Genomic DNA, 57,671 nt, shown 5'->3' with positions numbered 1-57,671 from the left:
CGGCCGTTTTGGTCCACGGCCACAAAGGTGAAAAATGCCCGGTGGGTTTGCGTTTTCTTGTTCGCGGGGATATCCTCGGCCCAGACTTCGATAAAGACCTCCATGGAGGAATTGAACGAGCGGGTGACTTGTGCCTTGAGCGTCACCACGTTGCCGAGGGCGATGGGATGCTTGAAGGAAATGCTGTCGGCGGAGGCTGTGACCACGATCCGGTTGGAGTGCTTTTGTGCCGCAATAGCCGCCACGATATCCATCCAATGCATGAGTTTGCCACCCATGAGGTTGTTGAGCGTGTTGGTATCATTGGGGAGGACCATTTCGGTCATCACTACTTCGGATTGTTTGGCAGTCTTTTGCTTGGTCATGAAAATGTAATTTTTGCCAAAAATACCGAATAATTGTGCAAAGATGAAAATGGGAGGAGCGGGGATTCGGAATAATATTTGGGTTTTTGTGTACAAAGTACCATGTACCAAGTACCAAGTAAAACGACAACGTTTTGATTGGTGTTTAACAAATCGGTGTTCGGTACTCGGCGTTTAAGACTCGAGATTTCTTTCTTTAGATTTCTTTGTCGTTTAGTTTTTTCATCACATAGCGATCATAGCGACATAGTTTGTGGATGATCTGGCGGTTTGTGGGCAGATGAATGTCTGGCGTGATGACGAAAGCATTTTGTCCCTAGGCAGTAAATTCATCATTTATCATTGTGCATTCATCATTTCCTCATCAAGAGCAGCAGATTCATGACTTAAACTTTTTTTCTCCTCCACATACAACCGAAAGGATAAGTCTTTAAATTTAGTTTTGCATCATTTTCGATAAATATGGTTCGATTGCTGTTCGTATTTGCTGTTTTTTTGCTTGTCCAAAGCCCTTTATTTGGGCAGGAGACGGTGAGGTACTTGGATAGGCTTTTTTTTGAAATAGAGCCAAATAGAATAGCTGCACGGGAGTATTTCCAAGTAGAGAAAAAGCTGGACAACAAGACCCGAACGAAGACCTACACAGTCGATTCTGTACTCGTTGAGGACCTTACCGAGGTATTTGACGCCAACAGGAACATGCTGTTTTATACCCGCCTGGTTTACCAACGGGATGGCAAACTCAAGTCAAAATGTGATTTTGACGGAAGAACGCGGCTCAAAGAATGGAAATATTTCTATGATGATGGCCGCATCAGAACATCCCAGACTACGCAGCATGTTGAGGTGATTGAAACAGTATCCTATGATGAAAACGGGAAAGTGCTTTCAGGAATGCTTGATTGTATCGCGACCCCCAAAGGTGGGAATGAGGGCTGGTACGAGTACCTAAAAGCGAACATGAAATATCCGTTTGCGGCCAGGCAAAGAAATGAGGAAGGCATTGTGTACCTCAGGGTTTATGTCAATGCGGCCGGGAAACTGACGAACGCAATACCCTTCGGGGGGGAAGAAATTTCAGAAACGTTGATAGATGAAGCCGTTAGGGCGGTTTTTGGCTATAAGGAACTTTGGAACCCGGCAAAGTTTAATGGCGTGGCAGAAGGAAGCACCTTTAATCTCCCTATAAGGTTCAAGCTTTAAGATTGAGCTTTTGATCAAATCGCCCCTCTGGGACTCGTAGTCAAATACTTGCCGTTTTTTCTACAATTAGAACGTCCCGATGGGACTCGAATCCCTCATTCCAAAAGAGATTCCTTCGGTTTGCATTAGCTCCCTCTCTTGGAGGAGAGGGCCGGGGAGAGGTGGATCGGTTATTTCAATCTCTCTTCCAAACTTTTTTTAGTCAGTCAGATACAATCGAAAGAATAAGTCTTTAAATTTAGTTTTGCATCATTTTCTATAAATATGGTTCGATTGCTGTTCGTCTTTTCGGTTTTTGCGCTTGCCCAGACTGCTGGATTTGGGCAGGAGACGGTGAGGTATCTCAATGCGAGACACCTAGAATTTGATTCCTTGCGTGATACCATTCCCGTATTTTTTGAGGTTGATAAGGAAGTTGGCCGCAAACTAAGGTCCAAGACCTACACGATGGATAGTGTCATCGTGTTTGATAACACCATTGTGAAAGATGCAAATGGAGAAAAGCTCTTTATGACGCACCTAGAATATGATGTCAATGAGAAATTAAAGAGAAAATATGATTTTGATTACCGGACCAACATCTTTGACTGGAAGTACTATTATGAAAATGGGAAAATAAGGACCGAGCAGAAGCTTCATCATTTTGATATAGTGGAAACAAAGTCCTATGATGAAGAAGGAAATGTGGTGCCAGCCGTGCTGGATTTTCAAGCCAGTGCAAAGGGAGGTTTGAACGGCTGGAACGAGTATTTGTATAAAAACCTAGTATATCCGATTTCCTCCAGAAAGAAGGGAGAGGAAGGCACAGTCTACCTGATGTTTGTCGTTACAGATATCGGTGAAATATCAGAAGTCTACTGTTTAAATGAAGACACCTGCTATCCTGATTTAGTGAAAGAAGCAAAGAGAGTTGTCAGGGAATACCCCTACCGTTTTACTCCGCAGACGTTCAACGGAAAAACCGAAGAGTCACTTTTTCGAATTCCCATACGGTTTACCCTTTCTAATTGAGCATTGAAGCAAATCGCCCTTCTGGGGCTTGTGGTCAAATACTTGCCGTTTTTTCTACAGTTAGAGCGTCCCGATGGGACTTGAATCCCTCATTCTAAAAGAGATTCCTTCGGTTTGCATCAGCTCCCTCTCCTGGAGGAGAGGGCCGGGGAGAGGTGGTCGACTACTCAAACTGCACTAAGTACTTCATTTGATCGCGCGCGGGGAATGAAAGTCCGCCGGGCCGGCATGGGCCTTGTGGGCTGATAGGATCGGACTTTCTTGACTCCCGATGATTATCGGGATTGGTTACTTCCTGCCTGTCGGCAGACAGGTTTTGTCAAGAAAAAAGTAACAACGGAAAGAAAGATGAAGTGAAAAAATCCGGAATTGACGAAGGCTAACAGCAATCCAATTTAAAAAAGCCAATAAGATCGCCTCTACGAGGCTCGTGATGTACAAACGAAACCTAGTTCTACAATCAAAACGCCACGCTGTGGCTGTGAACCTTGTTCTGCACCCGAAACCCTACTGCCACACTTCTCCCTCTCCTGGAGGAGAGGGCCGCGGAGAGGTGAATTGATCATTGTGAATTTTCCCATTCGCCTTTCAAACTTCGTACTTCTTCGCTCGAACTTCTTCCTTATCCCTTCCAACCTTCCGTCCCAAGCAATGGCACAAAAGCAAAATTGTCGAAGGATTCCTGCTCGATGGTCGTGGCGGTCTTTTTGGTGAGTTTGAGCATCTTTTGGGTCTTGCGGTCACCGACCGGAATGACAAGGATGCCGCCGACCTTGAGTTGCTTGAGCAGGGAATTGGGCACAATGGGCGCGCCGGCAGTGACGATGATTTTGTCAAAGGGGGCTTTTTCCGGGATTCCCTGTGAACCGTCACCCAGATAAAAATGCATGTGGATTCCCAACTTCGCCATGAATTTCTTGGTCTTTTCGTACAGCTTCTTTTGGTACTCGATCGTATGGACCTCGGCACCGAGGAGGTGAAGGATACTTGCCTGATAGCCCGAGCCTGTGCCTATTTCGAGGACGCGGTCGCCGGGTTTAATCTCCAGCAGCTGTGTTTGGAATGCTACGGTAAAGGGCTGGGAAATCGTCTGCCCCTCGCCGATGGGAAAGGCCTTGTCCTCATAGGCATGGGAATCCAAGGCGGTGTCGAAGAAAAAATGCCTGGGGACGGTGTTGATGGCTTCGAGGACCTTCTCGTCCCGGATGCCTTTGCTGCGGAGGAGTTTGACGAGTTCTTTTCTTTGGCCTTTGTGGCGGTAGGTATCCTCAAGCTTGAGCATGGGTGGTATGGGAAACTTTTGTTTTGGCTGCGAAGTTAAGCGAATAAATGGCTTAATTTGCCCCGAATTTAAGGGCTTTTGGCATTCCCGCTGAAAGTCTTCCACTTAGTTTTGCAGCATGTTTACAGGAATCATCGAGACGCTCGGCACCGTCGCCCAAGTAACCCAAGAGGGCAGCAATTTCCACTTTGACATCGTGTCTCCCATCACGCAGGAATTGCGGGTGGACCAATCTGTCTCGCACAATGGCGTCTGCCTGACCGTTGTCGCAATCCATGGCGACAGCTACCGCGTGACGGCCATCGATGAGACGCTCCAAAAGACCAACCTGAAGTCTTGGAAACCAGGAAAGAAGGTCAATTTGGAACGCTGCATGCCTGCCAATGGGCGCTTTGATGGGCACATTGTACAAGGTCACGTGGACCAAACCGGTAGGGTAGAAGCGATTCAGGAACAGGACGGTTCTTGGCTTTTTGATTTTTCCTTTGATCCGGCCACGGGCAATGTCACAGTTGAAAAAGGCTCCATTTGCATCAACGGCACCAGCCTCACTTGCTTCAACTCAAAAAACGGTTCCTTCCGCGTCGCCATCATTCCTTACACCTATGAGCATACCAATTTCCATGATTTGAAGGTTGGCGATGAGGTCAATCTGGAATTTGATATCGTGGGAAAATACATCCATAGGATTATCAGGGGGTATCAGGGGGATTGAGACTCAAGACACAAGACTTCAGAACCAAGAAGCAAGAGACAAGAGGCAAGAGACAAGAAGCAAGAGGCAAGACGTAGGACAAAAGACGCAAAACAAGAGACACAAGACATAAGACTTCAGAACCAAGAAGCAAGAGACAAGAGGCAAGACACGGAACCGAAGGCATAAGGTTTCGTCCCGTCATGCTGAACCGTAGCTTGCGGAGGGAAGCATCTCTAACTTCAAGGAGACTCCTCTCACCGACAGGAATAGGGACCCACAATTGATCTTTTTCTCGCGGCGTTCGCTGCGTGAAAATTTGGTTGGTAATTGGTTTGCAAAAGGGGATTTTTGGAAAATAAGAAAGCGAAAAATTGAACGTTTTCTTTTGGAATTAAGCCGCCTGTTTTTTTGCAACCAAGGAATACACCCACCTGAAAAGGTAAAAGGCAACCATCGCCGACAGTACCCCTACCATGGCACCGACGATTACGTCGCCCGGATAATGCACGCCAAGGTAAATGCGCGTGTAGGTAAAAATCCCCGCCCAGAGAAACAACCACTTGATCTTGGGATACTGTTGACCCAAGGTCAAGGTCATCAACGTCGCGACGGCAAAGCTATTGGCAGCATGGGAAGAGACAAATCCAAACCTTCCCCAACAGCCCCCATAATTGTACATCATGCCTTCCAACATCGGTTCATGGCAGGGCCGAAGCCGGGCAAAGAAGGGCTTCATCAAGCCCGAAGCCGTTTGGTCGGCCAATAAAATGGTCAATCCGATCGCCAGAACGACCCACCAAGATGCTTTTCCATAGGTTTTGAAAACCAAGAAAAGCAGAAAAGCATACATGGGAATCCATGGGTAGGTCTTGGTCAAGAACAACATTACGGGATCAAGGAAATCCACATGGAATCCATTGAGCCAGAGAAAGAGTTCCTCATCCCATTTGGCGATTTGATCGAGCATATTGTTTTGGCAAAATCTTCTTTTGACTGAAATTCAAAATTAGAGGATATTCATCCAATCGATCCCTTTTTTGAGATGATTGAGCGTGAATTCTTCCTTTGATCCGGCTGTGACGCTGTGCATGTATTCCCATTGGGCCACGGGGGGCATGCTCATGAGGATACTTTCGGTCCTGCCGTTGGTATCCAATCCAAATTTGGTCCCTGCATCCCATACCAAGTTGAACTCCACATAGCGGCCGCGTCGGATGGATTGCCATTTTTTCTCGGCTTCGCCAAACGGCAGGGCCTTGTTTTTTGCCATCAAGTGGCGATAGACTTTTGGAAACAGGTACCCCACGGATTTCACGAAAGCATGGAGTTTTTCTGCCTCGTCTTTGGTTTGGGCATTTAACCTATCGAAGAATATCCCCCCAACACCCCGGGTTTCGTTCCGGTGTTTGAGGAAGAAGTAATCATCCGCCCATTTTTTAAACTTCGGATAGTAGCTTTTATCGAATTGGTCGCAGCAATCCTTGACCTGTTGGTGGAAGTACTGTGCATCCGCCAAATCCACATAATGCGGCGTCAGGTCGATTCCCCCGCCAAACCACCACACGCCATTGCTCATTTCGAAGTAGCGGATATTCATGTGGATGATCGGCACCATGGGGCTTTTGGGATGGATGACGATCGATACGCCGGTCGCAAAAAAATCAGCCTGCTCCAGTTCGAGTTTGGAGAGGATCTTTTCGGGCGTAGGTCCTGATACGGCTGAAAACGCCACGCCGCCTTTTTCCAAGACTGGCCCATCCTGAATGATGCGGGTACGCCCGCCGCCGCCTTCGGGTCTTTCCCAAAGGTCTTCCTTGAATTTGGCAAGGCCATCTTCGGCTTCCAATTCCCGGCAGATATGGTCCTGGATTTCCTTGAATTCCTTCGCAATTGAATCCTTGTCGAGCAGCACTTTGGTCTTTTCCTGTATCATTCTTCCTCCTCCAATATTTCAAGAATCTCGGACAATTCGTCGAAGTCTTTGAAGCCCGGCTTGATTTCCTCGCCGCCTTCGAGGGATATTCCCTTGGGTTGGGCAGTTTCCAATAGGTCTAGGACGTTTGCTGCATTGATGTCAAAGCCAACAAGTACTTCGCAGTTTCTGCACAAATGACCGATTTTTTCGACCACCGAATCGTCCAGCAGCAGGTGTTCCGAAACGAGGTGCAGCATGATATTGTGGGTGTTGAGGTAGCCGGTTTTTGGCATCAGCGCATCCAAATGCTCGGGATGCTCGACTTGGACTTTCCAAATCAATTGAAATCCGGCATGCATCAGCATGGGCAGAAACGCTTCTTCCCTGACTTCGACATACCCCAATCCGGGACATTCCTGCACGATTTCGAGGATTTGTTCCGGATGGGAGTGTTCAAATTCCCCGGCCAATTCGACGCCTGAAATCCAACCTGTCATCTCCCTGTATTTGTCGGCGGTGATGGATTTCGAATGGCCCGGTTCGAGGCAGAATCCCGTCAACTGAACCCCCATTCCTGCACAATACCGTGCATCGCTGAGGTTGTTGACGGCATTTATTTTGACAAAAGCACTGAGACTCATGGCTTTTTTTGTTGATTTTTCGGGCGAAGGTAAACTTTTTACATTGAAAATAGTATTTTTGACCAATGCTTTACCTCGTATGAATCGAGTCTGTCACCCTATCTATCTCTTTTCAGTCCTATTTTTTCTCTTCGCTTGCCAAGAAACAGAAAGACCAAAAACAGATTTTGGTTTTGAATTTCAGCCGCTCCAAGTGGGTTTGTTTTGGCAGTATGCAGTTGAGGAAACCATCGTGTTTGGGGAAAACGACCAAGAGTCAAGTACCTATCAGCTCCGGGACAAAATCGAATACACCTTCAGAAATGCGGAAGGGGACGAAGTCTTTGTGATCAACCGGGACAAATCCACCGACGGGACCAATTGGACGGCAGTGACTACCTACGGTATCCAAAGGACCAATCAGGCATTGCTGCGGACATTTGAAAACAAGAAGCAGATTCCATTGGTTTTCCCTCCAAGGTTGGAAAAAACCTGGGACGCGGAAATCTACAACGCCGATGAATCGGACGAGTTTGAGGTCGTATTTGTCGGAAACCTAAGCCTCAACGGGCGGAATTACCAAGAAGTGGTAAGGGTGCTTCAGGAAGAGGAAGATGATGAGATTACCTTCAGGGACAATCGATATGAAGTATTTGCCCGCGGCGTAGGCTTGGTGGAGCATTATTACGAAGTGCATACCTATTGTTCCAGAAATGATTGCTTGGGGAAAAAGTTATTGGATTCGGGCCGAAAGACCCACATGAAATTATCGGCATATGGTAAACTTTAAGCGATTGTTGGTGCTTGTGTTGGCATTGCAGGCTGGTTTGGCGACTGCCCAAAACCGGTATGCGGTATATTTCAAGTTCAAACCCCAACAGACTTTTTCACTCAACAGGCCTACGGAATTTTTGACCGCGGAGTCCATCGAGCGTCGCGCGCGCCAGAATATACCCCTTGACAGTCTTGATTTGCCTGTTTCCGGGAAATACATTGCCGGAATTGCGCCTTTGGTGGACAATGTGCTGTACAGCAGTAATTGGCTGAATGCTTCTGTGGTCTTGGCGAAACCCGGAAACATCGCTGACCTGACTGCGCTTCCTTATGTTGAAAAAGTCGTGATGGTGGCACCGGGACTCAACGACAGCCGGATTGAGTTTGGAAACAGGGCTTCGGTAGGGCAGGGATATCCGGTGGATTTATTGTCGAAAACGGCTACTGCTTATGATTTCCAGAACGAGCTTTTGGGAATCCCACAGATGCATGAAGAAAACCTCAAAGGAAAAGGCATCAGGATCGCGGTGTTTGATGCTGGATTTCCCGGCGTGAATACCATTCCAGCATTTGCGCATCTTTTTACCAATGGACAAATCAAAGGAACCCGGGATTTTGTCCACCTCAGCAACAGCAACGTCTATTCGTACCACCAACACGGCACTAACGTGCTGTCGCTGATCGCAGCCAACAGGCCTGAGCAATTGGTGGCGGGGGCACCAGAGGCGGATTATATCTTGTGTATCACCGAAGATGTGCCTACAGAGTATTGGATCGAGGAGTACAATTGGGTCAGGGCAGCCGAATATGCCGACAGCCTTGGAGTGGATATCATCAACAGTTCGCTTGGATATTGGGATTTCGATGACCCCAGCATGAATTACACGGTTGCCGATTTGGATGGTGAAACCGCAGCGGTCACCAAAGGAGCGACAATTGCAGCCAATAAGGGCATTTTGATCGTCAACAGCGTGGGCAATTATGGGACCCGAGGCCAAAGTTCATTGACCGTGCCGGCCGATGCAAGGGGTATCCTGTCAGTTGGTTCGGTGGGTTCAAACCTGACGAGGTCTTCGTTTAGTTCGCAGGGCGCTACGGCGGATGGCAGATTTAAGCCTGAAGTAGCCGCATTCGGTGCTTCGGTCCAACTGATACGGTCCAATGGCACCTTGGGTCCCGCAAACGGGACGAGTTTCGCCGCACCGCAGATTGCCGCATTGGCCGCAGGCCTTTGGCAGGGTAGGCCGGAATGGACAAAAGACGAACTGATTGAGTTTATCCTGAAGAGTTCCACGCAATACGAGAACCCCGATAACCTACTCGGATACGGCATTCCCGATTTCTTCAATGCTTTCCATGGGGAGATATTGGCTATTAGCCTTCCAGGAAAAGAAAGTGATTGGAAGATCTATCCCAACCCTATTGAGGGTACGGACTTGTTTGTCCAATTTGGAAATCACCTGAAGGGGGAGTTTTCCCTGATCGACTTGAAGGGAAATACGATCCAAAAAATCGAAGTGTCGCGGAATTCGGTACGGGAGCCTTTCAATGTATTTTTGGAAACCATCCCGCGCGGCATGTACCTGGTGCAGATGCAGTCAGGAAGGGAGATCAACCGTTCCAAGCTGTTAAAGCGCTAGCGATTTCCCGAATTTTCTTTCGATCGGGGTTTCAAAACCCTGGGCAAAGGGGAAAGTGTTGGTGTTTTTTTGTTTCCTTTGCAGCAAAATAATCCGCCATGTCCGTTCAGATCGCCCCATCCATTTTAGCAGCAGATTTTGCCAATATCCAGAGAGAGGTTGAGATGCTCAATGCTTCCCAAGCTGACTATATCCATGTGGATATCATGGACGGGATGTTTGTCCCCAACATTTCTTTTGGCCTACCCGTGACGGAAGCCATCCACAGGCATGCCACCAAGCCCCTTGATGTCCACCTGATGATCGTCGACCCGGACAGGTATTTGGAGGCTTTCACAAACGCGGGTGCCGCGGTCATTTCTGTGCATTTGGAGGCTTGTACACACCTGCACCGCACGGTCCAAGCCATCAAGGCCTTGGGCTGCAAGGCGGGCGTGGCGCTGAATCCGCATACATCCGTTTCCCTTTTGGAAGATATCATCGAGGATTTGGACCTCGTCTGCCTGATGTCGGTCAATCCGGGTTTTGGTGGACAGAAGTTTATTCCTAGGACTTTTGATAAAGTAAGGAAGCTGAAATCCTTGATAGACAACTCTGGGTCCAAGTCCCTGATCGAAATCGATGGGGGAGTGAACCAGCAAAATGCCCCATTGCTCGTTGAGGCGGGAGCGGACGTGTTGGTGGCGGGAAACTTTGTCTTCAGCTCCTCCAATCCGATCGGGACGATCCAGGATTTGAAACTCCTTTGAGCTTTTTATCAACTATTCTCTGGAATGCTCATTTTTCAGTAGACGAAGTCTATTTGACAGGGATGGCGTTGATTTTTTTGTATGGAATCGCAATTATCCCCTGAATCCAAAGTATCCGCCACTGACCAAACTATTTCCCCGTTGAACATATTTTGGGGATTTTAACATTTTTTGGGTATGATTTAGGTCCGAAAATTGATTAATTGGAGGTTAAAGTAAAATCAAGTATTCACTAACAACCTTAAAATGATGATGAAAAGATTGATCGTAATGGCTTTCCTAAGCTTGGGAATGTTGAACATGCAGGCAAAAGCACAAGACGCTGCGGCTGAACCTGTAACGGAGGAGGAAATCATGAAATTTGCCGCAATGGAGGAGTCTGTGGCACATTTTCTACAGGAAAAACAGGACGCTTTAGTCGAAATGGTGAAGAATGATGAAGCTTTGGGTGGACCTGCGAGGTACAACGAAATCAAAGCTGCATGGGGCAAGGAAGATAAGCTCGCCGAAATTAAGATCACCGATGCCGAGCGCGCCGCCTTTCAAAAGGTTCAGGACTACATCAACTCCATGACGGACCAAGTTAAGGAGTTCAAATTGGAGCAGATCAAAAACCCTGAGGTTTTGGGTGCGGCGACATACAACAAAGTGAACAGGGCTATGAGTGCAGACCCTGAGTTGAAGAAGAAAGTAACTGAGGCGATCGCCATGCTGAAGGAAAAGCGTGCTGCTGAAGGTGGCGGTGTCGTCGATTGATTGAAATTGGAATCTTAAAAGTCAAAATGGCCTTCCCAAAAAGAAGGTCATTTTTGTTTTCCTCGAGGTATTGTTTTTAATTTCGTCTTCGTTAAGAGTTTGTATGAGAAAAAGTTTGATCGTTTCCCTTCTGTTGCTCATTTGCCTGCCAGGCTACGCACAGGAAGATATATTCGGGCTGGATACCAAATCCAAGGACAAAACCAGAAAGGCCAAGAGTGGATTTGGAAATACTTTTAGAAATGCCATTGGAAACGTGAGCTTTGAATTTGCCGGAGGTGGGGCTTTCCATACAACCCAATTTGATTTCCATTCGGAGAATCCTTCACAGTATCCCCTGTTCCAAGTCCAAAATTTGGAAAATCCCCAATCAATAACTTCGGATGATACCGTGGCATTCAGGGCAAGCAGCTATGCGATTCCGATACAGGCGGCAGCGCGCATCAACCTTTTCAATACCCTTACGATAGGGGCAGGCTATGGACGGGAGTGGGGAAACATGACAAACCCCACGGGAGGTGATTTTGAGTTTCGGTTTCAAAACAGTTCCTACACCATCGATAAGGCTTTTGGATCGGTCGGATTGGTGCTGTACGACGCTTCTAAGCGTGCCAAGTTCCTGGCCTGGCGCTATAAAAGGTACGATTCCAACAACCTTTACATGCAGTCAGAAGCGAAGCAACGCATTCGTCAATTGTATCCTTGGAAGTTTACTGCCGAAGCCGATTTTGGGAAATTGTTTATCCGCCAGACATTTGATGAAAATGTAACTCCTTCGGTCGATCCTTTTTACAACATAGGACTTCGTGTCGACAAAGAATTTTCGGAATATGCGCGGTTCTTTGTGAAGGGAGGCGTCGAGTTCAGGAACTTTGAATACAAAGCAGAAGCCGCTGCCGAGATCATGCCGTTCACACAAAATCTTTATTTCGTGCAGGCGGGAATATCCATCAGCCTGCCAAGTACCAAACGCTGCAAGGTGCCGGGTTGCGGGGTGGTAATGAAGCACTTACACGACGGTATCGAATACCGGGGAAGTTCCATCTTCAGTCCGCAGAACCGAAAGATCGGCCAATGGTATTGACAGGCTGTTTTCGGTAGTTCCTATGGCCGAATAATCTTTTTAAAACAGTATTTTTTTGAGTAACTTGCCCGCCTATTGATCACCAGTAAAATATGGCGCAAGGAGAAAACGAGAATATTATTCCCATTAACATAGAGGAGGAAATGCGTGGTGCGTACATCGATTATTCGATGTCGGTTATCGTGTCGAGAGCCCTCCCAGATGTGCGGGATGGATTGAAACCTGTTCACCGCAGGATACTTTTTGGAATGCAGGAGTTGGGCGTGTTACACAACAAGCCATTTAAGAAGTCAGCAAGGATCGTTGGGGAAGTCTTGGGTAAATACCACCCACACGGCGACTCGGCAGTATATGAAACCATGGTGCGGATGGCGCAGCCTTGGTCCTTGAGATACCCACTTGTGGATGGCCAAGGGAACTTTGGTTCGGTCGATGGTGACAATCCGGCGGCCATGCGTTATACCGAGGCAAGACTGAAGAGAATTGCGGAAGAGTTACTTACCGATATCAACAAAGAGACGGTTGACTTCCAGTTTAACTTTGACGATTCGCTCAAAGAACCGGTCGTTCTTCCCGCAAAAATCCCTGCATTGCTGCTCAACGGAACTTCGGGTATCGCCGTGGGTATGGCCACCAACATGGCCCCACATAACCTCGGAGAAATCGTCGACGGCATCATTGCCTATATTGACAACAAAGATATTACCGTTTCGGAACTCATGGAGCGCATCACTGCCCCGGATTTCCCGACGGGAGGTATTATCTATGGATACAATGGCGTAAAGGCGGCATTCGAAACGGGACGTGGCAGGGTAATCCTCCGCGGCAAGGCCGAAGTAGAAACCAAGGAAGGCGGTCGTGAGGCAATCATCATCACCGAGATTCCTTACTTGGTCAACAAAGCGAGCATGATCGAAAAGACCGCGCAGCTGATCAACGAGAAAAAGATAGAAGGCATTTCAGCTATAAGGGATGAATCCGACAGACAAGGGATGCGGATCGTCTATGAACTGAAGCGGGATGCAATTGCCAATGTTGTCCTGAATAACCTGTATAAGCAAACACAGCTACAGACCTCATTTTCAGTCAATAACGTTTGCTTGGTAAAAGGGCGTCCGCAAACGCTTAACCTGAAAGATCTAATTCTGCACTATGTCAACCACAGACATGAGGTGGTCGTCAGAAGGACTGAGTTTGAACTGAAGGAGGCGGAAAAAAGGGCGCATATCTTGGAAGGCTACCTGATCGCTTTGGACCATTTGGATGAAGTGATCACGCTGATCAGAAATTCCCGCGACCCTGAGACTGCCCGCAACGGCCTAATGGAGCGCTTCAGCTTGAGCGAAATCCAAGCCAGGGCCATTTTGGATCTCCGACTCCAGCGCCTCACCGGCATGGAGCGCGAGAAAATCCAGGAGGAGTACAAAGAAATCATGGCCTTGATCGAAGAACTGAAAAGCATCCTCGAAAGCGAGGAAAAGCGGATGCAGATCATCAAGGGCGAACTCACTGAGATCAAGGAGCGATACAACGACCCACGTAGGACCACCATCGAGCACAATGCCGAGGACTTCAGCTACGAGGATATGATCCCGAATGAGGAAGTGGTGATCACCGTTTCCCACCAGGGATACATCAAGCGTACCGTCCTTACCGAGTATAGGACCCAAGGAAGGGGAGGAGTCGGTTCGAGGGGTGCGGTGACCAAGGAAGACGATTGGACAGAGTACCTGTTTACGGCTTCTACCCACAATTACCTGCTGATCTTTACGGATCACGGGAAACTGTTTTGGCTGAAAACCTATGCCATTCCAGAGGGCTCCAAAGCCTCCAAAGGAAGGCCGATCCAAAACTTGATCAATATTGATTCTGAGGATAAGATCCGCTCGATCATCCAAGTCGGTGACCTCAACGACGCGGATTATATCAACAACCATTTCCTCGTGATGGTGACCAAGCAAGGCATCATCAAGAAGACCACCTTGGAAGAATATTCCAGACCTCGTACCAATGGCATCATCGCCCTGAATATCAGGGAAGATGACCAGTTGCTGCGCGTGGACATGACAGACGGCGACTCGCACATCATCATCGCAGCCAAATCTGGAAGGGCCATCCATTTTCACGAATCAACGGTAAGACCTATGGGCCGAACTGCCACGGGTGTGAAGGCGATCACGTTAAGTGATGTTAAAGACGAGGTGGTTGGCATGGTTTGTGCACAACGGGAAGATGCCAGCCTGTTGGTGGTCTCCGAAAAGGGCTATGGCAAACGTTCTCCGCTTGATGAATACCGCATCACAAACCGTGGTGGAAAAGGTGTAAAAGCCATGAACATTACGGACAAGACCGGATACTTGGTCGCAATCAAGGAAGTGGTAGACAGCGATGACCTGATGATTATCAACAAATCAGGCATCACGATCCGGACTCCCGTCGCTGACCTTAGGGTAATGGGCCGTGCCACACAAGGCGTCAGGCTCATCAAACTGAGCGAAGGAGATGAGATTTCCTCGGTAGAGAAAATAAAGAAAGAGGAGGAAGCAGAAGAGGGGCAGACCCCGGCACCGGCTCCCGCCAATGAATAGGGATATTGAACTTAAACGAACCAAACAAATAGACAAATCAAAACCAAAATGAAAAAGTTAATCCTCTCAATGGCATTGGTGGCTTCGGCGACTTTTGCTTTTGCCCAAAAGAAGGTAGTTAGCTCAGCTGAAAAGAACTTCAAGAAAGGAGACTTAACAACCGCCTTGACCGAGATAGATGCTGCACTCGAAAATCCGGAAACCAAGGATGACCCAAATACCAGGTTGCTGAAGGCGAGAATCCAAACCAAACAGTTTATCCAAGATAGTTCGTATTCTGCTGCAAGTGTAGAAACCGGTAGAAATGCATTCGACAATTTCAACAAGACCATGGACATGGTCGGAAATGACAAGGAAAGCAAAGTTGGAAAAGAAGTCTACAAAAATGAAGATCCTTCAATTCCATTGCCAGAAAACCTGAAGCCGTATTCCATGATGTCATTGAGAAATGACGCATTCAACAAAGCGATCAACCGCTACAATGAAAACGACTATGAGATGGCATATGAGTTTTTTGCACTCTCTGCCGACATCGATCCAACGGATACGACTTCTGCATTCAATGCAGGTTATTTGGCAAATGATATCGGAAACTATGCAGGAGCAAAGAAATATTTCGAGAGGTTGATAGAAATTCCTGAATACAACAAACTGAATGCATATTACCTCTTGATCCAAATTGCAAGTTCTGAAGACCAGAATCCGGAATTAGCATATAACTATGTGACCAAGGCTAGAAAAGACTATCCTGAAGACAAGACGCTTTCTGAATTTGAAGTACAGTTGCTACTCCAAATGGACAAAATGGATGAAGCGATGACTTCCGTGAAGGCAGCTTTGGCTGGCGACCCTAACAATGCTGGCCTACTCTTGAGATATGGCTACTTATTGGAGCAATCCGGCGACATCGACGGTGCCTTTGTTCAATACAAAAAATCTGTAGAGGCAAATCCAGAGTTCTTCGAAGGAAACTACTACACAGGTGCGCTTTATTTGGACAAAGCCAGAAAAATCTTGGCTGAAGTGAACAACCTCTCCGACGCTGAATGGGAAAAAAGAGCTGAAGGTATGGGCAAAGAGGCCGACCAATTGTACAAAGATGCAATCCCATATTTTGACAAGGCTTTGGCAATCAAGCCTGAGAGCACAGACATTATGGAAATCCTGTTCAACATCCACAGCAGATTGAAAAATACCGCTGAGGCAGAAAAGATGAACCAGAAATTGATCTCTATCCTCGGCAAGGATTGGATGGAGAAATAAGATCTTCTGACAAAAGAGTAAAAAAAAGCCGTCCTAATTATTGGACGGTTTTTTTTTGTTTAATTCGCCTAATCGCTTTGAATTTCACAATGAGTTGATCAACTTTGACGCAAAAAAAAATGAAATTTTTTTTCATGGGGAAAGCCTTTCTGTTCTCATTCGTGATTATTGCTGTTTTGGAATTTCCCGTATGCGGTTCTGATTCAGTTTCTGTCAATAAAACCAAGAAGCAACCCAAATTCCAAAAACAGATCAGCTTTATCATGGAACAAGGGCCCATGCTTCCCAAAAATACCGAATGGGGTCAGCAGGTGGGTAGCACAATTGATTTTTCGGCGATTGATTTACGCCTGGGGTTCCGAAACACCCAGCCCAAACTCTACAATGTCATTTACAAATATCCGACATATGGGTTTGGCTATTTCCGCACCACGTTCAAAAACGATTTTATCGGAAAACCCAACGCGGTGTACATGTTTGGGGAGCTTCCCATCGGGAGGACTTTTGTGGATAACCGTTTGAGCTTCAGCATTTACATGGCATTTGGTTTGGCCTTCAACTTCAAACCATGGGATGCCGAGGATAATCCTCTCAATCAGTTCATTGGCTCCTACAACAACGGCTACGTCCACGTGGCGAGTACGGTGACATATCGCGTCAATGAGTGGGTTTCTTTGGATGGATCCTTGGGATTGAAACACTTCTCCAACGGCTCCTTTCAAAAGCCGAATTCAGGACTGAACTTTATTCCCTTTTCAATAGGGATTCGCACCAATCTGCACAAATGGTATCCCGAGCAAAATACCAAACCTGAGATTCCCGCCTTTATTCGCAACAACCAAGTCAATATATGGGGTACCGTGGGCGGAAAAAACTATCTGCCGGGCAGTGAAAGATACGTCAAGTATGCGCTTGGTGTGAACTTCCTAAGGCAGGCGGGGTATAAATTCCGTTACGGCCTCGGGATGGACCTTTTTTATGCGCCAGGCGGTTCGATGGATCCAAATTGGCAGAAGGATGCATTTTGGGATAAAGCTTCCCTAGCTTTTGTTTTATCCGGTGAATTGGTCCTTAAACCCAACCTCTTTATTCCGCTGGGTATTGGAGTATATGCCCACAGAAATCCGGCCAACGACGAGCCGAATTGGTACTATGAGCGAATTGGTGTCAAATACCGATTTTCAAACAAATTGTTCACTGCCATTACCTTGAAAGCCCACGCATTCAAGGCGGATATTTTTGAGCTGCAGATGGGCTATTCCATTTTTAAGGATAGAAATAAGTATTGATTGGACAAGGTATTCCAGCGTCTATCGGTCTGGACCGGATTATGATGTCTTGAGTAAATCCCAGCCGCTTTTTCGTAGCTTTGCAATGCTTTAAGGATAAATACCTTACCATGAAAAGAGAATTGCAGCTCCAACTGAGTCCGGCTGAGGCTTATGACTCGGATTTGTTTCGCGAGACAGTTTTGAAAAGGCTGAAATTGCCAGTCGCCGATCCACAAATTTTTGCACGACAAACAAAGCGTTCCATAGACGCCCGTGGGCGGCAAGTGAAAGTTTTGGTCGAAGCGGAAGTTTTTGTCCACGAGCCGCCAACGCCCTTGTCGGAACAAGACAGAGACTACCCCAACGTCAGCCAAGCCCCCCAAATTATCATTGTCGGTGCAGGACCCGCAGGCTTGTTTGCCGCTTTGCGGGCAATTGAGCTCGGCGTGAAACCCATCGTGATCGAAAGGGGCAAGGAGGTACGGGCGAGAAGGCGCGATTTGGCTGCGATCAACAAGGACCATATCGTCAATCCCGAGTCCAATTACTGCTTTGGGGAAGGAGGGGCGGGGACCTATTCCGACGGAAAACTTTATACGCGGTCTAAAAAACGCGGGGATATCCGGCGCATCATGGAAATCTTGGTTGCACACGGTGCCACCGAGGAAATTCTCGTCGACGCTCATCCACATATCGGTACCAACAAGCTTCCCAAGCTTGTGGAAGAACTCCGCAACAGCATCCTTCAGGCGGGTGGGGAAGTGCTCTTCGGGACCAAGGTAGTGGACTTCATTTTGGACAGAAACGAGATCAAAGGTGTCATCACACAGGATGGAGAAAAAATCCTTGGCCAAGGGGTTATCTTGGCTACAGGCCACTCCGCGCGGGACATTTTTCATCTTTTGAAATCAAAGAACATCCTTATCGAGGCCAAACCCTTTGCCCTTGGTGTCAGGATCGAACATGCCCAAAACCTCATTGATCGTATCCAATACCACTGCGAAGTGGACCGCGGGCCGTATTTGCCTGCATCTGCATATGCCTTGGTCCATCAAACCCTATGGCAAGGGAAACAGCGGGGCGTTTTTTCCTTTTGTATGTGTCCCGGTGGTTTCATCGTACCGGCGGCGACTTCCCCGGGGGAGATTGTCGTCAACGGGATGAGCCCCAGCCGACGCGACAGCAAGTTTGCCAACTCGGGCATCGTCGCCGCCGTGGAATTGGAGGATTTGCCGCAATATGAAAAGTATGGACCCCTTGCCGCCATGATGTTCCAAGCCGAAGTGGAGCAAAAGGCTTGGCTTGCTGGAGGCCAAACCCAAACGGCTCCCGCACAGCGGATGCTGGATTTTGTCAATAAGAAGATTTCGGCTGACCTGTTGGATACATCTTATCAGCCAGGCTTGCTTTCGGTGGATATGGATTCGGTGTTGCCGGATTTCATAGCCGAACGTTTGCGGCAAGGTTTCAAAGCCTTTGGGCAAAAGATGAAGGGATATCTCACGAACGATGCCCAAATCATCGGCGTCGAGAGCCGGACTTCGTCTCCCGTGCGGATTCCCCGCGACCGGGAAACCTTTGAACACCCGATCATCAAAGGCCTCTATCCCTGTGGGGAAGGCGCAGGCTATGCGGGAGGGATTGTCTCTGCTGCCATGGATGGGGAAAGATGTGCGGAGAAGTTGATCGAACAGTATGTGAGGACAGGCTCGCGCAACCAAAAGACAGTATAACAGATATCCTGGGTTGAAGAAATCCCAGAAATCCAGCAGTGTGGGGACTGGAGGAGGCATTTTATGAACTTGGGATCAATTCGTACCATCATTCCCCAGTGCCAAATCCTTTCCGCCCGCAATGCGCAGGAATTCTAAACCAGGTCAAATTCCGGTCTCCAGGCCTTTGGTTGGCCTGTGTAGAGGGATTCGTTGGCAAGCGCGACCGTGATGGCTGTCCTTCCAGCATTGATGACGTTGCAATTCGGTTCCGCTTTTTCCACCAAACAGCGGTAATAATCCTCCAAGGCATAAATCGAACCATCAAGGGTGGGCTGCGGGAGGATTTTGATCCCCTGTTTGTCGCTTGACCAAGTCAGCCGGGTGGCACCCGATACCCCATCCACCTGCTCCAATTCTTTGCGGGTTTCAGGTTCGGGGTAGAAAACCCCTTCGTTGGTCAGCAGTGAAATCATGCCCTTGTTGCCCTTGATCTTGAAGGAATATCCATCTTGTTGGTTGGCGCAGGTAGCACCAAAATTCCCGATCATGCCTTCCCTGTCGTACCGAAGGGTGACTTGGACATTGTCAAAAGTCTCCCTTCCGTCTTTGAAATAGTCGATTCCCCCAACCCCATACACCGAACTGGGACTTGTCTCAAAAACCCAATGAATGAAATCCATTTGGTGGGAAAGCAGTTCGGCCACCAATCCCCCGGAATACTCTTTGTACATCCGCCAGTTGATTTTTCGCTCCAGTTCAGGACTTGGCACAGGCCTTCTCCAATTATGGTTCCTGTCCCAACGGGCTTCCACTTGGGTGACTTTTCCCAACCAACCGTCCTTTACCATTTCCTTGACCTTGAAATAAAGCGGGGAATAGCGGTATTGATGCCCAACTTGCACCACCTGACGGGGGTATTGCTGCCGTATTTTGCTCAGGGAAAGTGTCTGATCCACATTGAAAACCATGGTTTTTTCCAGGAAAAGATGCTTTCCCGATTCCAAGACGGCCTTTGCGTGGTCAAAGTGCAGGTAGATGGGCGTGGCGACCAGAATGACGTCCAGGTCCTTTTGGTCCAGCAACTTCCGGTAGTCATCGTAAAACGAAACACCCGTGGGAAATTTTGACTTGGCCTGTTCGAGCCGCAAGGGAAGGTCATCACAAACGGCCTTGACCACATACTTATCCGGCATCCCGTTGAGTACGCGGTGAAGACCGGAACCGCGATCGCCGTATCCGAGGATTCCCACAGAGAAAACACGCTTTTCGGATGTGCTCGCCATGATAGGGAGCACCGTCGATGCAGACAACAAGGCACCCAACTTTACAAAATCTCTTCTTTTCAAGGTCTTTAGGTTTTGTTGTAGAAATATAGAAAATCTTTTCCCTTCGATCCGATCCTCGCTGCCGAAATCGTTGTTATTCCACAAAGTATTGCATGTGATTTCTCCGACAATGATTGACATCCACGCGCTTGGTTTGTCCAATAAAGCCTAAAAATCACTAACATTGACCCATGCTTTTTGCCATCGTAGATATCGAGACCACAGGCGGCAACCCGGGATTGGGTGGCATCACGGAGATTGCCGCGATCCTGCATGATGGCAGCAGGGTGGTGGATACCTATCATACCCTCATCAATCCGCAGCGACCGATTCCGGGCTTCATCACGGGACTTACGGGAATAGACCAAAAGATGGTCGAAAACGCGCCCACCTTCGCTGAAATTGCGGACGAGTTGTGGGACTTTTTGGAGGATGCGGTCTTCGTTGCCCACAACGTCAATTTTGATTTTTCCTTTATCAAATCCGCTTTTGAGGCCTTGGGAAGGAACTTCCAGGCCCGCAAACTCTGCACCGTACGGCTGTCGCGGAAAGTCTTCCCGGGATTGAGGTCCTACGGCTTGGGAAGGATTTGCAGCCACCTGCACATCGAAATCGAAAACCGCCACAGGGCCCTGGGCGATGCGGAGGCTACGGCCACGCTGTTTGGAATGATGATGGAAAAGGATGCATCCGCAGTCTTTGGCGCTTTGAAACAAAATCAGGGTACTTCTTTTCTTCCCCCAAATATCTCCATCAGCAGGTATTTGGAGATCCCCGAGGCCACGGGCATCTATTATTTTCATGACAACCAAGGGCAAGTCATTTATGTCGGTAAAGCCAACAACATCCGGGAGCGCTTCAAAGGTCATTTTTCGGGAAATTCAAAAGACAAACTTTCCCTCAAGAATGAAATCCACGACATTTCCTGGACACTGACGGGAAGCGAAATGCTCGCTTACTTGCTCGAAGTCCTCGAAATCAAGCGCATTTGGCCTAAGTACAACCAAGCTTCCAAGTTTCAGTCTTCCTCCTGGGCCATTTACCATTATCAGGATGGAAATGGTTTTGATAGGTTGCATGTGGGAAAATATGTGGCTTCGCTGAAACCAATCGCCGAATTTATGAACCACGCTGAGGCCTGGAAATTTCTCAAGGAGAAAGTGCAAGCCCACGAACTTTGCCCCAAACTGTCCGGAATCCAGAAAACCCCAGGACCTTGCTATGATTTTGCGGATGGAAAATGCCACGGCGCTTGTTGCGGTGTCGAAAGCGCGGAGAAGTATGCCGCCCGATTTGACGAAGCAATCCGCTCATTTTCCCAAAAAGGGGAAATCCTGATCAAGGATCGTGGCATTTCGAAGGACCAACAGGTAGCTTTATATTTTTTGGATGGGGTGTTTGCTGCCTACGGCTTCCTTGGAACTGACGAAGATTTTTCCGGCACCGAAACCGTGTTGGAGCGACTACATAAAGTAAAGCCCATTCCCGATACACGGTACATTTTCCGTTCCTTTCTCACCAAAATCCCCTTGAACCGGATTCAAGTGCTTCAGAAATAGCTATCTTGTTTTGGCCTTTTTCTTTTGCCTTATTTTGTTGTTGACCCTTACCAATCAAGCATAAAAACAGGTAAAATCAGAAGTTGGACGGTAGGAGTTGAATGTATCCCTATCTTACTTTTGATTCAAAACAATTTCTTGATTTTTGATTTCGACTAGCATTTGCGCAGCTTCTTCACCATTGATATACATGAATAGCACAGGGACATACTCCCTTCCAAACCTATCCTCTTTGACAAAAGCATAGGGGACCGGCCATGTAGAAGTAGTGATCAAGGCGGCTATGTAAATCTCACCGGCCTTAAAGGTGAGCTCCTCGAACTTCTTCATGTAAATCGTTTGAAATCGGTGGGATCCGGCAGGCACATATATCAAAGTTATTCGGTTCATCCGGATTGGTGTTTTGAGGTACTTTACGGTTTTACCTTGATCCTTCAATTCAGCTTTTCCCAAAGGGTGTGCGGATTCGTTGATAAAGAACAGTGCAGCCTTTCCCTGGAGGGAATCCTCGTGAATGGCATTTAACAGTATCGCAGGCAAATCTGCACGATTCACACTCCGATTTGCGACTGTGTCCGCATTTTCATTGTCTTGGGACCATACAGGGAATGATATGCCAATACAGGATATGAAAACAAGGAACATTGCCTTTTTCATAGGATTTGCAGGTTTTTAGGTTCAATAATTTCTATATGTCCATTCATGGATTTAGTCGAATACAATGGTCGCGACTGCACCCGCAGACAGCGTGACCGCACCGACCCACTTGTTGTTTTTGATGGCGAATGTTTGCTGCGCTTGACTATCGTTCAGGACAATCAGCACGTGCTTGCCATCCGGTCTGGTAAACGCCACATTGGGCAAGCCCTCGGGTTCGTTGCTGTCGATTCTTATTGATCCTGCGGGAACAAATTTAGATGCGTGGGCGATCACATAATAGGCCGGATTTCTGAGGACCTGGTTGATCTTGATCGTTATAGCACCGAGGCATTGGTCGCAACCGCCACGGTCGGTATGGGGTTTAAGGTCCGGCGCCGAGCTCAGGTTCCATTCCAAAACAGTCTTGGCCCAATTGCGCGGCGCACCGATAATCAGGTTTTTGACATGCCAGCGAAGGTCGCCCGCAAGATCCCCGGGTGCTCCTATCCACTGTTCCGTGAAATAGATGTTTTTGTCCGGATGGGCACGATGGACTTCCGAAAGCGCATCGATTTGCCCACCGTAAAGATGGAAAGCAGATCCGTCAATGTACTTTTTGGCTTCAGGATCATCCAAAATGCTGATCGGATAATCAGGTCGATCGGCATTGTGGTCGTAGATGATGATCTTGGTGGAAATGCTGTTTTTTTCGAACGCGGGCCCAAGATGGTTTTTCACAAATTCCGCCTGTTCCTCGGGAAGCATCAGCAGGCTTGGGTTGTTGCCGGGATGCAGGGGTTCATTTTGTATGGTAACGGCATCAATCTTGAAACCCAAATCCGCCATCGCCTGGATATACTTCACGAAATAAAGTGCATAGATGGAATAGTACTGCGGCAGCAATTTTCCGCCCCGCGTGTCTTTGTTGTCCTTCATCCACGCCGGAGGCGACCACGGCGAGCCCATCAACTTGATTTCCGGGTTGATTGCCATGATTTCCTTCAAAATCGGAATCACATCCAAGGTATCTGGCCCTAAGCTGAATTTGGTCAATAGCGAATCCAAATGTCCGTCCTCGACATCATGATAGGAAAAAGGATACTCATTGAGGTCTGAAGCGGCGACAGAAAGGCGCAAATAATTCACCCCGATTTCCCCCACATTTTGCCCAAATAGCTCCTGGAGAATTGCATTTCTAGATTCATTCGTCATCCCGAGCAGGTGCTTCGCGCTTCCCTGCGTCAAAGTAAAACCAAAACCATCCATCGTCTGATAGCTGATCGAGGGATTGAGCTCGATGGTGGGCAGTTCGGTTGACATCTCAGCTAGCAAGAGATCGTCTTGTTGCAGAAAGTGTACTCCTTGGGATGGGTCGGTAAGCCAGAACTGGGCGTTTTTGGTTGGTCTTTCGCAGCCGAAAACGCCAATGGCTAGAATCAGGATAATCTTATGGAGATGCTTCATGGGGAAAAGAAAGAGCCATGAAATTACGTGAAATTTCATGGCTCTGAAAATGGTTGTTCAGGTTCAATTAGAACGCCAAGGCTGCGGGTCCAAGCTGACTTTTGAGTGGTCCGAGCAGCTTGTTGACACTACCGTTGTACTTGCCCAACAGCGACTGGCCCAAAAGGCCCATGAGGAAGTTTTGGCGGATTTTCTTCAGATCGAGGAACTTGCTTTTCTTGGCATCGTCGGAAAGATTGCCGTTGAGGACGCCAAACACGTCATCGACAAAAGATTTGTTGTTCGCCTTGAGCTTGGTTGTCTGATCCGCAGAAAGTCCAAGCCCATCGGTTTTGTCGAGGATTCCAAGTACTTGGGAGGCCAAATCCACCCCAGGGACTTTGAGTTTTTGTGCTTCTGCCTCGACGCCAAAAATGGCAACGAGAAAAATCAAAACGGAAAGTGTGAAGAGTTTTTTCATAAAATAAATGGTTTAAGAACCTCTAAATTAATGTTTTTTCAAGGGATATTGCTAGAAGACTCAAAGATTTCGTGTCAAGTTTTCGTTAAAATTTGCTCCTAACCGCAGTGTTATATTTCTGTTCTGAATTTTCTCATCGATAAAGGTCCATGTGCAGCGATTTGAGTACAGCTGCGGGAAACTTAATAACCCGCCGATCATAGGTCATCAAGCCATTCACTTCTACCTCCACGTCGGTGGTTTGGGTATATACTGCGGCGGCAAGCCCTTTCGGGATCAAATCCTTAAGGTCTTTGATCAGTGATTTGTAACGCTCCAACAATTCAGCCTCCGTCTTGAAAGATTGATAGCCCCAATTGTCTTTGTTTTGCCAAGTATGCCCTTCTACAGGAAGCCCAAGTCCACCGTATTCACCCAGAACCAGAATATTCATTTTGCCAAACAAATCCGGCGAGGGCATTACCGGATCGGGATAGTTGTGGACATCAAAAATATCCCCCGCGATCTTATTCCCATTCAACTCAAAATTTCCCCCTGAAGCGGAATTGACTAAGCGGCTAGGATCATGCTTTTTGGTCCATTCAGCAATTTCGGCTGTTTTGAATTGTCCCCAAGCTTCATTGAATGGAACCCAAACCACGATAGAGGGGAAATGGTAGAAAGCATCCATGATGGCTTTCCATTCTTTTTTATAGATAGCCTCGGATTCTGCCGTTCGATTTTTGTCCATGTTCTTTCGAAGAATACCCGGCTTCGGTTCCCAGACATTGCCCATGTCTCCGCTTGGCATATCCTGCCAAACCAAGATGCCCAAACGGTCACAATGGTAATACCAACGTGCGGGTTCGACTTTCACATGCTTGCGGATCATGTTGAAGCCCATTTCCTTGGTTTTGATAATGTCAAAAGCCAATGCCTCATCGGTGGGGGCGGTGTACAAACCATCAGGCCACCAACCTTGGTCAAGCGGACCGTATTGAAATAGGGGTTTGTCGTTCAATTCCATGCGCAGCATACCGTTTGCGTCTGCCTTGGCACTGATTTTCCGCAGGGCACTATAGGATTTGACTGCGTCGACCACCTTGTTTCCCTTTTTCAATTCAATAACAAAATCATAGAGTTGTGGTGAATCGGGAGTCCAGCTTTTCGGGTTTTGGATCGTCAATACCTGCTTTTCGCCCACAGCGCCGCTAAGCCTACCGACTTCTTTTCCATTGTCCATTGCAAGTAAGGACAGGACCAATCCCGCCGTACTGCCCGCGGTCGTGGTTTGAATTTCGAAAGACCCCCGGTCCCAATTTGGCGTGATCTTGAGATGAGAAATGTAGGTCTGCGGTACATACTCCAGCCAAACTGTCTGCCAAATCCCCGTGGCAGGCGTGTACCAAATTCCACGTGGTCGCTTTGTTTGCTTCCCGATGGGCTGTGGTCCATCGTCGCTTGGATCCCAAACCCGGACTTGGATATTTTGGGATTCGCCTTTGAGGAGAAAATCCGTGATATCAAATTGAAACGGGTCGTAGCCGCCTTGGTGGATTCCTACGGATTTTCCGTTTACAAATACCTCCGATTCCCAATCGACCGCCCCGAAATGCAGCAAAACCCGTCCTTTTCTCTTGTTGGCAGCGATAGAGACGGTTTTCTGGTACCACAGTTCTTTGCTGGCTCCGACAGGCTTGGCTACGCCCGAGAGGTAGGATTCAACGGGGTAGGGGACTAGTATCTTTCCTGCAAAATCACCCGGCCTTGCGCCTTTGTCTACAATGGCATAGTCCCAGACACCATTCAGGTTCTGCCAATTGCCACGCTCCATTTGGGGCCGAGGATACTCAGGGAGTGGATTTTGTTTGTCTACCTTTTCGGCCCAGGGACTCAGGATGGGATTTGTTTGGATTTGTTGCGCATGGACCGATAGGATTGCTGTAAACAAAAGCAGCAAAGCCGAAAGGGAAAGGTTCTTCATGGGTTTGAGGATTTATTATCGGAAGGGGTCTCTGTATTTTTCCTGCTGTCACATTGTGAAGGCATGTTTCCAAGATAATCCATAAATTCAAGAATCAAAAGGGAGAATTGTACCTCGAAATCGCAATCGTTTCCGTATTTGCACCTATAGGATGTTGAATAAACCTGCCTAAATCAGGAATTTGGACCATATAAAATCAAGACCATGCCCCGAAATAGACCATTGTTTTTGGTAGCGCAGCCGTTTCTCCTCGCATTTGCCTATCTCTCATTCCAAACCGAATCCATCGCCCAGAATACCCAATGGCGTACACTTTTCAACGGAAAGGACCTTAGCGGGTGGAAGGCGGTGGCAGGTGAAGCCGAATTCAAAGTGGAAAATGGCGTCATCGTTGGCTATGCCAAAGCGAATACACCCAATACCTTTTTGATTACCGAACAGCAATTTGGGGATTTTGTCCTTGAACTGGACCTGAAGATCGAAAACCTCTCAAGTAACTCCGGCATCATGGCACGCGGACAGTATGATCCCAAGGCCAGGGAAGGCCAAGGGCTCGTCTTCGGCTACCAAATCGAAGCAGACCCAACATCCAGGGCTTGGTCGGGCGGAGTTTACGACGAGGCGCGCCGTGGTTGGCTGTACCCCTTAGATCTCAATCCGGCGGCCAAATCAGCCTTCAAGATGGGAGAGTGGAACAGTTACCGGATCGAAGTGATCGGAAAGGAAATCAAAACCTGGATAAACGGACAGGAAGTCGCCTACGTCGTGGACGACATGGATGCCCGTGGATTTATTGGACTTCAGGTACACAGCATTTCGGATGCCAAGGATGCCGGCAATAAGACCTATTTCAGGAATATCCGCATCCAAACGGAAAACCTAAAACCCAAGGCTTTCAAAAAAGACCTCTTTGTGGTGAATACCGGGTTGAACGAGCTCACTGCCTACGAAAAAGGGAACGGCTGGAAACTGCTGTTTGACGGAAAAAGCACAGAAGCCTGGGTAGGCGCCTACAAAGAGACCTTTCCACAAAAAGGCTGGACAATCCAAGACGGGATTTTGAAGGTGGAAGGCACCGATGGTGGCGAATCCTCCAATTTTGGGGATATCGTGACGAAAGAAAAATACGCTGCCTTTGATTTTGCCTTTGACTTTAAAATCACCGAAGGCGCCAACAGCGGCGTAAAATATTTTGTCACCTTGAAGGAAAACAATTCCGGTTCGGCAATCGGCTTGGAATACCAAATCCTCGACGACGAGCGCCACCCCGATGCCAAGATGGGACGGGAGGGCAACCGTACCTTGGCCTCGCTCTATGATTTGATCAAGGCCAACAAGCAGGCACGCTTTGTCAAAGGACCCGGGGAATGGAACAAAGGCCGCATCGTGGTCTATCCCGATAACCGCGTCGAACATTACCTCAATGGCGTCAAGGTCGTGGAATATGTACGTGGATCGCAGGAGTTCCGCGATTTGGTGGCCATCAGCAAGTACAAGGTTTGGGAAAACTTCGGTGAAGCGCCCGAAGGCCACCTGTTGCTTCAAGACCACGGCAATGAAGTGCATTTCAAAAACCTGAAAGTCAAAAAACTCAAATAACCCCCATGACCATGGAATCCAACAATCAACCCAGAAGGGATTTTATCAAGAAGACCACCCTCGCAACCATCGGCCTGAGTTCCTTGGGTGCATTGGGTTTTTCAGCCAAAAGCTACGGCAACATCATCGGTGCGAATGAACGGTTGAATGTGGCCATCGCAGGTCTTGGAAGACGTTTGGGCGCGTTTTATGACCCGATCAAGAGAAAAGAAAGCAATGTCATGCTGCACACCTTGTGCGACGTGATGCAGTCCCAAAGGGAAAAAGCGGCTGCCAGTTTTGCGAAGCATATCGACTACACACCCCAACTCGAAAACAGCCTTCTGAAGGTAATCGACAACAAGGAAGTCGACGTCCTCATCAACGCGACGCCGGACCATTGGCATGCCCCGGGGACATGGCTTGCGGTAGCCGCCGGCAAACATGTCTATGTCGAAAAACCTTGCAGCCACAATCCACGCGAAGGGGAGTTGTTGGTGGAGTTCAAAAACAAGTACAAAAAGGTGATCCAAATGGGCAACCAACAGCGCTCATCTTTTCATACCATCGAAATCATCAAGGAAATACATGCAGGGGCCATTGGAAAAGCATTCCGCGCGATCGCCTTCTATTCCAACGGCCGCGGACCGGTTCCGCTGCAGGTTGAACAAGCACCACCTGCCGGCTTGGATTGGGACCTTTTCCAAGGACCAGCACCAAGGCGTAAATACACCCATGACACCTGGGATTACAATTGGCACTGGTATGGTTGGGATTATGGCACCGCCGAAACCGGCAACAATGCCACCCACGAACTCGACGTGGCACGGTGGGCCTTGCAGGTAGAGTTTCCGAAACACGTGCACGTCGATGCGGGCAAGTACCACTTTGTCGACGACGGCTGGACCATGTACGATACCATGTTGGCCACCTTCCAGTTTGACGGAGACAAAACCATCCTTTGGGACGGCAAAAGCCGCAACAATTACCAAACCTACGGGTCGGATAGGGGTACCATCATCTATGGCACCGAAGGATCCGTCTTTGTGAACAGAGGCCTGTACAGGCATTTTGACCGGAATGGCAAACTCATCAAGGAAGCAAAGGCACGAGGCGAGGAGGGAAGCACCAACCTCGGCGGCGGTGGGGACAATACTACCGACCACGTGGTCAACTTCTTCGAAGCGATCCGCGGAAAGCAAAAGCAAAACTCTACCATCGAGGAAGGCGCCACCAGTACCCTGCTTTGCCACTTGGCCAATATCTCCTACCGCATCGGAGAAAGCTTTGCCTGCGATCCGAAAAACGGACATATCCAAAACAAAAAAGGCATGGCCCTCTGGTCCAGGGAATACGAGAAAGGCTGGGAACCGAAGTTGTAGGCAGGTCCCAGTCGCGGGGATCAGTGCGCAGAGGTCAGTTGGCAGTTGCGGGGATCAGTTCGCAGAGGTCAGTTGGCAGTTGCAGGGATCAGTTGGGAGAGGTCAGTTGGCAGTTGCAGGGATCAGTTCGCAGAGGTCAGTTGACAGTAGCAGGGTTCAGTTGGCAGAGGTCAGTTGGCAGTAGCAGGGTTTAGTTGGCAGCAACATAAGTCATACTTCTCACTTCATCCTTCGTACTTCCGACCTCGTATTTCTACACTCGTCCTTCTACCTTCGTCCTTCTACCCTCGTCCTTCTAACTTCGTACTTGGTACGTCATACTTCGTACACAAAAAATGAACTGGATTTCCCTACAACTCGTTACCTTTGGGTAATTGAAAAGCAATGTTTTATGAAAAAGTTATTTGGAGCGGTGCTCATCACCCTCATCAGCGCCCAAATTGCTTCCGCACAGGAAAAAATCAATTGGCTGACCTTCGAGGAGGCTGCGGCCAAAACAGCCGAAAACCCGAAGATGGTCTTTGTCGATGTCTATACCGATTGGTGTGGCTGGTGCAAGAAGATGGACAAGGATACCTTCTCCGACCCGAAAGTGATCGCCTATATCAACGAGAATTTTTATGCGGTCAAAATGAACGCGGAGAATACAAAGCGGTCCTTTGACTTCCGGGGCAAGCAATACACCGAAGCCACGATGGCCAAAGCGATGCGGGTGAATTCCTATCCCAACTTCATCATTATGGATCCGCTGATGGAAAACATCACGCAGTATCCCGGATACCGCGAACCGAACCCATTTTTGAACGGACTTTCCGGCATCGTCAATAAATTCAGCAAATAGCATGTCTTTTTCCCTGCATGAGCGAGAGGATACGATCGTAGCCTTGGCCACCCCGCAGGGAGTTGGTGCGATTGCGGTGATACGTCTTTCCGGAAGGGATGCCATCCGCCTCGTCAACCAAGTCTTTAAAGGCAAAAACCTCGAAAAAGCAGCATCCCATACCATTCATTTTGGGACCATCAGGGATGGGGAGAAAATTATCGACGAGGTCTTGGTTTCCATATTTGTGGCACCCAAGTCCTTTACCAAGGAAAATGTCGTGGAAATTTCCACCCACGGTTCCTCCTACATCGTCAACCAAGTCATCAAGTTGCTCATCCGCCAAGGTGCAAGGCCCGCCAAACCGGGTGAGTTCACCCAAAGGGCTTTTTTGCACGGGCAGTTTGATTTGGCCCAGGCAGAGGCGGTGGCGGATTTGATCCATTCGGATTCCGAGAGCTCGCACCAGGCAGCCATCAGTCAGATGCGGGGAGGTTTTTCCAACGAAATCCAACACCTACGCTCCGAGCTCATCCACTTTGCATCCATGATCGAATTGGAATTGGACTTCACGGAAGAGGACCTGGAATTTGCCAGCCGTCGGGATTTGCGGGTATTGGTGGAAAAGCTGCTGCGCGAAATCGAACTGTTGATCGCCAGTTTTGACCTTGGCAACGTGATCAAAAACGGGGTGCCGACCGTCATCGCCGGTAAGCCCAATGCCGGGAAATCCACCCTGCTCAATGCCCTCCTCAACGAGGAAAAAGCGATTGTATCCGATATTGCCGGCACCACGCGCGACTTTATCGAAGACGAAATCAACCTCGGAGGTGTGATTTTCAGGTTCATCGACACCGCAGGCCTTCGGGAGACGACAGATACCATCGAGGCCATTGGGGTCAGCCGTACACAGGAAAAAATGAAAACCGCCTCACTGATTCTCTACCTCTTTGACCTTAGCGATACGGACATGGTAGAGATCAACAGGGACATCAACAAGCTGGAGAATTTGGGCGTGCCTTTTCTGAAAGTGGCCAATAAGATAGATAAGGCGAATCCTCTCTTTATCAATGAATTAAATGAAAAATATCCTGACACCATTTTCATTTCGGCTGGTCAAAAAGAAAACCTCGATCTATTGAAAAACCGGATCCTCGAATTGGTCAACTTGGACAAATTCCGCACCGGAAATACCATCGTCACCAACATCCGCCATTACGATTCCTTGGTCAAGACCCGTCAATCCCTGCTCGACGTCCTCGCCGGTCTCGACCACGAGGTCACCAATGATTTCCTCGCGATGGACATCCGTAGGTCCTTGCATTATCTTGGCGAGATTACGGGCGAAATTACGACAGACGACCTCCTCGCCAATATTTTTTCGAAGTTTTGCATCGGGAAGTAGTCTGCCGAATCCCCTAATTCCTAAAGAAACACATGTCTCCATAATGGAGAAGAGGGCAGAAAAACGATGTCCCTTTTCGGATTCTAGCCTTTTTTCAATATATTTTAACTTTCCAACTTTAAAACACCTGAAAATATGACCGCATTGATCATCATCGCAGTTGTACTCGCCTTATTGTTTTTCGTGATCGGCATCTACAACCGACTCGTCAGGTTGAGAACGAATGTGTCCGAAGCCTGGAGCGGCATCGATGTGCAGCTCAAGAAAAGATACGACCTCATCCCCAACTTGATCGAAACTGTCAAGGGCTATGCCACCCACGAGCGGGAGACTTTGGAAAGCGTGACAAAAGCCCGGACCGCAGCCATCAATGCCAAAGGGCTTGAAAACCAGGTAGCTGCCGAAAACCAACTGAACCGTGCCATTTCGAGTCTTTTCGCAGTCGCGGAACAGTATCCCGAGATCAAATCCAACACGAATTTCCTCCAAATGCAGCAGGACCTATCTTCCATCGAAAACGATATCGAAAGGTCCCGAAGGTATTATAATGGCTCGGTAAGGGACCAAAACGTGCTCATCGACTCTTTCCCGAGCAACCTAGTTGCCAATGCCTTCGGTTTTGTCAAATCACCATTTTTTGAACTGGACGCCGCATCGGAAAGGGCGGTGCCGAAGGTCAGTTTCAAATGAGAATCGCAGTTTTCCTTTTGTTTTTTGCACTGTCAGTCAGCCTACAGGCACAGGAGGAACATATCCGGCTGTTCCATGCCGACCTGAAAGTCGACACTTCGGGCATGCTGACAGTGACTGAAACCATCGAGGTGTATGCCGCAGGGAACCAAATCAAACGGGGAATTGTCAGAAGCCTTCCACTGACAGGTACCGACTATAGAAACCGACAGGTCAAAAATGAATATGCATTGGTCAGGGTGGAAAGGGACGGAAGGCAGGAGCCCTTTCACACGGAAAAGAGCAATGGCGACCTGAATATCTACGTGGGAGACAGGGACATCACATTGAACCCGGGCTTTTATACCTACAGGATTACCTATACCGCCATGGGCCAACTCGGATTTTTTGATGATTTCGATGAAATCTATTGGAATGTGAATGGCTTTGGATGGAATTTTAGAGTGGAAAAGATCGGCGCGAGCGTCCAAATTCCGAAACCTGCGGTCTTTGATTCATTTGCTTGCTATACAGGCTATTCGGGTTCCACCGACAAAGACTGCAAATCCGAAATATCTCCCGATGGTAGCCTGTTGTTTGAAGCGGAAAACCTGGAACCCTACCAAAACCTGACGATCGCGGCGGGTTTTACCAAAGGGGTGGTAAGTAGGCCGCCTCCTCCAGGTTTTTGGGAAAAGAATGGATTTTTGATAGTTTCATCAGTAGCTGCTTTGCTGCTGATGGGTTACTATTTCCTCACATGGCTCAGATTCGGCGTAGATCCACCGCAGCCCACGGTCATACCCGAATTTGATCCACCCACAGGAATGTCACCCGCGTCCCTGGGCATGATACACCGGGGACATTTTTCGCAGGACTTGATTTCCACCGCGATTGTCCACTTGGCAGTAAACGGATATCTCAGCATCAACGAAAGGAGGGAGCCGGTTTTATTTGGTCTTTTTCATTCCACCTCCTTCATTTTGCTTCAATTGAAGGAACCGGATGAAGACCTTCCTGCGGAAGAGAGAATCCTCATGGATCGGCTTTTCCGATACGGTACCAAATTGATCATCAATGGCAAATACAGCGACCATATCAAATCCCTTTACGACAGCTTCCGGGCCAGTTTAGTCGAGCAGCACCAGCCATTTCTCAATCAAGGCAGCAATTGGCTGCTTTGGATTCCTCCCATCCTTGTATTTTTGGCTTATGGCCTGTATGCGGTTCTTTCAGATTTCAGTGAAATCACACAAACGGTTCCGGACATGAATGCCATAGAGCCTTCTGCTTTTCCCGTCGTGTTTTCAATACTTGCTTTCATTATCGTATGGGCATTTAGAAAACGAATGGGCAAGTGGTTTTTGATCGGTTTGGCTACGACTGGATTGGTCGCCCTTTTGACCTTGCTGTACTCGGCTACGAACATTTCGATCAACATGCTCGCTTTGGTCGGATTTATTCTCTTTGCACTCGTTTCCTTTCCGGCATATATCTATTTGATTCGGAAACCGAGCCGCGAGAAACTCGATCTAAGAGCCAAGATTGCCGGATTTGAAAAATACCTCAGTGCCGCAGAGGAAAGGCAGCTGCAGATGTTCAATCCACCCAAAATGACCCCCGAAATCTTTGAAAAATTGCTTCCCTTTGCGATGGCCTTGGGCGTGGACAGGATTTGGGGACAAAAGTTCCAGCAAATCATGGACAGTGCGGGAATGGTACCGACACGTCAGACATCTTGGTATACCAGCCAAAGGGCCTATTCATACCATCTCTTGGGCCACCACATCATCAAGGCTTTGGGTTCATCCATCCAACATTCAGCCGCAAAACCCAGTAGTGGCGGTTCAGGTTCCAGTGGCGGAGGCTTCTCGGGCGGCGGCCGTGGTGGAGGTGGTGGCGGAGGCTGGTAAAATGCCCCTGATCCAGCGGTCCTGAGCTTCCGAATACAGGACCATGTCAACCATCAACATCTCTTCATTTCCAATTCCAAAGCCTGCAGGGGTGTGCATTAATCATTGTTGATTCTCCATTCATAACCTATCCAAAATGCCTTGCCATACGCCTTGCTCCACGGGAACGCCCTCGGCTAGGTTTTTTGCGCGGATTTCGGGGATATTTTGTCCTGGGTAGCGAATAACGTTTCCCGTGAATGTTTCAGAGGAAAGGAAATCGTTAACAATATTGCCCAAGACCGAATCAATCGAATCGGCAAAGCCCAGCTTGCCGGGATCCAAACACAAAAACACCTGTGAAAGACCATACTCTGAACCTGTCTCTCCAATCTGGTGGACGGCATTTCCAACCGATAGCAGTGCCGCCAACATGTCCAAAACCAAGGAAAAACCGGCCCCTTTCCATAATCCGATCGGTAAGGCCAATTCATTCGAAATCACTTCCTTTGGTTCCTTCGTGAGCTTGCCGCGGCTGTCAAATCCCCCCTCATAGGGCATTTGGCGGCCGTCACGCAGGTATTGCTTCATTTTTCCGTAGGAAAATTGGGACATGGCCATATCCAACACGATATGCCCTTCCTTTCTAGGAATACCGACCACCAAGGGATTGTTGCCAAGCTTTGGTTCGCTACCACCCCAAGCCGGCATATTGGGCTTGGTATTGGTCCAACAAATGCCGATGACACCCAAATCAGCCGCCTGCCAACCGTAGTTGCCTGCCCGCATCCAATGGTTGGTTTGCCGCACGGCTACCAACCCAATCCCAAATTCCTTGGAAAGGGAAATGGCCCTATCCATACAAAATTGGGCATTAAGTGGGCCAGGTCCAAGATTGCCTGACCAGCGTTCAAAACTTCCGAATTGATCCGATAGGGTAGGTTTTGCCTTGGGATTGACAAGCCCATTTTTCACCATATCCAAAAACACCGTCACCCTTTCCAGTCCATGGGAGGGTACACCTTCGAGACTTGCCTTGGCAAAAAGTACCGCGCATGCTTCCGCATTGGGCGCATCAAATCCGTGTTCGAGAAACAGTTTTTTAAGGGTTTCGAGTACTTCGGGGTAGGGGATTCTGATTGTCATCCTGGCATGTGTTGTTGAAGAAAAAACTTAGCCCAAGGTCTCCACCACCAGCATTTTGGAATGGGCGGCGCGGTAGCGGATGTCTTTGGCTTTCGAATAAAGTTCAGACGACCACCACGCTTTCGCTTTTTCCACAGAGGGGAATTCAAGGATCACAAGTCGCTCGGGATTCCAATCGCCCTCTAGGGTTTCGGTTTTTGCGCCACGCACAACGAAACGCCCACCGAAGGGCTCCAATGAACCCGGTGTCAATTTTTTGTAGGATTCGTAGAGTTCGGGGTCATGTATACTGACTTCCACCAAAACAAATGCTGCCATGCTTTTTTTATGGGCAAATTACTCATTTTCCCCAAGTAGGGCACCGCTTACACAATTTTATTGGGGATAAAGCGGTCAAGTAGTATTTTAGTAACAAGATGAAAACATTAGATCGAAAGACAACCGGAACCACTGTGGACAGGCCCCTCAGAGTTGTCCAGTTTGGCACGGGGAATTTTTTACGGGGATTCGCGGATTGGATGGTAGACATCCTCAATGAAAAGGCTGACTTCAATGGCTCAATCCACCTCGTGCAAACCAAAGGGCAGCAGGTTCCTGAGTCTTTTGTGGGGCAAGATTACCTCTACCACGTATGGTTGAGGGGATTTGCCAAAGGGGAGACCATCGATCAGATGCGTCTTGTTTCCTGTGTTGCCGGCATCAACAATCCCGAGTTGGATTATTCGGGATTTTTGGACCTCGCAGCCCAACCGGAGCTCAAGTACGTCATTTCGAACGCGACCGAAGCCGGAGTGTATTTTGATCTAAAGGATGCCGATTTTGCCCAGTGCCCAAAGGCATTTCCCGGAAAACTCACTGCTTTGCTCTACGCCCGATTCCTGCATGTAGCAGGTGACGTGGCGAAAGGGCTAGTCATCCTCCCCTGTGAACTCATATCCAACAACGGCGACACGCTGCATGACATGGTGGTTTCGTATGCCTATCTCTGGCAACTTACCCCCAAGTTTCTTGCCTGGCTGGAGGCTTCCTGCATCTTTTGCAATACACTTGTTGATCGAATCGTCCCAGGGTATCCCAAAGAGGAGATCGTTGAACTTGAGTCAAAAACCGAGTTTCGGGACGATTGGGCGGTAGTAGCCGAGCCTTATCACTTTTGGGCAATCCAAGGCCCTGAGTTTCTGAAGGATGTTTTCCAAACCGAGAAAACGGGACTTGAAGTCCATATAGTCGACGATTTGACCGGTTTCCAGACAAGAAAAGTGCGGATTCTCAATGGGGCCCATACCGCGATGGTGCCGCATGCATATTTAGCAGGTCTACGAACAGTACGGGAAGCCGTGGAAGACCTCATTATGGGGAAAATTGTCCGGGAACTCGTATTCCATGAAATCATACCCAGCATGGACCTTCCGAAAGAGGAACTCCATGCGTATGCAGCGGCTGTATTCGATAGGTTTAGAAATCCCTTTATCCGCCATGAGCTGATTTCCATCGCCCTGAACTCGGTCTCCAAGTTTCGGGTACGGGTATTGCCGAGCATTTTATCCTATCACGAAAAAACAGGAAGCCTTCCTCCAAATCTAATGCGTTCCTTTGCTGCTTTGCTGTTCTTTTATTCCGGCAAAACCTCCCAAGAACCGATACCGCTGAAAGATACCGCTGAAGTGTTGCAGTTTTTCGCTCAAATCTGGCAGTCCGACAATTTGGAGATGATCGTGGAAAAAGCACTCAGACAGGTGGATTTCTGGGGCCAAGATCTTCGTGAAATCCCAGGATTGCAGGAAGCACTTGTGCAAGAACTGGAAGTGTTGCAAGGATGACGATTCGCTACGTCGTGGACTGTGCTGCTTTTCCGAAACCAGCACCGATTGACCGAAATCCTGCTTCCAATCCAGCTTCTTGAGAAGCGGGATAACCGACTGAAAACCGATAAATTCGTACTTCCGGTTTCATTCTTCGTACTTCGAATCTCTTTCTTTTATACTTGGTACGTCGTACTTGGTACTTTGTACATGGTACAATCAATCCCTACCTTTGTGAACCAATTCCTTTTCCCGCGGGTTTGGAAAAACATGTGAAACCTCATGGACCTTTACTCCATGAATAATTTCTGGAATATGAATAATCCCAAAAGGGTGGTCGTAGGACTATCCGGCGGTGTCGACTCCTCGGTCGCCGCCCATCTGCTCAAAGAACAAGGCTACGAAGTCATCGGCATGTTTATGAAAAACTGGCACGATGAAACTGTCACCATTTCCAATGAATGTCCTTGGATGGAAGACAGCACCGATGCCATGCTTGTGGCCGAGAAACTCGGCATTCCCTTTCAAGCGATTGACCTGAGCGAAGAATACCGCGAACGGATCGTTGATTACATGTTTGCCGAATACGAAGCGGGACGCACGCCCAATCCAGATATCCTTTGCAATCGGGAAATCAAATTCGACATTTTCCTTAAAGCTGCCCAGAAGCTCAAGGCGGACTACGTCGCGACCGGGCATTATTGCCAAAAGGATGAAATTTTGGTAGATGGCAAACCTGTGTATCGGCTGTTGGCTGGTGCCGACCCCAACAAAGACCAGAGTTATTTTCTTTGCCAACTCAGCCAGGAGCAATTGGCAAAGGCCCTTTTTCCCATCGGTCATCTCCAAAAATCCGAAGTAAGGCAAATCGCCAAGGAACAGGATCTCATCACCGCGGACAAAAAGGACAGCCAAGGGCTTTGTTTCATAGGAAAAGTCAGGTTGCCCGATTTCCTCCAGCAACAACTCAAGCCAAAGAAAGGAAGGATTATTCTCGTGCCGGAGACGCATCCGGCTTATCAGACCGTTCCCGCGATCGCTGACATGGATGGGGAGGATATGGACACTTTGGATCAAATCTGCTTGCCCTTGCATTACCGCCCTGAGGATGGCAAAGTCCTTGGCGAACACAGTGGTGCCCACTATTTCACAGTAGGCCAAAGGAAGGGCCTGCAAGTTGGTGGTACCGGGAAGCCGATGTTTGTCATTGCGACCGATACCCGTGAAAATGTGATTTATACAGGGCTAGGGGAGGACCATCCCGGCCTGAATCGATACGGTCTGTTTGTACCCAAAAAGGATATCCACTGGATTCGGGAAGATCTGAGGCTTGCCCTGGGTGAATCAGCGAGATATGAGGCGCGTATCCGTTACCGCCAGCCTTTGACCAGGGCTACCCTGATCATGCGTGAAAATGGTCTGTATGTCCTGTTCGATCAGGCACAAAAGGGAATAGCCTCGGGTCAGTTTGTCGCTTGGTACAAAGGTGAGGAGTGTATTGGGTCCGGTGTGATTTTTTAGCAATGGACTCCCTGTCGTTCAGATTTTTCAGGAAAACTTGAAAGGTTGTGGCGTAAAACACAGGATGAAGATCAAGATCGCCAGCCAGCCAATCAGCTTGCGACCGCGGTCAAGTTCCCGATAGCCACTGACTTCGGGATGCTCCAAGCCCATGACCCGCCCAAGCAGGAAAGCAAAAAACAGCCAGCCTGAGTAGCCTTCGACGGTAGGGGAAAAGTACACCGTGAGGTATTGTACCGCGGCAAGACTCAGCACAATGGTCCATTTGGTCTGATTGTCGAGACTTGCCCTGAGGTAGCAGATGTACAGGAAAACAACATAGAGCGGAATCGTGACAATCAGCCTATAGAAATCCTGATACGGATTGATCACACCCAGACCTGCATAGGCCACGAAGGCGGTGTAAAACACGAGCGATATCCGTTTGTGGTTTTTGGGAAAAAGCCCAAACACCACATGCCCTCCATCCAATTGCCCGATCGGCAACAGGTTCAAAGCCGTGAAAAACAGCGCCAAATAGCCCGCAAAGATGTAGGGGAAATGGATGATCTCAGACATATTGGGCATTTTGGCTGGGTCTGCAAGCAGCTTCTCCATGCCATAGAAAAGCAAGTTGTAGCCCATTTCCAGGTTGATATAGCCTTCCTCTGCCGTATGCCCCTTGAAGTTGGGATCGAGGTATTCGGGGTGGATTTGATAGATATAGTCCGCAGGCGGCAAGTGGGTGAAGCCGTACCAAAGTACCCCAACCGCCAATACAAAACCCGCCAAGGGACCCGCGACACCGATATCGAAGAATTTTTTCCTGCTGTTGACAAAGCTCCGCATTCGGATGATGGCCCCAAAAGTACCTATCGAGGGCGAACCCAGGAAGCCCAGCCAACCCGGTATGAAATAGGGCATTGTTGACTTTACTTGGTGCTTGATCGAGGTAAGCAAATGTCCCATTTCGTGTACCAATAGGATGCCCAAAAACGGGACCGAGAAATGGAGGGATTTGACAAAATACTCCCAATTCAGGAAATGCTCGCCGCTGCCGAGGATAGACCTTCCGAAAAGCCATTCCCCACCAGCAAATGTCGTCGTGACGAGGGTCAGGAGGAAAAGGGAGATGTGTCTGAAATACTCTTTTTTACTGTACATCGGAAAAAAACTCGATCAGCGCTTTGGGGTGATGGATGTGAAACGTCTTTAACCCAACTCTCTTGGCGCCTTCAAGGTTTGCCGGGAGGTCATCGAAAAACAAAACTTTGGATGCTGGAATGCCAATTTGTTCGATCACGGCCTTATAGATAGCTTCATCTGGTTTGGCCAAACCCATTTCGTGGCTGAGAAACACATGGTCACAAAACACATGCATGGAAGGTATCCCCGCTTTTTCCTGCAGGATTTCGTTCATCTTCAGGATATGGATTTCGTTGGTATTGCTCAGGACGCCCGTCCCAAATTCTTCCCGCAAGCGCGCGACCAAGTCCAGGCGCTCCTGCGGCAATTCGCGCAAAAGGCTGTTCCAGACATAGTCGATTTGGGCATCGGTCCAATTTTCCTGGTACAGTTCCCTTACGGCATCCCGGAATTGGCTCGAAGTGATCAGGCCTTTCTCGTAATCCTTGTGGAATTTGGAGGGGAAAAACTGTTGTACGAGGGGATGTTTTTCTGCCGGGAGCAGCTTCCTCAACTCGTTCATACTGAATTCATAATCGATATCGATGATCACATTGCCCAGATCAAAGATCAAAAAATCGACTCCGCTCAATTGATTCATGAATGCCCTTGGTTGTAAAATTAAAACCAAATATGTAACATTGCACTCCCATTTGCAAGGCTGTTTTGGATAAAAACGGGGCAAATTTCGGGCCTATAGCTCATTCGGTTAGAGCAACTGACTCATAATCAGTAGGTGCTTGGTTCGATTCCAAGTGGGCCCACGAGCCGCTCGAACATCGGGCGGTTTTTTTGTTTTATGCTTGTCCTATGTCAATGTCCCTTCAATATAATTTGCGGTTAAAGTGAAATGCACCCAAATCGGATCAGTAGGTGCTTGCCCGCGATGGCTATCGGGGCGATTCCAAGTGGGCCCACGAACCGCTCGATTTTCGAGCGGTTTTTTTTCAATCAATGGAATCTTCCTTTGTTTACATCCTTTATTCAAGAAGGCTTGATCGTTACTACACGGGCGTGACTACCCTTTCGGTGGTCGAGCGGATTGAAAACCACATCGAGAAGAAATATGGCAAACTTAATTTTACCCAGAAAGCTGATGATTGGGAACTTTACCATTCCATTAAATGTGAGGATTTTGCACAGGCTCGAAGGATCGAAATGCACATCAAGAAAATGAAATCCAAGATCTACTTACAAAACCTGAAATCATTTCCCGAGATGGTCGACAAACTACTTGCGAAGTACCGAAATAACTGATGCTCCATCGATGACTCAGGCAGATGGTGGCAGCCTGTGCTTGCCCGCGATGGCTATCAGGGCGATTCCAAGTGGGCCCACAAGCCGCTCGAACATCGGGCGGTTTTTTTGTTTTTGTATCGTCCATGCCAAAAACGTGGTCGGGATTCAGTCACCTTAGAAAAAATATCGATGCCAGGTGTCTGGAATTTTTGTCTATCAAATCAAACCACAGATGGCGCAGATCAACACAGATAAAGAAGGTGAGGTTGCCCAAAGATATCTGTGTCCATCTGTGTAATCTGTAGTAAAACAACTCAACCACAGATGGGGCAGATCAACACAGATAAAAAAGGTTAGGTTGTCCGAAGATATTTGTGCCTATCTGTGTAATCTGTGGTTGATAATTTAGCCACGAATAGCACAAATAGACACAAATTGCGATATGAGTAAAGAAGGCCAATTTTCTCCGAGACACATCTTTTATTCTGCTCAAGGCCTCAGCACCAACTTTCTCTTACTGCTTTTGATGGCGGATTCGTTCATGAGCATGGGTCGGTATTGCCCTGTTGCAAACATGACGGCTTGGTCTTGGTACCAGGGCGAGAAAAGGTTGCCGCTTTGTCCAGTAGGCAGCACGGATTCAGCGGCTTCCACGTCCGCAAAATCCATTACAATACGCATGGCAGGGCCGGAGTTAACCTTGTAGATACCTTCGGCATTCAGCACAAACGGCAATTTGTTGACCGACTCCTCGTTCGCCGTCACCGCAGGGGCTTTGACGTTAAAGATCTTGTCCAGGGGTTTTTTGGCGCCAAGGGGATGTGGATGTTCCAACACAACCACCTTCTGCCATTCCCAGGTATTTGGATCCGAACCGAGTTGGGTATTCAATTCCGCAAGGCTTTTTTTCAAGGCTTCCTCAATGATCTGTTTGGAACTTTCTGAAACATCGGTCTGTGTGTTGTCCCACCAAGGGGAATCTTGGCTCCGAATGAGTTTTGGCACGCTTCGGATGTACAAAAACGTCCTCACAAAATTCTTGAAATCCTCCTCACCCAATTCATCCACCATCATCCCGTACAAGGTATGGTACAGCCATTTGTAGTACAGGGTCGGCGCCGTGCTTTCCAATCCATGGCTTCCGTCCCAGTTTTCCAAGGTTTTGATCGCTGTTTCAAATCCTGCATAGACACTCGGATCGACCTGTTGGATCATGGCCTTGGCATTGATGGGATGGTTTTCGTTGAGGGCTTCGAGCTGCAGGGACTTGATGCTTTCCTGCGTCCAGTCATTTCTGGCGGTTACGGTCTTGGCGATACGGTTCCAGCGATCTCCGGGATAGTAGTAGCCAGGGAAAAACGTCCCATTGGATAACGTATCCGGTTGGTTGTTGGCTGAGGCGACGAAGCCGGACTCCGGATTGATGCTCATCGGGTTTTCTTCAAATGGGATCCATCCGAGTGGTTCGTCGGCAGGATTGCTGCCATCCATGAAAATCTTGCTGTTGACATGGGGTGGCCGAATGGGTAGTTTGGCGGTGGCCCACCAGGCAATGTTCCCCGCTTTGTCACCATACATGACATTGAGTCCGGGGGCGTGGATAAGCCTGACTGCATCTTCCAATTCTTGTATGCTTTGCGCCCGCGCCATTTTCCATGTGGCTTCGAGGGCGCGTGTAGGTTCGAGGACATACACCCACCAAGAAGCGACGGGATTGGTCGTCAGCCTTCCGATTTCGGGTATCACCTCGTTGACGATGGGCCCGTGGATGGATTCACGAATCTCAAATTCCACGGGATCCTTGCCTTTTACCGGGATCGTTTCTTTCCGAACAGTCAAGGGCTTGAATCCGTCTGCATAGACTGTTTGGGCAGGATTGTTGGGATCGAGTTTTTCCTCGAAGAAATCCTGATCGTCATTCTCAAACATCGTCAGTCCGATGCTGTGGTTTCTGGTATGCCCGACAAGTCCAAATGGCATTCCTGCGAGGTGATTGCCATAGTAGCTGAAACCCGGATATTCAATATGCGCTTCATACCAAACCGAGGGCTGCGCAAATCCGATATGCGTGTCGTTGCAAAAAAGAACCTGCCCACTTTTCGTCCTTTTTCCGGAAATCACCCAGGCATTGCTGCCTTCCAAAAGCGGCACGGGAAGCCTATCCAGCATCGAAACCAGTGTATTTCCATCAATTTGAATACGGTTCAAGGAATCCCGCAGCGGATAGTTGTTGGGAATCTGATGGTGCTCGGGAAGTGTGTGTACGGAAAGTGCGTCAAGGTATTTTGGTCCCAACTGGCGGGCCATTTTGGTCACCAATGGATCGGTGCGCATGGCCATCGCAAAGGTAAACGACATGTAACCCGTGATGGCATGAATGTCATTGATGGTAAAAGGCCTTGGTTTGTGGCCAAGCAAAGTGTATTCGATGGGTAGATTGCCGTTTTCGATAAAGTCATTGACGCCGTCGATATAGGCTTCGGTAGCGGATTTCCATTCGGAAGGGCCTGCCTTATCCCAAACCTCGGTGCTCCATGCGGCATGCTTCGGAATGCCGAGGGTGCGAAAAAACTTATCCACGTCCAACAGGTCTTCCCCGAGCATTTCGGCCAAGGTACCCGTGCCGACCCTGCGCATCATTTCCATCTGGAAAAGACGGTCTTGGGCATGGACATAGCCCATCGCGCGATAGGCATCTGCTGCATTGGCTGCATAGATGTGCGGCACGCCAAAATCATCGAAATATACCTCCGCTTCCGAGCTCAAGCCCGTAAGCGTCGTTTCTCCCTCATATTTGGGCTTTGATTTGAATCTGATAAACTGATATCCGGCGCCAATCAGGATCACCAAGGCAAGAAGCACATAAAGTACCTTTTTCATATTTGGGTTTTTTGTTCAAAGTTTGAATTTACTGTATATTTTCTATTGTGTATCAATCACGCTGGCTGCGTCTTTTTTGGAATCCTATGGACCTCGGATTCTCCCGGAAGTGACAGATCTCAATACCCGGTTTTCCTAATCTTCTAATCTTCTAATCTTTCAATTTTACAATTTTTCAATCTTCCAATCTTCCAATCTTCCCAACATCCTGACTTCCTAACCCACCCCTTCCTACAGCGAAACCCCTCTTTTCCAAGGGATAAAATCGTCCTGTCCCAAGGCCGTCGCTTTAGTAACCACCTCCCCGGAAGCCACGGCTATGATGAGTTCGAGGATTTCCTCGCCCATCTGCGCAATGTCTTTTTCACCCCGGATAATTGGACCTGTATCCAAGTCGATGATGTCGGGCATGCGTTTGGCGAGGACAGAGTTGGAGGAAATCTTGATCACCGGCGCTACGGGATTGCCGGTCGGTGTGCCCAATCCGGTCGTAAAGAGGATGATGTTTGCGCCCGAACCGGCCATCGCTGTTGTGCTTTCCACATCGTTGCCGGGGGTACAGAGGAGATTGAGCCCGGGCTTTTGGATGTATTCCCCATAGTCCAACACGTCCGCAACCGGGGAGGTGCCGCCTTTTTTTGCTGCACCGGCTGATTTCATCGCATCGGTAATCAGGCCGTCCTTGATATTCCCCGGCGAAGGATTCATGTCAAAACCGGAACCTACCGCTTCCGCCGCGGCGGCATAAACCTTCATCAAATGGCTGAACCTTTCCGAGACAGTATCGGAAACGCAGCGGTCAATCAGTTCTTGTTCGACGCCACACAGCTCGGGAAATTCCGAAAGGATCGTCTTTCCCCCAAGTGCGACCACGAGATCAGAGGCATGTCCGACAGCTGGATTGGCGGAAATGCCGGAAAAACCATCCGAACCGCCACATTCCAAACCCACGGTAAGCTTGTCAAGCGTAGCAGGTTGTCGTTTGTTTTCATTGGCTTTTACCAAGGCCAAAAATGTCTTCTTGATCGCCTCTGTCAGCAGTTGCCGTTCGGTGCCTTCTTTCTGCTGCTCGAGGATGATGATTTCCTTTTCCTTTGCAAGGGGGAGTTTGGCGAGTTTTTCCCGCAGAATGGAAGCCTGTGCATGCTGGCAACCAAGACTCAAGACCGTAGCACCCGCGACGTTGGGGTGGTGGATATATCCTGCGATCAATTGGCAAAGGGCTTCAGAATCCTGGCGCGTTCCCCCGCAACCGCCATCATGGGTCAGAAACTTGATACCATCGATGTTGGGAAAAATGCGTTCGCTCGCTTGAATGGTATCATCATCGCCCGAAAAAGTGCCGATTTCCTCAATTTTCCCTTTTCGCAGCGCCTCAGACATCTGCCGTACCATCGTTCTAAAGGGATTGGGTTTACCATAGCCGAGTTCCTTTTCGAACGCATCCCGGATCACATCCACGTTCCTGTTTTCACAGAAAACCAAGGGTACGACCAGCCAATAGTTGGCAGTGCCGACCTGCCCATCCGAGCGGTGGTAGCCCATAAATGTTTTGTTCAGAAACCTCGAGACCTCAGGAACGATCCAATTTGCCGCTTTGGTTTTTTGGCCAAAGTCCTCCGTCGCATGCCCCACGTTGTGGGTACCGATGATCCCGCCCTTTTTGATGGCAGATTTGGCTGTTCCAACGACCACGCCGTACATAAAAACCTTGTCACCCGGTTCGAGGTCCTCCAATGCAAATTTGTGTTTGGCAGGGACGTCCTGAATAATTCCGAACGTCTGTTCCTCGACTTGAATGGTTTCGCCTGCCTGCAAGTCCTGTAGGGCGACCTGCACGTTGTCTTTTGGATGGATTCTGATGGTTTTTTTCACCGGAGAGCGATTTTTTCTGCAATTTGGAAACGTTTGCATAAAGTAATTGTGAACGGTCGTAGAATTCAACAGGTAAGTCATTATTTTCAACAATAATTATTTTTCCACCCATGGGTAAAAAAATCGTCACGATAGGAGAGGTCATGATGCGGCTAAGTACCGTCGAAAAAGAGCGCTTTGTACAGGTCGATGCCATGAAGGTTGTTTATGGTGGATCGGAGGCCAATGTTTGTATTTCGCTAGCGCAACTGGGATTGGAAGCCTACCACGTCACGGCATTTCCTGTACATGATTTGGGGCAGGCGGCATCCAACTACCTGCGGCAAATGGGCGTGAAAACCGACTTTGTATTGGAAGGAGAGGGAAGATTGGGACTCTATTTTTTGGAAGATGGAGCGATGCAGCGTGCTCCGCGGATCATCTACGACCGCTTTGACAATGCCTTTTCAAAACTCGATCCCGCAAGATTGGATTGGGAAAAAATACTGGATGGGGCGGATTGGTTCCATTGGAGCGGGATTACCCCGGCACTTTCACAAAATGCTGCTGACATGACTTTGGAGGCCCTGAAAGTGGCGAAAAGCAAAGGCATCATGGTCTCAGGTGATATCAATTACCGACGCAACCTCTGGCAATATGGAAAGGGGCCATTGGATATCATGCCGGAACTGGTCAGGTATTCCCATGTCTTGGTGGCGGGTTTGACGGACTTCGAAAACTGCCTCGATATCCAAAGCGACGATTTTGAGGATGCCTGTAGGCAAGCCAAAAAGGATTTTCCCCAAATCAAATACATCACCAAGACCAATAGGGATTCGATCTCCGCTTCACACAATAAGCTAAAAGGATTTCTTTGGAACGGTACCGAGACACTGAAATCCAAGCGCTACGACATGCCCAACATCATCGACCGCATAGGTGGCGGCGATGCTTTTATGGCGGGATTGATTTATGGCCTGCTGCATTTTGACGACCAAAAAGCCATAGAATTTGCCACTGCCGCATCCGTGCTGAAGCACAGCATTCCTGGCGACGCCAATCTCGTGCATCTCGACGAGGTGATGGAAGTCATGAAGGGGAAAGATATTGGAAAACTCAAGCGCTAAAATCCCAAGTCCATGGCCCCCACGCACCAAGAAATATTGAATCGAATGCATGCCGCCGGTATCATTCCGGTCTTCAACCATCCCGATTTGGATATTGCCAAAGCGGTGGTAGACCATAGCTACGAAGCCGGAGTGCGTGTGTTTGAATTTACGAACCGGGAAAAGAATGCATTTGAGGTGTTCAAAGCCTTGAGGATCCATGCCGAAAAATACCCCGATCTGTTGTTGGGAATTGGGACCATCTTTACCCGGGATGATGCGCAGCGCTTTCTGTATGCGGGGACTGACTTTGTCGTATCTCCCGCCATGCTGCCTGAAGTAGGTGCTTTTTGCCGGATGAAGCAGGTCTTTTGGGTGCCGGGCTGCGCTACCTTGACGGAGGTTTACAACGGGAAAACACTGGGCGCCAAATTGGTCAAAACGTTCCCAGGAAATCTGCTGGGCCCTGCCTTTATCAAGGCTGTCCATTCGGTAATCCCTGACATCAAGTTGATGCCTACCGGCGGGGTGGAACCAACTGAGGCAAACCTGAAAGACTGGTTTTCCGCTGGCGTGCACTGTGTAGGTATGGGCTCCCAATTGATCGACAGGAAGGAAATCGAGCGTGGGGATTTTGGTGGTTTGAAGCACCGAATTGCCCTGTCACTCGATATCATCAAAAGCTTGAGGAAATGAATTTTAAATTATATAATATCAATGAGTTATATTTTTCAAGAGCGTTTATCGCCGACAAGAAAATGACCGTGATAGCTGCAAGTGAAAGCAATGCCGAAGACAAACGCGTCTCAAGTCCTGTGTCTTGTGTCTTGAATCTTGTGTCTTCCATCTCGCGTCTTGCATCTTCATTTCCCCGTGTCGTCATTCTTTGCGCCCTTTTGCTCTGTTCACTTCCCGCCTGCAAAGGACCTGCCGGCGTGCGGATCATCAAGCTTGGGCATGGCCTTGGCGTAACCCACCCGGTACATGAGGCCATGGAGTTTATGGCCCAAAGATTGGAGGAAAAATCCGGGGGTAAGATGATCCTAAAGATTTATCCCAACCAGCAACTCGGAACGGAAAGGGAACTGGTGGAGCTATTGCAGATCGGTAGCTTGGGAATGACAAAGGTTTCCTCCGCGACACTGGAAAGCTTTTCACCCACGATTCAGGTATTGTCGATGCCCTATCTGTTCCGCGATGACCTACACCGCGACAAAGTGCTCAAAGGGGAGATTGGTAAAAAGCTTTTGCTCGAAAGCGAAAAATACTGGCTTCGGGGATTGTGCTACTACGATGCCGGTAAGCGGAGTTTTTATACAAAAAGCAAACCTATCAATGCACCGGAAGATTTGGCAGGCTTGAAGATCAGGGTCATGGAGAGCAATACCGCGATGAACATGGTCAAGAGCTTTGGCGGATCGCCCACCCCCGTGGCCTACGGGGAATTGTACACCGCGCTGCAGCAGGGAATCGTGGACGGGGCGGAAAACAATCCCCCGAGCTTGTACACGTCCCGGCATTACGAAGTCTGTAAGTTTTATGCCGTCAATGAACACACCGCCGTGCCGGATGTGGTGATCGTCAGCACCAAGGTTTGGAACAACCTCGACGAACAGGAACAGGCTTGGCTACAGGAAGCCGCAGACGAGTCAGCGGTGTACCAATACAAGCTTTGGGAAGCCTCGGTCGAAGAGTCGTTTCGGGAGTTGAAAAAGGCCGGCGTCACGATCACCTATCCCGAATCGGATGGGTTCCGAAAGGCGGTAGAGGTCATGTACCAAAACCTGCAATCCACGCAGCCTGCGCTGTTTGAAGTAGTGCAAAAGATCAGAAGTACCGAATGAAATTCAAGAAATATTGTCGCTAAGCAAATAGCCCAAAATGCAAAACCTCAAAAACGTCCTCGACAAACTTGTCTCTTGGCTGCTGATCGTGCTGATGGGAGCGATGGTTGTCAACGTTTCCTGGCAGGTGATTTCCCGGTACATTTTCCAGAATCCGAGTTCGTTTACGGATGAGCTAGCGCGCTACATGTTGGTTTGGCTGGGGACTTTGGGAGCTGCCTGCGTCGCGGGCAAAAACGAACACATCGCCATCGATGTCTTGCCCAATAAGCTGGAAGGTCAGGCAAGGGCGAAACTGATGATTTTTGTTCATGCGCTGATCTTGCTGTTTGCCCTGATTGCCATGGTCATGGGCGGTTCCAACTTGGTGTACATTACCTATATTCTTGAGCAAAAATCCGCCACGCTGCAGATTCCTTTGGCCTATATCTACGGTATTATTCCGGTCAGCGGACTCATTGTCATGTTTTACCAAATTCCCTTGATTCTTGATCAAAGGAAAAACTTCACAAACTGATGGAATGTATCGGAATTCTCATTTTGCTTTTTTCATGTCTGACGCTTTTGGCCATGGGCGTTCCCGTGGCTTGGAGTTTGGGAATTTCCAGCTTTCTGACGCTACTCGTCACGGTTCCGATGATGCCTTCTGCAACTACCATCGCCCAAAGAATGGCGACCAGTCAGGACAGCTTCGCACTTTTGGCCATTCCGTTTTTTGTGTTGGCTGGAGAAATAATGAATCGGGGTGGTATTGCCAACCGCCTGATTGATTTGGCAAAAGCCATGACAGGTCGGCTTCCCGGCGGGTTGCTGTACGTGAATATCATCGCAGCCATGCTATTTGGGGCGATTGCGGGTTCGGCGGCGGCGGCGGTATCTGCCATTGGTGGGATTCTTGGCAAGCGCATGGACGCGGAAGGTTATCCAAAACCACTTGGCGTCGCAGTCAACATCACCTCTTCAACGACCGGTTTGATTATCCCTCCATCCAATATTTTGATCGTTTACTCGCTGGCATCGGGAGGGGTTTCGATTGCTGCCTTGTTTTTGGCAGGGTATCTTCCTGGGATTTTCCTTGGCTTGGTTCTGATGGTGACGGCGGCGATTTTCATCAAAAAGGAAAAACTGCCAAATGGGGAAGCAACGTCTTTTTCTGAGTTTACATCGAAATTTTGGAGGGCTTTCCCTTCCCTGATGCTCTTGGTGATTGTGATTGGTGGTATTGTGGGGGGAGTCTTTACGGCCACTGAGGCATCTGCGATAGCGGTGCTGTACACGCTTTTCCTATCGCTGCTTTACCGGGAGCTAGCTTGGAAAGACCTTCCAGCCATCCTGCTCAAGTCCTCCGAAACAACTGCGGTTGTAATGTTGCTCGTTGCCACCTCAATGAGTATGTCATGGGTCATGTCCGCGGAAGACATCCCGCAGTCCATTTCGGAGTATCTGCTTTCCGTGAGCAACAATGTCGTCGTGATCCTGATCATCATCAATTTGATATTGTTGCTCGTCGGCACCTTTATGGACATGACCCCTGCAGTCTTGATCTTCACGCCGATTTTTTTGCCCGTAGTGATGGACTTGGGTGTGGATCCCGTTCATTTTGGCATCATCATGATCTTGAACCTGTGCATCGGCTTGTGTACGCCGCCGGTAGGTTCAGTATTGTTTCTCGGAGTGCAAGTGGCCCAAACGAGCATTGCGAAAGTATTCAAAGCCATGGTTCCCTTTTTCATCGCCATGGTGATCGGCTTGATAGTCGTCAGTCTTTGGCCTGCACTTTCGTTATGGCTTCCAAATTTGTTTGGCTTTTGACCAGAAAATCAAAGTTTCCTTATTCCCAAGATTTAGCTCCCGCTTTCCATGACCAACCAGAAATCCCTGTTCCAGATTCCCGAAGGAGTCCACTATCTCAATTGCGCCTATATGTCGCCCCTGCTGAAATCAGTAGAGGAGGCAGGTATACACGCGATGCAGCTGAAAAGGAACCCTATCCAGATTACCCCGAATGATTTTTTCACGGGAGCGGAGACACTTAGGATCAATTTCGGGAAACTGGTCAACTGTTCCCCTTCGCAGGTTGCGGTGATTCCATCTGCGAGCTACGGCTTATCGACCGCAATCCAAAACCTACCCAAAGACAAAGGAAACAAGGCGCTTGTCGTGGCCGACGAGTTTCCAAGCGGCTATTATTCCATCGAAAAATGGTGCAGGGAAAATGGCAAACACCTCCTGACGGTGAAGCCTCCAAGCGTAACCCAATCCCGCGGAAAAGCTTGGAATCAAGGCATTTTGGAATCCATCGATTCGGATACGGCTGTGGTCGTGATGTCCTCCATTCATTGGGCAGACGGGACGATGTACGATTTGAAAGCGATTGGGCAAAAGTGCAGGGAAAATGGTGCGCTTTTCATTGTGGACGGAACACAATCTGTAGGTGCTCTGCCAATCGATGTGCAGGAGTACCGGATTGATGCCTTGGTTTGTGCTGGTTACAAATGGCTGATGGGGCCTTATTCGATCGGATTGGCGTATTATTCCGAAGTATTCAATAACGGTGAGCCATTGGAAGAGTCTTGGATGACCCGCAGCAATGCTCAGGATTTTGCCAACCTGACGAAGTATGTGGATAGCTATAGCCTCGGTGCCGGACGGTACAACATGGGTGAATTCAGCAACTTTATCCTGGTCCCGATGCTGAATGCTGCGATAGGTCAAATACTCGATTGGGGAGTCTCCAACATCCAAGAATATTGCGATACCCTGTCGAAACCCATGATTCGGTTTTTCAGGGAACACGGGTTTTGGGTTGAGGAAGATGATTATCGGGCAAAACACCTGTTTGGGGTGATGCTGCCACAGGGAATCAATCGCGAAAAACTGCTGCTTTCCCTGAAGGAAAAACAAATCTATGTCTCAGTCAGGGGAGAGGGAATCCGCATTTCATTGCACCTGTTCAATACCGAGGAGGACGTGGAAGCATTAATCAACGCCCTTCGGAATATCCTCGCGGAAAATCAGTAAATTAACGCTTACCATGGCAGCCAACCGACGAGATTTCATCAAGTACTCCGGACTTGCGGGACTGGGTATGTTTGGCGGAGACTTCGGCATGCTACTGGCGCACCCCGTTCACCTTGAATTACCCAACGACATGCAAGAACCTTTTGAGAAGAACCAACTCGGCCCGTACGGGCCTTGGGCCAAGAGCCTGTTTTTGGATGAATTGCCAAAAATGTCCTTTCGAAGGGATACGTATACCGATTTGGAGGCTTGGAAAAATACCGGGGTAAGCTTGGTAAAGGAGCGAATGGGGTATCTGGGTTTGGATACAAAACCAAAGGTCAAAGTATTAAGATCCGTTGTGTTTGAAGGCCTGCTTTGCGAGGAAATCAGCTACCAATTACCCTATGGAAATCCCACTCGTGCTTTGATTCTTAAACCTGAGAATGCCAAAGGAAAGCTTCCCGCGGTGCTTGGTTTGCATTGCCACGGTGGGAACAAGTTTCTGGGACTCGACAAAATCGCCAAAATTGGAAATGACATTCCCGACTATGTGCAGGAACACCACCAAGCATATTATGAGGGAAAGGCTTGGGCCAACGAGCTGGCAAAACGGGGATACGTGGTGATGGTCAATGACGCTTTTGCATTTGGAAGCCGGCGCGTGATGCTCGAAGACGTACCGGAAGAAAGGAGACGCGGCATCGTTGATTTCGATATGACGAAAAGAACGAACATCGATGCTTACAATGCCTGGGCATCCGACCACGAGCATATCATGGCGCGGTCCTTGTTCAGTGCGGGCACCTCCTGGCCGGCAGTTTACCTGGCAGAAGACCAAGTCGCACTGGATATTTTGGCCGATAGGGCAGACGTGGATACTGGAAGGATTGGTTGCGCCGGTCTTTCGGGAGGTGGCTTGCGGACGGTCATGTTGGGCGGTTTGGACCCTAGGATTTCCTGTGCGATTTCGGTGGGTTTTATGACTACTTGGGCGGATTTCCTCCTCAACAAGTCCCATACCCATACCTGGATGACTTATATTCCGCTGCTGCCGCGGGAGCTCGATTTTCCCGAAATATTCGCTTTGCGGGCGCCGAAACCTACTATGGTGCTCAACGATATCGAAGACAACCTTTTTACCCTCGAGGAAATGAAAAAGACTGACAGGATTCTGTCCGATATTTTTAAAAAAGCCGATGCGGCCGATCGCTACAAGTGCTCCTTCCATCCCGGTCCACACAAGTTTGACCTTGCCATGCAGCAAGAGGCTTTCGAGTGGTTTGATCGGTGGTTGAAAGGGTGATTGGATTTCTGGATAAGCGATTTTGTTCCGGGTTTTTCCATTTTAACTGGAAACAAAGCCTACTTTTTTTGTACGCCTTTCCATGACCAATGTCATTTGTACTAAAGGGCTGTATCGTTAAATTTTGTCACCACAGAAAAAACGTCACAGCCATGTCTACACGGATCATTTTGGTTATCTCCCTGGTAACCTTCTTGGGGAACCAACCAACATTCTCACAGGAAGAGCAGCCTTTTCGGAAGTTTTACGCAGGCATAGAACTGGGGGCGGGAGGACTGGAACTTTCCAGGAACCAGTTGAATGAAGGGCGAACGGCGCGCTTTGCATTGGGTATATATGGTGGATATCGGCCTTTCCGGTGGCTGAGGGCAGGTATCAACCTCAACGGATGGTTGATCGAACCCTACAATCAGTTCTTCTTTTTCTATTTCGAGGAAGAGGGTATCAGCATTTCCAATATTTATGGACAGGTTCAAGTATTTCCGCTGCGGGAACGGCCATTGTTCTTGAATTTCCAAGGAGGAAGTTCAAAGTATGTCAACCTGAATCCGGATGCCCAAAACGCCCCGGGGACCGGAGGGAAAATTGGTCTTGGATATGAATATCCTTTGGGTAAAAACCTCGGGCTATCGCTTACCGCCAATTGGGGTTTCGGCAAATTCGGAGATATTACCTTTCAGAGCGTAAGTGTCACCGATCAGAATTATGATGTTTTTGAATTGCTGTTTGGGGTTACCTTCCGTTGAAATCAAGTAATCCTATCCATTACCATACCCACCATGGGGCAATATCCAGATCGCCATATAGCCAGAAATCGAAAAATGCGTGGGCAATGACCGCAGGCCATAAAGAACCTGACAAATACCTGCTCAATCCCAGCAAAATGCCAACTGCAAAGGTGACACCAAACAAGAGAGTCAACGATATATCGATGGATTGTTCTTGATTCACAAACAAGAATGCTTTATATCCGGAATGCCCCAAAGCCGCGAACGTGACGGCGAATTTTGAATTTAGTGCAGCGGTGGCACCTTGTACATACCCCCTAAATACAATCTCTTCGATGATCCCAATAAGGACCGCAACATATACAAACTGGCCAATCTGCACGGGAATAAGTGCCAGTCCGCTGGTATGTCTGGCAAATGTGGAAAGGAATAGCGACATGAGAACGGTACCTAGAATATACCAGCCTAGATGTTTCCGCCATACCCACAGACTCGGGTGAAAGGTTCCCTCACGAATGGTCAATTGAAGATTCCCGATTAGAAATGCTGCCCCCACCAGACTAATGATCGAGAGGATTTTCCCCGGAAAAGCAAGCGGGGACGTCAAAGCAAAAATCCAAAGTAGAAGAATAAGCGCTCCTGCCTTGATTAGAAGTTGTTGTCCGTTATCAAGCCTCATTTTTCCCTAAGCTTATCCCAAATAATGATCTCTGAATCAAAAATGCCAATAGGGACAAGGGCAACAGAAGTAGCAGCCACCCTGAACCCAGGCAAAATCCCGAATTCGCAGAGATGATGGTATTGGGTAATGCTCTTCGTAATGCTACGGATCTAAGCGAATCGTCGAGATATTCGTCCGACAAGGACAGGTATTTCAGATGCGGCATTTGCATGATGACCGAGTCTATACCTGGGGGTTCTCCTTGGAATAGAAGGTATTCCAATCGATTAAGGTCCCTAATGGCCGAAAGATTCTTGATCACCGATTCTTCATTGAGTTGGGCTAGGTTGAACAACTTCAATCCAGGCTGTGTTTCGACCAGTTGTTTTAAATCAATCCCCAAAGAATCTCCTCCATAATAAATAGTGAGCCAACTCAGTTCAAGATCTTTTAAATTAGTGAAGTTAGGGTACTTGACCATGGAGTAATTCAAATTTTCCAATCTTGGATGACGTCTACCGAAATCGTAGGGGAATGGAGACATAGTGAAAAAGGTCAACTTCTTCAGGTTGTTCAGTACGTGGATCTCTGTTCCCATCCCAAAACAAATCAGATTTTCCAGTTGCTGGTTTTGGGAAAAAAAGTCATAATTCAAGAAGTATTCATCCTCAGGGGCAATCCTCATTGATTTGACCTGAGGAAGTGGTGGAAGTACTCCTTCCCTAATATGATCAGGTAAGCCATCTAAACTTAGAAATTTCAATGTCTTTATTGCCCTTAATATGCCGAAGTCCAGTGAATCGGGAAGTCCTTTAACGCTCAAATAATGTGGCCGAAATTCCGAAAAAAGCCATCTAAGATCTTCATTAACCTCATGAGAGGTTTCGTACCCATAATCGAATATGTCAGTTTGAATGTCGACTTCGGTTTTATATGCTTTTACTTTTTCAAGAATTTCCCTTTCGTTTGATTCAAATGGAAGATCAATATTTATAATCTTCAGGTTAGTTAAATCAAGCTTTTCAAAATTTGAGAGAGAATCATAGGGCGATGAAAATGCCCGAATATTCAGGGCCCAAATTTCATTATTCACCGATAAACCACTTTCAAACCTGATTTTCAAGGTATCCGGAAAATCATCTCGGAAAACCAAATCATAAGTTTCATCAATATTAATCAGGTCACCATGCTGCACGGGTATTTGGATACATTGAAGACTGTCACTTGTTCCAGTAAAATGGATTAATCCAGGCAAGTAGATGTCAATCTGCCCGCTATCCATCTGCTGAACCGTAAGGAGTCTGATCGGCTTCTCGGGCTTTTCCGCACACCCAGCTATTAACACGAAATACAAAAGGGCAAACACGTAAAAACTCGTGGAGAGAAGTAGCTTTGGATGCATATGACCTGCAATTTGGCCCAAAGGAAGATAAGAAGGAAAATGAAGGAAAACAATCCTAATCAGCGGGATGCATGACAATTGTTTCGGCCTTTCAAGGCTCAGATTTCCCCAAACTTACCTGAAAGAATAATCTCTGAATCAAAAATGCCAATAGGGACAAGGGCAACAGAAGTAGCAGCCACCCTGAACCCAAGCAAAAACCTGAATTCGCAGAAATGATGGTGTTTGGTAAGGCTTTTTTCATTGCCTCCAAGTTGAGGGAATCCTCCAAATAATCCTCCGGCATTGACAGGTATTTCAGATGCGGCATTTGCATGATGACCGAGTCTATACCGAATGTTTCTTTCTGAATTAGGAGGTATTCCAACTGGGAGAAATTCCTCAATGCAGATTGGTTTGCCAACCGGGATCTGAAGCCCTCATGCGAGATACTCAACAGCTTCAATTGAGGGTGTGTTTCTACTAATTCCTCCAAATCCAAGCCCAAGGAATCTCCGGAATATTGAAAAGAGAACCATTTCAATTTTTCCAAGCCTTTTAAGTGACTGAAATCACTGATCCAGTTCGATGGAAAATCCAAACTCTCGAGGTTGGGATGCCTCTTTGCAAAGTCGTAATAGGGAGGGAAATATTCTGACGGAACAATTATGGATAGTTCTTTAAGATTTTTCAAAACATGGATTTCAGCTCCGACAACGTACCCGGCAATAAGTCTTTCCAATTGTTTGTTATTGTAGAAAAAATCAAAATTCAAAGGTTCTTCAGCACCTAATGACAAAGATTTGATTTGTGGAAGCTGTGGAAGGATGCCAGTCTGTAAGGATATAGGAATATTTCCAAGGCCTAAAAAGTCCAAGGTCTTTATTGACCTTATAACATGAAAGTCTAGTGAATCGGGTACTTGATCGATGATAAGAGTACTAATCTGGAAATTTGCCGCAAGCCATTTGAGGTCTTCATTGAATAAACCGAGTGTGTCTTTATTGGTGATTACAATATCTATTTGATGTTGATTTCCTTTGATATTCCCAAGGAAATTTTTCTGCGTAGTGTCCATAGGAAAAACAAGCCCTAGGTTCCTTAAGTGGTTGAAATCAAAATCACGGATACTATCCAAAAAAATTGATCTGTTTTGCGATTCCGAAAAATCTATTCCCCAAAGCTCCCCATGAACAAACACCATCGAATCTTGAGGGTCGACTATAATACTATCAGGAAAGCCCTCCCATAAACTGAAGATGAAACCATCACCAAAGATCAGGTCACCATCCTGAACAGGTATATGGACAAAACCAGTGCTGTCGGGAGCCTTAAAATTCCGCCATAGAAATTTGGAACTGGAGACTTCTGAATCTCCCTGGATGGCTAAAAGCCTGATCGGGTTTTCGCGCTTTTCCAAACAACTTGCTGCCAATACGAAGTAAAAAAGGACAATGACGTAAAAACTCGTGGAGAGAAGTCGCTTTGGATGCATATGACCTGCAATTTGGCCCAAAGGAAGATAAGAAGGAAAATGAAGGAAAACAATCCTAATCAGCGGGGTGCATGACAATTTTGTTTGCCTTTCGAGGCTAAGATTTCCCCAAACTTACCTGAAAGAATGATCTCTGAATCAAAAATGCCAATAGCGACAAGGGCAACAGAAGTAGCAGCCACCCTGAACCCAAGCAAAAACCTGAATTCGCAGAAATGATGGTGTTGGGTAAGGCTTTTCGCAATTTTGCGGATCTGAGCGAATCGTTCAGATAATCCTCCGGCATTGACAGGTATTTCAGATGCGGCATTTGCATGATGACTGAGGCAATTCCCCCCGTTTCATCTTGAATAAGTAGATATTCAAGTTCCGAAAAATCCTTTAAAGCAGAATGGTTACTCAACAAACTAATTGCATAATTTGAACTTCGGTATTCATGTTGTTGCTGGAGGCAT

Annotated in this window: 50 protein-coding genes and 1 tRNA gene (2 of these 51 only partly in view); 31 read left to right on the top strand and 20 right to left on the bottom strand. The window is 48.2% G+C overall.

Going from position 1 to position 57,671, the window contains the following annotated elements; genetic code table 11:
* Positions 1-365, bottom strand: partial view of an acyl-CoA thioesterase gene (locus L0U89_RS08435; protein ID WP_234861131.1) — the 5' portion only. 178 nt of this gene lie to the left of the window's left edge; 365 of the gene's 543 nt are visible here — the first part of the coding sequence; it begins with the start codon at positions 363-365; its stop codon lies beyond the left edge, outside the window.
* Between the two features lie 462 nt (positions 366-827).
* On the opposite strand from L0U89_RS08435, the gene L0U89_RS08430 reads away from it, so the two are divergent.
* Together L0U89_RS08430 and L0U89_RS08425 are read left to right on the top strand one after the other, a co-directional pair.
* Positions 828-1,568 (top strand): energy transducer TonB, encoded by a 741-nt coding sequence (locus tag L0U89_RS08430; RefSeq protein ID WP_234861130.1) that lies wholly within the window; start codon positions 828-830, stop codon positions 1,566-1,568.
* A gap of 264 nt (positions 1,569-1,832) precedes the next feature.
* On the top strand, positions 1,833-2,579 hold the full coding sequence (locus tag L0U89_RS08425) for an energy transducer TonB (RefSeq protein WP_234861129.1): 747 nt from the start codon (positions 1,833-1,835) through the stop codon (positions 2,577-2,579).
* 622 nt (positions 2,580-3,201) lie between these two features.
* Here the strand turns inward: L0U89_RS08425 and L0U89_RS08420 are convergent.
* Entirely contained in the window at positions 3,202-3,861 is a 660-nt protein-coding gene (locus tag L0U89_RS08420) for a protein-L-isoaspartate(D-aspartate) O-methyltransferase (RefSeq protein ID WP_234861128.1), read from the bottom strand.
* Between the two features lie 118 nt (positions 3,862-3,979).
* On the opposite strand from L0U89_RS08420, the gene L0U89_RS08415 reads away from it, so the two are divergent.
* Positions 3,980-4,576, top strand: a complete 597-nt coding sequence (locus tag L0U89_RS08415; protein ID WP_234861127.1) for a riboflavin synthase — start codon at positions 3,980-3,982, stop codon at positions 4,574-4,576.
* A 373-nt stretch (positions 4,577-4,949) separates the two neighbouring features.
* Here the strand turns inward: L0U89_RS08415 and L0U89_RS08410 are convergent, their stop codons facing one another.
* Genes L0U89_RS08410 through L0U89_RS08400 form a run of 3 tightly spaced genes read right to left on the bottom strand, consistent with a single transcriptional unit; the run spans position 4,950 to position 7,114 of the window.
* Positions 4,950-5,525 (bottom strand): phosphatase PAP2 family protein, encoded by a 576-nt coding sequence (locus L0U89_RS08410; protein WP_234861126.1) that lies wholly within the window; start codon positions 5,523-5,525, stop codon positions 4,950-4,952.
* A gap of 39 nt (positions 5,526-5,564) precedes the next feature.
* Positions 5,565-6,491: an oxygen-dependent coproporphyrinogen oxidase gene (gene hemF, locus L0U89_RS08405; RefSeq protein WP_234861125.1), complete on the bottom strand. Its 927-nt coding sequence runs from the start codon at positions 6,489-6,491 to the stop codon at positions 5,565-5,567.
* The gene (locus L0U89_RS08400) at positions 6,488-7,114 is read right to left on the bottom strand and encodes a beta/alpha barrel domain-containing protein (protein ID WP_234861124.1); all 627 of its coding nucleotides are present in this window, start codon (positions 7,112-7,114) and stop codon (positions 6,488-6,490) included. Before L0U89_RS08400 ends, hemF begins: the two co-directional genes overlap by 4 nt.
* 79 nt (positions 7,115-7,193) lie before the next feature.
* Between L0U89_RS08400 and L0U89_RS08395 the strand changes: the two genes are divergently transcribed.
* The 9 genes from L0U89_RS08395 to L0U89_RS08355 all read left to right on the top strand — a co-directional run bounded on the left by L0U89_RS08395 (position 7,194) and on the right by L0U89_RS08355 (position 18,951).
* On the top strand, positions 7,194-7,883 hold the full coding sequence (locus L0U89_RS08395; protein ID WP_234861123.1) for a hypothetical protein: 690 nt from the start codon (positions 7,194-7,196) through the stop codon (positions 7,881-7,883).
* Positions 7,870-9,507: a S8 family serine peptidase gene (locus tag L0U89_RS08390; RefSeq protein WP_234861122.1), complete on the top strand. Its 1,638-nt coding sequence runs from the start codon at positions 7,870-7,872 to the stop codon at positions 9,505-9,507. Before L0U89_RS08395 ends, L0U89_RS08390 begins: the two co-directional genes overlap by 14 nt.
* A 98-nt stretch (positions 9,508-9,605) precedes the next feature.
* Positions 9,606-10,256 (top strand): ribulose-phosphate 3-epimerase, encoded by a 651-nt coding sequence (rpe, locus tag L0U89_RS08385; RefSeq protein ID WP_234861121.1) that lies wholly within the window; start codon positions 9,606-9,608, stop codon positions 10,254-10,256.
* A 252-nt stretch (positions 10,257-10,508) separates the two neighbouring features.
* Positions 10,509-11,012, top strand: a complete 504-nt coding sequence (locus tag L0U89_RS08380; protein ID WP_008625965.1) for a hypothetical protein — start codon at positions 10,509-10,511, stop codon at positions 11,010-11,012.
* A 103-nt stretch (positions 11,013-11,115) separates the two neighbouring features.
* Complete coding sequence (locus L0U89_RS08375; protein ID WP_234861120.1) at positions 11,116-12,096, top strand: hypothetical protein; 981 nt, start codon at positions 11,116-11,118, stop codon at positions 12,094-12,096.
* A 92-nt stretch (positions 12,097-12,188) separates the two neighbouring features.
* Entirely contained in the window at positions 12,189-14,684 is a 2,496-nt protein-coding gene (gyrA, locus tag L0U89_RS08370) for a DNA gyrase subunit A (RefSeq protein ID WP_234861119.1), read from the top strand.
* A 48-nt stretch (positions 14,685-14,732) separates the two neighbouring features.
* On the top strand, positions 14,733-15,947 hold the full coding sequence (locus L0U89_RS08365) for a tetratricopeptide repeat protein (protein ID WP_234861118.1): 1,215 nt from the start codon (positions 14,733-14,735) through the stop codon (positions 15,945-15,947).
* Positions 15,948-16,066: 119 nt separating this feature from the next.
* Positions 16,067-17,236, top strand: coding sequence for an acyloxyacyl hydrolase (locus L0U89_RS08360; protein WP_234861117.1), 1,170 nt, complete (start codon positions 16,067-16,069; stop codon positions 17,234-17,236).
* Positions 17,237-17,346: 110 nt separating this feature from the next.
* The gene (locus tag L0U89_RS08355) at positions 17,347-18,951 is read left to right on the top strand and encodes an NAD(P)/FAD-dependent oxidoreductase (protein ID WP_234861116.1); all 1,605 of its coding nucleotides are present in this window, start codon (positions 17,347-17,349) and stop codon (positions 18,949-18,951) included.
* A gap of 134 nt (positions 18,952-19,085) precedes the next feature.
* Here L0U89_RS08355 and L0U89_RS08350 read toward each other — a convergent pair whose 3' ends face one another.
* Positions 19,086-20,279 carry a Gfo/Idh/MocA family protein gene (locus tag L0U89_RS08350; RefSeq protein ID WP_234861115.1) on the bottom strand — a complete coding sequence of 398 codons (1,194 nt, stop codon included), beginning with the start codon at positions 20,277-20,279 and terminating at the stop codon, positions 19,086-19,088.
* Positions 20,280-20,449: 170 nt separating this feature from the next.
* Between L0U89_RS08350 and L0U89_RS08345 the strand changes: the two genes are divergently transcribed.
* Complete coding sequence (locus L0U89_RS08345; RefSeq protein WP_234861114.1) at positions 20,450-21,817, top strand: exonuclease domain-containing protein; 1,368 nt, start codon at positions 20,450-20,452, stop codon at positions 21,815-21,817.
* A 114-nt stretch (positions 21,818-21,931) separates the two neighbouring features.
* On the opposite strand, the gene L0U89_RS08340 is transcribed toward L0U89_RS08345, so the two are convergent.
* The 4 genes from L0U89_RS08340 to L0U89_RS08325 form a co-directional block, all read right to left on the bottom strand.
* Positions 21,932-22,474 (bottom strand): hypothetical protein, encoded by a 543-nt coding sequence (locus L0U89_RS08340; RefSeq protein ID WP_234861113.1) that lies wholly within the window; start codon positions 22,472-22,474, stop codon positions 21,932-21,934.
* Positions 22,475-22,525: 51 nt separating this feature from the next.
* A complete protein-coding gene (locus tag L0U89_RS08335) occupies positions 22,526-23,959 on the bottom strand; it encodes a glycoside hydrolase family 30 protein (RefSeq protein ID WP_234861112.1) in 1,434 nt (477 codons plus the stop codon).
* A 28-nt stretch (positions 23,960-23,987) separates the two neighbouring features.
* Positions 23,988-24,380 carry a hypothetical protein gene (locus L0U89_RS08330; protein WP_234861111.1) on the bottom strand — a complete coding sequence of 131 codons (393 nt, stop codon included), beginning with the start codon at positions 24,378-24,380 and terminating at the stop codon, positions 23,988-23,990.
* Between the two features lie 133 nt (positions 24,381-24,513).
* Complete coding sequence (locus L0U89_RS08325) at positions 24,514-26,343, bottom strand: glycoside hydrolase family 2 protein (protein ID WP_234861110.1); 1,830 nt, start codon at positions 26,341-26,343, stop codon at positions 24,514-24,516.
* A 204-nt stretch (positions 26,344-26,547) separates the two neighbouring features.
* Between L0U89_RS08325 and L0U89_RS08320 the strand changes: the two genes are divergently transcribed.
* From L0U89_RS08320 to L0U89_RS08295, 6 genes are all read left to right on the top strand, one after another.
* Positions 26,548-27,942, top strand: a complete 1,395-nt coding sequence (locus tag L0U89_RS08320; RefSeq protein WP_234861109.1) for a 3-keto-disaccharide hydrolase — start codon at positions 26,548-26,550, stop codon at positions 27,940-27,942.
* 5 nt (positions 27,943-27,947) lie between these two features.
* Complete coding sequence (locus L0U89_RS08315) at positions 27,948-29,303, top strand: Gfo/Idh/MocA family protein (protein ID WP_234861108.1); 1,356 nt, start codon at positions 27,948-27,950, stop codon at positions 29,301-29,303.
* A gap of 391 nt (positions 29,304-29,694) precedes the next feature.
* Entirely contained in the window at positions 29,695-30,144 is a 450-nt protein-coding gene (locus L0U89_RS08310; RefSeq protein WP_008625946.1) for a thioredoxin family protein, read from the top strand.
* Position 30,145: 1 nt separating this feature from the next.
* Entirely contained in the window at positions 30,146-31,528 is a 1,383-nt protein-coding gene (gene mnmE, locus L0U89_RS08305; protein ID WP_234861107.1) for a tRNA uridine-5-carboxymethylaminomethyl(34) synthesis GTPase MnmE, read from the top strand.
* Between the two features lie 135 nt (positions 31,529-31,663).
* Positions 31,664-32,218 carry a LemA family protein gene (locus L0U89_RS08300; RefSeq protein WP_234861106.1) on the top strand — a complete coding sequence of 185 codons (555 nt, stop codon included), beginning with the start codon at positions 31,664-31,666 and terminating at the stop codon, positions 32,216-32,218.
* On the top strand, positions 32,215-34,110 hold the full coding sequence (locus L0U89_RS08295) for a DUF2207 domain-containing protein (RefSeq protein ID WP_234861105.1): 1,896 nt from the start codon (positions 32,215-32,217) through the stop codon (positions 34,108-34,110). Before L0U89_RS08300 ends, L0U89_RS08295 begins: the two co-directional genes overlap by 4 nt.
* A gap of 120 nt (positions 34,111-34,230) precedes the next feature.
* Here L0U89_RS08295 and yiaK read toward each other — a convergent pair whose 3' ends face one another.
* On the bottom strand, positions 34,231-35,235 hold the full coding sequence (gene yiaK, locus L0U89_RS08290; RefSeq protein ID WP_234861104.1) for a 3-dehydro-L-gulonate 2-dehydrogenase: 1,005 nt from the start codon (positions 35,233-35,235) through the stop codon (positions 34,231-34,233).
* Positions 35,236-35,262: 27 nt separating this feature from the next.
* On the bottom strand, positions 35,263-35,553 hold the full coding sequence (locus L0U89_RS08285; protein WP_234861103.1) for a DUF1330 domain-containing protein: 291 nt from the start codon (positions 35,551-35,553) through the stop codon (positions 35,263-35,265).
* A 98-nt stretch (positions 35,554-35,651) separates the two neighbouring features.
* On the opposite strand from L0U89_RS08285, the gene L0U89_RS08280 reads away from it, so the two are divergent.
* Positions 35,652-37,055: a tagaturonate reductase gene (locus tag L0U89_RS08280; protein ID WP_234861102.1), complete on the top strand. Its 1,404-nt coding sequence runs from the start codon at positions 35,652-35,654 to the stop codon at positions 37,053-37,055.
* A 297-nt stretch (positions 37,056-37,352) separates the two neighbouring features.
* Positions 37,353-38,558, top strand: a complete 1,206-nt coding sequence (mnmA, locus tag L0U89_RS08275) for a tRNA 2-thiouridine(34) synthase MnmA (RefSeq protein WP_234861101.1) — start codon at positions 37,353-37,355, stop codon at positions 38,556-38,558.
* Positions 38,559-38,585: 27 nt separating this feature from the next.
* On the opposite strand, the gene L0U89_RS08270 is transcribed toward mnmA, so the two are convergent.
* The gene (locus tag L0U89_RS08270; protein ID WP_234861100.1) at positions 38,586-39,701 is read right to left on the bottom strand and encodes a site-2 protease family protein; all 1,116 of its coding nucleotides are present in this window, start codon (positions 39,699-39,701) and stop codon (positions 38,586-38,588) included.
* Positions 39,691-40,323, bottom strand: a complete 633-nt coding sequence (locus tag L0U89_RS08265) for an HAD family hydrolase (protein ID WP_234861099.1) — start codon at positions 40,321-40,323, stop codon at positions 39,691-39,693. Before L0U89_RS08265 ends, L0U89_RS08270 begins: the two co-directional genes overlap by 11 nt.
* Positions 40,324-40,412: 89 nt before the next feature.
* Between L0U89_RS08265 and L0U89_RS08260 the strand changes: the two genes are divergently transcribed.
* Both L0U89_RS08260 and L0U89_RS08255 read left to right on the top strand, forming a co-directional pair.
* Positions 40,413-40,486 (top strand) — tRNA-Ile (locus L0U89_RS08260).
* A 190-nt stretch (positions 40,487-40,676) separates the two neighbouring features.
* Positions 40,677-40,979: a GIY-YIG nuclease family protein gene (locus tag L0U89_RS08255; protein ID WP_234861098.1), complete on the top strand. Its 303-nt coding sequence runs from the start codon at positions 40,677-40,679 to the stop codon at positions 40,977-40,979.
* A gap of 471 nt (positions 40,980-41,450) precedes the next feature.
* Here the strand turns inward: L0U89_RS08255 and L0U89_RS08250 are convergent, their stop codons facing one another.
* Both L0U89_RS08250 and L0U89_RS08245 read right to left on the bottom strand, forming a co-directional pair.
* The gene (locus tag L0U89_RS08250) at positions 41,451-43,841 is read right to left on the bottom strand and encodes a penicillin acylase family protein (protein ID WP_234861097.1); all 2,391 of its coding nucleotides are present in this window, start codon (positions 43,839-43,841) and stop codon (positions 41,451-41,453) included.
* A 231-nt stretch (positions 43,842-44,072) separates the two neighbouring features.
* Positions 44,073-45,755, bottom strand: a complete 1,683-nt coding sequence (locus tag L0U89_RS08245; protein ID WP_234861096.1) for a UxaA family hydrolase — start codon at positions 45,753-45,755, stop codon at positions 44,073-44,075.
* 71 nt (positions 45,756-45,826) lie between these two features.
* Here L0U89_RS08245 and L0U89_RS08240 point away from each other — a divergent pair, with 71 nt between their 5' ends.
* From L0U89_RS08240 to L0U89_RS08205, 8 genes are all read left to right on the top strand, one after another.
* Positions 45,827-46,822: a sugar kinase gene (locus L0U89_RS08240; RefSeq protein ID WP_234861095.1), complete on the top strand. Its 996-nt coding sequence runs from the start codon at positions 45,827-45,829 to the stop codon at positions 46,820-46,822.
* A gap of 12 nt (positions 46,823-46,834) precedes the next feature.
* Positions 46,835-47,497, top strand: coding sequence for a beta/alpha barrel domain-containing protein (locus L0U89_RS08235; RefSeq protein WP_234861094.1), 663 nt, complete (start codon positions 46,835-46,837; stop codon positions 47,495-47,497).
* The gene (locus L0U89_RS08230; RefSeq protein WP_234861093.1) at positions 47,494-48,645 is read left to right on the top strand and encodes a TRAP transporter substrate-binding protein; all 1,152 of its coding nucleotides are present in this window, start codon (positions 47,494-47,496) and stop codon (positions 48,643-48,645) included. Before L0U89_RS08235 ends, L0U89_RS08230 begins: the two co-directional genes overlap by 4 nt.
* A gap of 37 nt (positions 48,646-48,682) precedes the next feature.
* Complete coding sequence (locus tag L0U89_RS08225) at positions 48,683-49,162, top strand: TRAP transporter small permease (protein ID WP_234861092.1); 480 nt, start codon at positions 48,683-48,685, stop codon at positions 49,160-49,162.
* Positions 49,162-50,457 carry a TRAP transporter large permease gene (locus tag L0U89_RS08220; RefSeq protein ID WP_234861091.1) on the top strand — a complete coding sequence of 432 codons (1,296 nt, stop codon included), beginning with the start codon at positions 49,162-49,164 and terminating at the stop codon, positions 50,455-50,457. The genes L0U89_RS08225 and L0U89_RS08220 overlap by 1 nt, the downstream gene beginning before the upstream one ends.
* Positions 50,458-50,505: 48 nt before the next feature.
* On the top strand, positions 50,506-51,666 hold the full coding sequence (locus L0U89_RS08215; RefSeq protein ID WP_234861090.1) for an aminotransferase class V-fold PLP-dependent enzyme: 1,161 nt from the start codon (positions 50,506-50,508) through the stop codon (positions 51,664-51,666).
* A 13-nt stretch (positions 51,667-51,679) separates the two neighbouring features.
* Positions 51,680-52,951, top strand: a complete 1,272-nt coding sequence (locus tag L0U89_RS08210; protein ID WP_234861089.1) for an alpha/beta hydrolase family protein — start codon at positions 51,680-51,682, stop codon at positions 52,949-52,951.
* 152 nt (positions 52,952-53,103) lie between these two features.
* Positions 53,104-53,697 (top strand): hypothetical protein, encoded by a 594-nt coding sequence (locus L0U89_RS08205; RefSeq protein WP_234861088.1) that lies wholly within the window; start codon positions 53,104-53,106, stop codon positions 53,695-53,697.
* Between the two features lie 19 nt (positions 53,698-53,716).
* Here L0U89_RS08205 and L0U89_RS08200 read toward each other — a convergent pair whose 3' ends face one another.
* From L0U89_RS08200 to L0U89_RS08185, 4 genes are all read right to left on the bottom strand, one after another.
* A complete protein-coding gene (locus L0U89_RS08200) occupies positions 53,717-54,358 on the bottom strand; it encodes a CPBP family intramembrane glutamic endopeptidase (RefSeq protein ID WP_234861087.1) in 642 nt (213 codons plus the stop codon).
* Positions 54,348-55,763 carry a hypothetical protein gene (locus tag L0U89_RS08195; protein ID WP_234861086.1) on the bottom strand — a complete coding sequence of 472 codons (1,416 nt, stop codon included), beginning with the start codon at positions 55,761-55,763 and terminating at the stop codon, positions 54,348-54,350. The genes L0U89_RS08200 and L0U89_RS08195 overlap by 11 nt, the downstream gene beginning before the upstream one ends.
* A 70-nt stretch (positions 55,764-55,833) precedes the next feature.
* Positions 55,834-57,216 (bottom strand): hypothetical protein, encoded by a 1,383-nt coding sequence (locus L0U89_RS08190; protein WP_234861085.1) that lies wholly within the window; start codon positions 57,214-57,216, stop codon positions 55,834-55,836.
* A 97-nt stretch (positions 57,217-57,313) separates the two neighbouring features.
* A protein-coding gene (locus tag L0U89_RS08185; protein WP_234861084.1) for a hypothetical protein crosses the window boundary here: on the bottom strand, positions 57,314-57,671 show its final stretch. 1,217 nt of this gene lie beyond the right edge of the window; only the last 358 of its 1,575 coding nucleotides appear in the window; its start codon lies off the right edge, out of view; its stop codon occupies positions 57,314-57,316.

The organism is Mariniradius sediminis (genome assembly GCF_021491425.1).
GTDB classification, from domain to species: domain Bacteria; phylum Bacteroidota; class Bacteroidia; order Cytophagales; family Cyclobacteriaceae; genus Mariniradius; species Mariniradius saccharolyticus.
This window is presented reverse-complemented; position numbering and strand designations above follow the sequence as displayed.

What these genes read in the sequence shown, in the direction of transcription:
- L0U89_RS08200 (WP_234861087.1), bottom strand. Translation starts at nt 54,358, where the DNA reads ATGAGGCTTGATAACGGACAACAACTTCTAATCAAGGCAGGAGCGCTT.
- L0U89_RS08375 (WP_234861120.1), top strand. Translation starts at nt 11,116, where the DNA reads ATGAGAAAAAGTTTGATCGTTTCCCTTCTGTTGCTCATTTGCCTGCCA.
- L0U89_RS08220 (WP_234861091.1), top strand. Translation starts at nt 49,162, where the DNA reads ATGGAATGTATCGGAATTCTCATTTTGCTTTTTTCATGTCTGACGCTT.
- L0U89_RS08190 (WP_234861085.1), bottom strand. Translation starts at nt 57,216, where the DNA reads ATGCATCCAAAGCGACTTCTCTCCACGAGTTTTTACGTCATTGTCCTT.
- L0U89_RS08210 (WP_234861089.1), top strand. Translation starts at nt 51,680, where the DNA reads ATGGCAGCCAACCGACGAGATTTCATCAAGTACTCCGGACTTGCGGGA.
- L0U89_RS08235 (WP_234861094.1), top strand. Translation starts at nt 46,835, where the DNA reads ATGGCCCCCACGCACCAAGAAATATTGAATCGAATGCATGCCGCCGGT.
- yiaK (WP_234861104.1), bottom strand. Translation starts at nt 35,235, where the DNA reads ATGACAATCAGAATCCCCTACCCCGAAGTACTCGAAACCCTTAAAAAA.
- hemF (WP_234861125.1), bottom strand. Translation starts at nt 6,491, where the DNA reads ATGATACAGGAAAAGACCAAAGTGCTGCTCGACAAGGATTCAATTGCG.
- L0U89_RS08310 (WP_008625946.1), top strand. Translation starts at nt 29,695, where the DNA reads ATGAAAAAGTTATTTGGAGCGGTGCTCATCACCCTCATCAGCGCCCAA.
- L0U89_RS08365 (WP_234861118.1), top strand. Translation starts at nt 14,733, where the DNA reads ATGAAAAAGTTAATCCTCTCAATGGCATTGGTGGCTTCGGCGACTTTT.
- rpe (WP_234861121.1), top strand. Translation starts at nt 9,606, where the DNA reads ATGTCCGTTCAGATCGCCCCATCCATTTTAGCAGCAGATTTTGCCAAT.
- L0U89_RS08425 (WP_234861129.1), top strand. Translation starts at nt 1,833, where the DNA reads ATGGTTCGATTGCTGTTCGTCTTTTCGGTTTTTGCGCTTGCCCAGACT.
- L0U89_RS08255 (WP_234861098.1), top strand. Translation starts at nt 40,677, where the DNA reads ATGGAATCTTCCTTTGTTTACATCCTTTATTCAAGAAGGCTTGATCGT.
- mnmA (WP_234861101.1), top strand. Translation starts at nt 37,353, where the DNA reads ATGAATAATCCCAAAAGGGTGGTCGTAGGACTATCCGGCGGTGTCGAC.
- L0U89_RS08280 (WP_234861102.1), top strand. Translation starts at nt 35,652, where the DNA reads ATGAAAACATTAGATCGAAAGACAACCGGAACCACTGTGGACAGGCCC.
- L0U89_RS08430 (WP_234861130.1), top strand. Translation starts at nt 828, where the DNA reads ATGGTTCGATTGCTGTTCGTATTTGCTGTTTTTTTGCTTGTCCAAAGC.
- L0U89_RS08335 (WP_234861112.1), bottom strand. Translation starts at nt 23,959, where the DNA reads ATGAAATTTCACGTAATTTCATGGCTCTTTCTTTTCCCCATGAAGCAT.
- L0U89_RS08225 (WP_234861092.1), top strand. Translation starts at nt 48,683, where the DNA reads ATGCAAAACCTCAAAAACGTCCTCGACAAACTTGTCTCTTGGCTGCTG.
- L0U89_RS08295 (WP_234861105.1), top strand. Translation starts at nt 32,215, where the DNA reads ATGAGAATCGCAGTTTTCCTTTTGTTTTTTGCACTGTCAGTCAGCCTA.
- L0U89_RS08360 (WP_234861117.1), top strand. Translation starts at nt 16,067, where the DNA reads ATGAAATTTTTTTTCATGGGGAAAGCCTTTCTGTTCTCATTCGTGATT.
- L0U89_RS08205 (WP_234861088.1), top strand. Translation starts at nt 53,104, where the DNA reads ATGTCTACACGGATCATTTTGGTTATCTCCCTGGTAACCTTCTTGGGG.
- L0U89_RS08265 (WP_234861099.1), bottom strand. Translation starts at nt 40,323, where the DNA reads ATGAATCAATTGAGCGGAGTCGATTTTTTGATCTTTGATCTGGGCAAT.
- L0U89_RS08390 (WP_234861122.1), top strand. Translation starts at nt 7,870, where the DNA reads ATGGTAAACTTTAAGCGATTGTTGGTGCTTGTGTTGGCATTGCAGGCT.
- L0U89_RS08380 (WP_008625965.1), top strand. Translation starts at nt 10,509, where the DNA reads ATGAAAAGATTGATCGTAATGGCTTTCCTAAGCTTGGGAATGTTGAAC.
- L0U89_RS08345 (WP_234861114.1), top strand. Translation starts at nt 20,450, where the DNA reads ATGCTTTTTGCCATCGTAGATATCGAGACCACAGGCGGCAACCCGGGA.
- L0U89_RS08300 (WP_234861106.1), top strand. Translation starts at nt 31,664, where the DNA reads ATGACCGCATTGATCATCATCGCAGTTGTACTCGCCTTATTGTTTTTC.
- gyrA (WP_234861119.1), top strand. Translation starts at nt 12,189, where the DNA reads ATGGCGCAAGGAGAAAACGAGAATATTATTCCCATTAACATAGAGGAG.
- L0U89_RS08355 (WP_234861116.1), top strand. Translation starts at nt 17,347, where the DNA reads ATGAAAAGAGAATTGCAGCTCCAACTGAGTCCGGCTGAGGCTTATGAC.
- L0U89_RS08270 (WP_234861100.1), bottom strand. Translation starts at nt 39,701, where the DNA reads ATGTACAGTAAAAAAGAGTATTTCAGACACATCTCCCTTTTCCTCCTG.
- L0U89_RS08245 (WP_234861096.1), bottom strand. Translation starts at nt 45,755, where the DNA reads ATGCAAACGTTTCCAAATTGCAGAAAAAATCGCTCTCCGGTGAAAAAA.
- L0U89_RS08400 (WP_234861124.1), bottom strand. Translation starts at nt 7,114, where the DNA reads ATGAGTCTCAGTGCTTTTGTCAAAATAAATGCCGTCAACAACCTCAGC.
- L0U89_RS08420 (WP_234861128.1), bottom strand. Translation starts at nt 3,861, where the DNA reads ATGCTCAAGCTTGAGGATACCTACCGCCACAAAGGCCAAAGAAAAGAA.
- L0U89_RS08240 (WP_234861095.1), top strand. Translation starts at nt 45,827, where the DNA reads ATGGGTAAAAAAATCGTCACGATAGGAGAGGTCATGATGCGGCTAAGT.
- L0U89_RS08330 (WP_234861111.1), bottom strand. Translation starts at nt 24,380, where the DNA reads ATGAAAAAACTCTTCACACTTTCCGTTTTGATTTTTCTCGTTGCCATT.
- L0U89_RS08340 (WP_234861113.1), bottom strand. Translation starts at nt 22,474, where the DNA reads ATGAAAAAGGCAATGTTCCTTGTTTTCATATCCTGTATTGGCATATCA.
- L0U89_RS08320 (WP_234861109.1), top strand. Translation starts at nt 26,548, where the DNA reads ATGCCCCGAAATAGACCATTGTTTTTGGTAGCGCAGCCGTTTCTCCTC.
- mnmE (WP_234861107.1), top strand. Translation starts at nt 30,146, where the DNA reads ATGTCTTTTTCCCTGCATGAGCGAGAGGATACGATCGTAGCCTTGGCC.
- L0U89_RS08215 (WP_234861090.1), top strand. Translation starts at nt 50,506, where the DNA reads ATGACCAACCAGAAATCCCTGTTCCAGATTCCCGAAGGAGTCCACTAT.
- L0U89_RS08230 (WP_234861093.1), top strand. Translation starts at nt 47,494, where the DNA reads ATGAATTTTAAATTATATAATATCAATGAGTTATATTTTTCAAGAGCG.
- L0U89_RS08415 (WP_234861127.1), top strand. Translation starts at nt 3,980, where the DNA reads ATGTTTACAGGAATCATCGAGACGCTCGGCACCGTCGCCCAAGTAACC.
- L0U89_RS08395 (WP_234861123.1), top strand. Translation starts at nt 7,194, where the DNA reads ATGAATCGAGTCTGTCACCCTATCTATCTCTTTTCAGTCCTATTTTTT.
- L0U89_RS08250 (WP_234861097.1), bottom strand. Translation starts at nt 43,841, where the DNA reads ATGAAAAAGGTACTTTATGTGCTTCTTGCCTTGGTGATCCTGATTGGC.
- L0U89_RS08410 (WP_234861126.1), bottom strand. Translation starts at nt 5,525, where the DNA reads ATGCTCGATCAAATCGCCAAATGGGATGAGGAACTCTTTCTCTGGCTC.
- L0U89_RS08315 (WP_234861108.1), top strand. Translation starts at nt 27,948, where the DNA reads ATGACCATGGAATCCAACAATCAACCCAGAAGGGATTTTATCAAGAAG.
- L0U89_RS08325 (WP_234861110.1), bottom strand. Translation starts at nt 26,343, where the DNA reads ATGAAGAACCTTTCCCTTTCGGCTTTGCTGCTTTTGTTTACAGCAATC.
- L0U89_RS08285 (WP_234861103.1), bottom strand. Translation starts at nt 35,553, where the DNA reads ATGGCAGCATTTGTTTTGGTGGAAGTCAGTATACATGACCCCGAACTC.